Below are 57,671 nucleotides of genomic sequence, written 5' to 3' on the forward strand. Positions count from 1 at the left end.
AGCGGTCAGCAAGTGTCTCCGAACCTGGCGACAACACCCCCCGGATCATCAATAACAGGGCGAGAAAGTCATACCGGGTCCAGCGACCAAATCCCCGGCCTTCGGGGACCCTATAAATGTAACGGGCGTGCTCGGCCTGCCCCCTGGTTCTAGGCCCGTTCTAGGCCGCCGGGCCGCCGTCGGGGGCCTCGTCGATAGCCCCGCCGTAGCGGCGGTCCCGCCGGGCATAGATCTCGACGGCGTCCCACAATGTGCGCCGGTCCACGTCAGGCCAGAGTGTATCCAGGAAGACGAATTCGGCATAGGCCGATTGCCAGAGCATGAAATTGGAGAGCCGCTGTTCGCCGGAGCTGCGCAGGAAAAGGTCTACGTCCGGGAGATCGGGTTCATCCAGATACTTCTGGATGGTCTTCTCGGTGATGGCTCCGGGCCTGAGCCGTCCGGCGGCCACTTCCGCCGCAATGGCGGACACAGCATCGGCAATCTCGGCGCGTCCGCCGTAGTTAACACACATGTTCAACGTGCAGGTGCTGTTGCCCCGGGTGAAGTCTTCGGCTTCCTCCAGCTCGCGGATCACTGAGCCCCAAAGCTTGGGGCGCCGCCCGGACCAGCGGATCCGGACGCCCCACGCGTCCAGCTGGTTCCGTTGACGACGTAGCACATCTTTGTTAAATCCCATCAGGAAGCGGACTTCCTCGGGCGAGCGGCGCCAGTTTTCAGTGGAGAACGCGTAGACGCTGACATACTCGATGCCGAGTTCAATCGCACCGGCCACGACGTCCAGCAGCGCCGGCTCCCCCGCCTTGTGGCCTTCGATCCGAGGCAGGCCCCGCTGGTTGGCCCAGCGGCCGTTGCCGTCCATAACGATGGCGACGTGCCGCGGGATTAACTCCGCAGGGATGGCCGGGGGCACAGCTCCGGAGGGGTGCGGGTAGGGCGGCACCGTCGGACCGCTCCGCTGCCGGACCGGATTTTTCTTCTTACCCAAGGCCACAGTTAGGTACGCTCCACATGTTTGAGGGACTTCAGGACACGTTCCAGATGCCATTGCAGATAGGCGGACACCAGGCCGGCGGATTCGCGGCGGTGCACCGGGGCCGAGGCATCCGCCGTCGTCCAGTCCCCTGTCAGCAGGGCGCCGAGCAGCTGGACAGTTTCTGCGGCGGGGGCCGGGGACCCGGGCGGCCGGCACTCCGCGCACACCATGCCGCCTAGCGGAGCCGAGAACGCGGTGTGCGGCCCGTGGGCACCGCAGCGCGCGCAGTCCGTGAAGCTTGGCGCCCAGCCGCCGGTCGAGAGGGCGCGCAGCAGGTACGAATCGAGGATAAGTTCCGGGGTGTGGTCGCCGCGGCTCAACGAGGCCAGGGCACCCACCAGCAGGTTGTACTGGGCGGTGCCGGATTCGCCGTCGACGTCCGTGAGTTTCTCCGCGGTCTCCGTCATGGCAGCGGCCACCGTGTAGCGGCCGTAGTCTGCGGCGATGTTGCTGCCGTAAGCGCCCTTGGCGACAGCCTGGGTGACGATATCCAGGCTCCGGCCGGAAATCAGCTGGAGATCGGCCACCATAAAGGGCTCGAGCCGGGCACCGAAGCGGCTGCTCGTGCGGCGGACGCCCTTGGCCACGGCGCGGACCTGGCCATGGTGCTTTGTGAGCAGCGTGATGATGCGGTCCGCCTCGCCCAGCTTATGCGTGCGCAGCACGACGGCGTCGTCGCGGTAGGCGCGGGCTGCAAAGGAAGATGGTTGTGCCACGGTCAATCTTCGCACTGTCTTTGAGTGGAACGCTGCCATTGAGGGAAGCAGCATTGCGCCGACGGAGAACTCGGCGGCGCAATGCTGGCTCACCGGTTAGGCGCGTGCGTCCCGGATGGCACGGTTCACGGCCGAGATGACGGCCTTCAGCGAGGCCATGGACGTGTTGGCATCGATCCCCACGCCCCACAGGACACGCTCTCCCACGGCAGCTTCGACGTAGGCGGCGGCGAGGGCGCTGCCGCCTTCGGACAGCGCGTGTTCGCTGTAGTCCAGCACACGGACGTCGACGCCGTCTTCGCGCAGGATCGCCAGCAGGGCCGCGATCGGACCGTTGCCGGTGCCGGTGCGGCGGACCTGGGCGCCGTTAATCTTCAGGGCGGCGTGCAGCGTCATCGTGCCGTCTTCGTCCGACTCCGTGCTCACCGCGCCGAGCGCATAGCGGCCCCACTGCTGGTCCGCGGAGCCGGAGGGCAGGTACTCGTCCTGGAAGACCTGCCAGAGCCGGGCACCACTTACCTCGCCGCCCACCAGGTCCGTCTGCTTCTGGATGACGCCGGAAAACTCGATCTGGGCGCGGCGCGGCAGGTCCAGGTTGCGCTCGTTCTTCAGCAGGTAGGCTACACCGCCCTTGCCGGACTGGGAATTCACCCGGATGACGGCCTCGTAGCTGCGGCCGAGGTCCTTCGGGTCAACCGGCAGGTACGGGACCTGCCAGGTGAAGTCGGCGACGTCCTTGCCGGCGGCGGCGGCGTCCCTCTCCAAAGCTTCCAGGCCTTTCTTGATCGCATCCTGGTGCGAGCCGGAGAAGGCCGTAAAGACGAGGTCACCGCCGTAGGGTGAGCGCTCAGCCACGGGCAGCTGGTTGCAGTACTCCACGGTGCGGCGGATGTCGTCGATATCAGAGAAGTCGATCATCGGGTCGATGCCCTGGACGAACATGTTCAGGCCCAGGGTCACCAGGTCCACGTTGCCGGTCCGCTCGCCGTTGCCAAAGAGGCAGCCTTCGATCCGGTCCGCACCGGCCAGGTACCCCAGTTCGGCCGCGGCGACGCCGGTGCCCCGGTCGTTGTGGGGGTGCAGGGACAGGATGATGCCTTCGCGCGGGTGCAGATGCCGGCTCATCCACTCGATCGAGTCGGCATACACATTGGGGGTTGCCATTTCGACGGTGGCCGGCAGGTTAATGATCACCTGGCTGTCGGCGGAGGCCTCGAACACGTCGGCGACGGCGTTGCAGACCCGGACGGCGTACTCGAGCTCGGTCCCGGTGAAGGATTCCGGCGAGTATTCGTAGGTGATGTGAGTCTCGGCGAGGGTTTCCTCGTACTTCTTGCACAGGCGTGCGCCCTGCAGCGCGATGTCGAGGATGCCGTCTTCGTCCTGGTTGAAGACGACCCGTCGCTGCAGGACCGACGTCGAGTTGTAGAGGTGGACGATTGCCTGCCTGGCGCCGACCAGCGATTCGTAGGTCCGCTCGATCAGGTGCTCGCGGGCCTGGGTCAGCACCTGGATGGTGACGTCGTCCGGGATGTGGTTGCCTTCGATCAGCTGCCGGACAAAGTCGAAGTCGGTCTGCGATGCTGAAGGAAAGCCGACCTCAATTTCCTTGTAGCCCATGCGGACCAGCAGATCGAACATCTTCATCTTGCGGGCCGGACTCATCGGGTCGATCAGGGCCTGGTTGCCGTCACGCAGATCCACAGCGCACCAGCGCGGCGCTTTGGTGATGACCTTGTCCGGCCAGGTCCGGTCCGGGAGTTCCACCGTGATCATGTCCTGGAACGGGACGTAGCGGTGGACGGGCATTCCTGAGGGCTGCTGTGCGTTTCGCATGAGAATCGGGGCCTTTTCTATCGTTCCTGGTGAAAGGGTGGCCGGGCAACACAGACTCCGCAGCGAGGGTGGGCCTTGCGCTAGATCGCGTCTGAGGCCTCGCCGCGGCAGCTAAGAAGAAGCAGTTCTGCGCGCACCTTTTCACAGTAACACGGGCCGTAGGATGAAGGAGTCAGACCTCGTAACGTCCATCGTGCAGCCCCGTAACAGTGTTTTCTGCGCTGACGGGACGCCTCTCAAAGGAGAATCCGTGCCGCATTCGGGAATCGCCCTGTCCAATATTGACTCCAGCGTGCGGCCGCAGGACGACCTGTACCGGCACGTCAACGGCACCTGGCTCAACAACACGGAGATTCCGGATGACCGGCCCCTGGAGGGGACGTTCACCGCGCTGCGGGACGGCTCGGAGCAGCAGGTGAAGGAGATCATCGAGGACGCTGCCGGCCGCGGCACGGATTCCACCGGAATTGAAAAGAAGATCGGGGACCTTTACAACAGCTTCATGGACGAGGCCTCGGTCGAGGGCAAGGGACTGGACCCGATCCGGGGACGGCTCTCCGACGTGTTCGCCACAGAATCCGTTGCCGGGCTCATGGCCCTGGCCGGCAGGCTGTTCCGCGCCGACGTTGCCGGCCTCTTCTCCATCTATCCCGCCCCCGACGCCGGCAACCCGGACCGGATCCTGCTGTACACGGGCCAGGGCGGCCTCGGCCTGCCGGATGAGTCCTACTACCGCGAAGAGAAGTTCGCGCCAATGGTCCGTGCCTACCGCGGACACGTCAAGACGGTCTTCGAGCTCGCCGGCGTCACCGATCCGGAGGGCGCGGCCGGCCGCGTCGTGGCGCTGGAGACCGCACTGGCCGCGCACCACTGGGACAACGTCACCCTGCGCAATCCGCAGAAAACCTACAACCTGAAGACCGCCGACGAGGCATCGCAACTCTTCCCGCTCCTCAGCACCTGGTTCGACGCCGCCGCCGTCGCACCGGAGAAACGCACCGAACTCGTGGTGAGCACCCCCGATTTCTTCGCCGGGGCTGCCTCCCTGCTGGACACGGAGCCCCTGGCCGTCTGGCAGGAATGGCTCGCAATGCGCGTCGTCAGCGCCGCCTCCCCGTACCTTCCCGCCGCGTTCGTGGACGCAAACTTCGCCTTCTACGGCACCACCCTCAGCGGCACGCCGCGCAACAGGGACCGCTGGAAGCGCGGCGTCGCAGTCGTCGAGGCCGCCCTCGGCGAGGCCGTCGGCCAGATTTACGTCGCCCGGCACTTCCCGGAAACGCACAAGGCCCGGATGCGCTCGCTTGTCGGCACCCTGATCGAGGCGTACCGCGAATCCATCACCGGTCTCGCCTGGATGGGCGCGGAAACGAAGCTCGAGGCGCTCAGGAAGCTCGATTCCTTCCGGGCAAAAATCGGCTACCCGGACAAGTGGATCGACTATTCGGCCGTCGACATCGACCCGTCCGATCTGCTGGGGAACGTGGAGCGCGCCCACAGCGCCGACGTAGACCGCCACCTTGACGAGGTGGGCAAGCCCGTGGACCGGGACAAATGGCTGATGACGCCGCAGACCGTCAACGCCTACTACCACCCGCTGCTGAACGAGATCGTGTTCCCGGCAGCCATCCTGCAGCCGCCGTTCTTCACCGCCGACGCCGACGACGCCGTCAACTACGGCGGCATCGGCGCCGTGATCGGCCACGAAATCGGCCACGGCTTCGACGACCAGGGCTCCCAGTACGACGGCAGCGGCCTGCTCCGCAACTGGTGGACAGGGGATGACCGCTCCGCCTTCGAGACGCTGACCTCAAAGCTCGTGGCCCAGTTCGAGGCGCTCTCCCCCAGCGCCGCCCCCGGCCACACCGTCAACGGCAAATTGACCCTCGGAGAAAACATCGGCGACCTCGGCGGCCTGACAATTGCGTACAAGGCCTACCTGATCAGCCTCGATGGCCAGGAGCCGCCGGTCCTGGACGGCCTGACCGGCGTCCAGCGCTTCTTCGCGTCCTGGGCGGCGGGCTGGCGGCAGGTCATGCGCACTGAGGAAGCGATCCGCCGGCTGGCCACGGACCCGCATTCCCCCAACGAATTCCGCACCAACCAGATCGCCAGAAACCTTGACGCGTTCCACGAGGCCTTCAGCACGGCCGGGCAGGACGGCATGTGGATGCCGGCCGCGGAGCGTGTCAGCATCTGGTGATGTCAGGTGCGCTCAGGCGCAGGGGAACCATTGGCTGGCGGCGTCGGCGCGGGCCCGTTGGTCGGTGAACCGCCGGCGCACCTCGGCGATGGCCGCGGCCAGGGGAAAGATCTCAGCGGTTATCAGCTGGTCCGTGTCATCGGCTCCGATCGGGTGCCAGTAGACACCCTCGGCGGTGACCGTGACTTCGGGGATCAGCGATTCAATGGTTAATTCGATGCCCGCGTCGGCGTTGCCCCGGTGGGCCAGTGCCCGGATGACCTGGTCAACGGGGTCGATACCGAGCGCGCCGAGGAACTCGTGGAACGGCTCGAGTTCGTGGCTTTGAGCGGCAGGCAGCGTCGCCGCGACCTTCACCCGGAAGCCCTCGTCCTGGGCAATCCGGATCCCGGCAACGGCTCGCTGCCACGATCCTTTGCCGCGGTGGCTGTCATGACCGTCCGGAGTGGCGGAGTCAAGGCTGATTTGAAGAGTGAGCCTGCTGCGGTCCATCCGGCGCAGCCGTTCGAGCCGGTGCCCGCGGAAAAGCATCCCGTTCGTCAGCAACGTGGTCGGGAGCGCCGTCGTGCAGACGGCGACGAGCTCGTCAAGGTCCGGCAGCAGGAATGGCTCACCACCCGTCAGGATGAGCTCGCTCACGCCCGATTCAACAGCCTCCGCCGCCAGCCGGCGGATGCGGTCGAGTCCGAGGGCGCGCCGGGCGGTCTGTGGTGAGGACCTGGCGCAACAGTAGTCGCAGGCCAGGTTGCAGTCGAAGTTTGTATACATCCACAGCCGGGTCCCGGGCAGCCGCCCGTCCTCCACTGCCGTGCGTGGGTCGGGGGCGCGGCCGCGCCGGACGGTGACGGCACCGTCGCGGACGCCAACGAGTTCGTTGCCGGTCCGGTGGCACCAGGCGGCCACTGTAGGCGTTGCCTCATCCTGGTCAGCGGAACAAAGCGGCACGGTGACGGTGGAGCCTGCGGGCACGGCGGCGATCCGCTCCAGGAGTTCCAGGATGAGGACAGGATTTACCATCGGGGCCCGATGCCTTGCTCGCGGACGGCATCGAACAAAGTCTCGTAGCCTTCCAGCCGGGGGGCTACCCAGCGACGGAGTCCTTCCATTTCCAGGATCCGCCGGTGCGCCGGGGTGTCCCAGTCCATCGCGAACAGGTGCTCGACCCAGACCGTGGCGCGTTCCTCCGACAGCGCGGGCAGCGCTGTGAAGTTGCAGTGGCTGTAGACGGGTGACTGCCACAACGCCTCGAAGGCCCCCGGCATCAGCTCATCGCGTCCGATCGCCTCCCAGGTGTTGATACCGATCGCGGCGGCGTCGGCGCTGTCATCCAGAACGGCCCGCAGGGCATCAAGTTCGCTTCGGCCGGTGTCACCGTGTTTTCCGACGTCGCTGTCGAGCCGCAGCAGATCCACCGCTCCGTCGCCGAGCCCGGCCTTGGCCAGGAAATGGACCGGCAGGATCGCGGCCTGGGCGGAGTCCCGGGACCCCAGTGCCAGGCGGCGGCCGCGAAGGCTCTCCAGACCTGCCAGCCCGGTACCGGCACGGGTCACGAAAACAGACCGAAAGGCGGCGTCGGTGTCCCGCATGGCCAGCGCCCGGCACGCGCCTTCGGTCCGGGCGACGGTACGGACCCACGCCAGGTTGGTATTCCACGCGATGTCGATCACCCCGTCCACCAGCGCGTCCACCTGGCGTCCGTAGTTGGAGAACAGCACAAAATCCATCTCAGCCGGTGTCCCGGCGAAGTAATCCCGGATTCCTTCCCAGATAGTGACGACGGTGGGGGTGTACGCCACCGAACCCACCAGCAGCGGGGCGCTCACGCCGGCGCATTCACTGCGGCGGAGGTGCTGTCGAAGAGCGGCTGCCCGGTGATGGCCTTGCCGTAGAAGTCGTACAGCACATCCGCCGTCGGGGCCATCACGTGGCCGGCTCTGGCATCACGGAAGTACCGGTCAATGTGAAGATGCTCGGAGAACGCCGCACCGCCGCAGACGCGCATCGCGGCATCGGTGATACTCAGGGCGGCGTCGTTGGCTGCGGCCTTGACGCCCAGCACGTGCAGCATCGTGTCATCGCGTGGTTCCGCAAGCCGGCCGGCAGCCTGGTGTAGATAGGCCGTCGTGACGGCCAATTCGATCGACATCTTCGCCAGCCGGGCGCGGACGGTGGGCAGCGCCGCCAGGCTTTCCCCGAGGTGTTCCAGCCGGGCGGCACTGGTGTGATGGATTGCGGCCTCGACGGCGGCGCGGGACAGCCCCACCGACACCGACGCGTTGCCCAGGTTGAACCAGGGCAGCACCGTCTGCAGCATCAGGTCCATCCCGCCGCCGGCCGCCCCGACCCGGTTCTCCTCCGGTACTTCGCCCGCGAAGGTCATCGGACTTGAGGCGTTGCCCCGCAGTCCCATGCCACGCCATTCCCCGGACACTTCGACGCCGGGATGGCCGGCCGGTATCGCGTACAGGTCCACGGTGTCCGCCGCGGCGGTCCGCGTGGAAACGAGGTACACGTCGGCGTGTCCGGCCGAGGTCACCCAGCTCTTCCGGGCGTCGAGCAGCACACCGGCATCATTCTGCCGCGCCCGTGAGACGGGCGCCCAGAAATGTGACCGGGATCCTGGCTCCGAGAACGCCAGCGAAGCCAGAGCCCGGCCGCTTGCCAAATCCGCGACAACGCCGGGCAATCCCGCCGGTGGTGCGGCCGCAACGGGCATAACGGCGCTGATGTGCATGAGATAGATCATCGCCGTGGACCCGCAGGCGCCGGCCAGGGCGCTCAGGACCTCGACCAGTTCGTGCGGTCCTCCGCCCAGGCCCCCGGCGTCCTGCGGCATGGTCAGCCCGAGCAGCCCGGATTCGCGCAGGGCATGGACGGCCTCGGTGGGGAACCGGGCGGCCGCGTCCACGTCGCGGGCATTGGCGCCGGCAACGGCGAGCACCGGATCAAGCCGCGCGGTCAGATTCATCATGGTTAGTCCCTTTCCGGGCTGTAGGTACGGGAACTGCGTCTGCCGAGGGGCGCGGCGTGAGCGTAACGGCCAGCAGTCCGATCCCCAGACCGCCCATCAGAGCCACGGTGGAGCCATCTCCGTCGAGCCAGTTGACGCTCCGGTCGGCCTGCAGCAGCTGAAGCAACGCGGCCGCGACCAATCCCGCCCCGGACACGACCGCAAGGCCGCGCACGCGCAGAATCCCGGCGACAACCGCGGCAACTCCGAGGATGAGGAGCAGCACAAGACCCGCACCCCGGATGTGAATGAACTCGATCTGCGCCGGTCCGCCGCTGGAGAAAGTGAATGCCGAGCCCAGGAGTGCGGCCCCGCCCAGGGCGAGCACGGGGAGATCGACGCGGCGTCGGGTCATGACAGCCTCGCGAGGACTTTTTCGACGCGCCCGGTGGATTCCACCCAGCGGGGCCGGAGGACTCCGTCTACCCCGTAGGCGCGACCGGCCGCGGTGGCAAACAGAGCGATGTGGGCCAGGATCATGAGGTAGTAGGACCAGTGCCATTCGTTCGGGGCGTTGAGAACGGACAGGGTGATCGCCAGCGACTGGAATACGCCGACGACCGCCCAGAGGCGCGTGGCAAGACCGACGAGCAGGAACGCGCCGAGCCCCGCCTCAACCAGCAGCGTCATCCACCCGAAAAACGGAAGATTGGGCAGCACCACATTCTCAACGAGCGCTGCATAGGGCGGAAATACGGGATAGTCAACGGCGTAGCGGGTGAAAAAGTAAAGTCCGGTGTTCTCCCGTTCACCGAAATCCGGTGGCACTTTCCAGGCTGCGTTTTGGATCCACAGCAACGCCACCCCTGCCCGCAGGGCGAAGATCCCTCCGCGGGCCAGCCGGCCGTCCGCCGCCTCAATGGGGCCAGACGTTGCAGCCTTCACGGAACGATCCCTGCTCATGGACCCCATTAAGGACCTATGAACGGAGCGGCGCAAGACCAGGGCCCCTCTGATTCCGGAACGGTCCGCTCACCACCGTCCCGTGGCCCGGCAGGAGGCAGCCGGCCCCTTCGGCGCGCAGTTAGCCGGTGATGAGCGCCGGGTTCGCCGGCTGGCAGACGGTGTCCCCGGCCGTCTGGTTGACGATGTCCGCGGGCAGGGCCGTCTGACTGCCCCCGCCCGGGGTGCCGCCCGTGAGGTCGCTGCCCAGATAGACCTGGACACCGACGACGCCCGCGGCCGGAAGGACCTGCGCGGCAGGGATCCCGAGCAGCGCCGCCACATCGGCGGCTACATCAGCGAAGTCGGCGCCGTAGTAAACCGCCGTGGCCGCCACGGGCCTGGCCGCCAGCTGAACGGTGTTGCTGAATCCCCCGGTGGTGAGCGCCGTGATGATCTCCTGGGACCGGGCGGGAACCCCGGAACCGTTGGCCACCGCGACCGGCTGCAGCGTCTTGTCATAGACCGCAGGAGCCGGCGTGGCACCCGGCTCCGCGCTGGCAGGGGCGGAGCCGGCGGCGGAAGCTGCACCACCCGGCGTCGCCGCCGGGTCCGTCAGGTCCACGTCCTTGCGCATCGCGGCGAAAAGCTGCGAGGCGGCGGGCTCTGCCAACTGCAGACGGTTGATGTCGCTGACCGCCGGCTCGGTGGGGACGGCCACAAACGCCACCTTGCCGACGTCGATGTTCTTCAGGCGGTTGCCCACGGTCAGCAGCGTCGGGACGGAGGCCATGCCGTCGTCGATCGTGAGGTTCCTCGTGACCACGTCGGCGATCTGGAGCATCCTGCCGGGGTTGCCGAGCGTCCCGTCGTCCTTGATCTTGCGGACCAGCGAGGACAGGAACCCCTGCTGGCCCTTGATCCGGCCGAGGTCTCCGCCGTCGGCAAAGGCGTGGCGGGTGCGCAGGAACGCGAGGGCCTGTTCGCCCTCCACCTTGGAGGTGCCCTTCGGGAGGCGCAGCCCGGAGTCGGGATCAAAGACGGCATCGCTGATGCAGACCTCCACACCGCCGACGGTGTTGGACAGTTCCTTGACCGAGTTGAAGTCCGCCATCATAAAGTGGTCGATTTCCAGGCCGGTGAGCTTGTTGACGGTGTCGACGGCGCAGCCGATGCCGGCCTCGGACATCGCCGCGTTGATCATGACGTTCTTCTGCGCCGGGAAATCCCGCTTCGATTCCTGGTCGGTGCACTTCGGGATATCCACGAGCAGGTCGCGGGGGAAGCTGATGACGTTGATCCGCCTGTTGTCGGCGGAAATGTCCATCAGCATCATGACGTCGGATTTCCCGTAGCCGGTGGATTCGCTGGCGCCGCCGTACTGGGAGTTCTTGCCGTCACGGGTGTCCGAACCAAGAACCAATATCTGCATCCGGTCCGTCGAGTCATTGACGGGCCCTTCGGTCTTGTTATTGCCTGCGCTCAGCGACGCCTTCGTAAGGTTTCCCTGCAGCCGGATGGCCCAGTAGGCACCCAGGGCAAGGACGCCGACGAGCAGGACGGAAACGACCGCCGTCCCGATCTTTAGCCAACCGGGCATCCCGCGGTGGGCACCCAGGTGCCGGGCGGGTCCGACGGCGGGATCTTCCGTGTGCCGGGCAGCGGCGGCCGACGGAGCCGTCGGGGCGGTTCCGTTGGCACGGTTGTCTCGGGGTCGAGCCACGGGTAAAGCCTTCCTTCACGAATGGGAGTCTGCCTACTTTAGTGGTTCAAGCTGTGAATTTCCCGATGCGCCGCTGCGCCGGAGCGGCAGGAGCGCCACACCACCTGCCAGAACGCCGCTTAGAAGCCGAGCTTCACCAGCTGCTTCGGGTCCCGCTGCCAGTCCTTGGCTACTTTGACGTGCAGGTCGAGGTAGATGCGGGTGCCCAGCAGCGCCTCGATGCTCTTGCGCGCGTTGGTGCCGACTTCGCGGAGCCGGGCGCCGCCCTTGCCGATGATGATGGCCTTCTGCGAGGACCGTTCCACGTAGAGATTGACCCGCACATCGAGGAACGGGCTGTCTTCGGCCCGGCCTTCGCGGGGGACGATCTCATCGACGACTACAGCCAGGGAGTGCGGCAGCTCATCACGGACGCCTTCCAGGGCGGCTTCCCGGATGAGTTCGGCGACCATCACCGCTTCCGGCTCGTCCGTCAGATGACCCTCCGGATACAGCGGCGGCGACGGCGGCATATGGCTGATCAGCACGTCAGCGAGGGTTTCGACCTGGAAACCGTCCGCGGCGGAGACCGGGACAATGTCCTTCCAGCCATCCTCGCCCAGCACGGAGCGGCCCAGGGCGGCCACGGCGAGCAGTTGCTCGGTGAGGGCCTGGCGGTCCACGAGGTCGGCCTTGGTCACGATCGCGATAACCGGTTTGTTGCCGACCGCGGCAAGCTGGGCGGCGATGAACTTATCTCCCGGGCCGATCTTTTCGTTGGCCGGCAGGCAGAAGCCGATCGCGTCCACCTCGGCGAGGGTGTCCGCGACGAGCTGGTTGAGGCGCTTGCCCAACAGCGTGCGCGGCCGGTGCAGGCCCGGGGTGTCCACCAGGATCAGCTGGGCGTCCTCGCGGTGGACGATTCCGCGGATCGTGTGGCGCGTGGTCTGCGGCTTCGCCGAGGTGATGGCGACCTTCTGGCCCACCAGGGCGTTGGTGAGGGTGGACTTGCCCGCGTTGGGCCGCCCGACCAGCACCGAGAATCCGGCGCGGTAGCCGCCGTAGGCTTCGTCGCCGTCGGACTTATTCTGCTTGCTCACGTGGAACTCCCTGTTGGATTTGTGCGGCCTCGTCGAGAAGCTCGTCAAGGTCAGTTTCTTCTTTTGCAGCGGTGGCCGCAATGACGTGGCTGACGCGGTTCCGCCGGCCCTCGAGCCGGTCGGCCCGGAGCGAGAGCCCGTGCACGGCGACGGTGCTGCCGACGATCGGGACCCGCCCGAGCGCCTTGGCGAGCAGGCCGCCGACGGTGTCCACTTCGTCGTCGTCGAGCTCCAGATCGAAGAGTTCGCCGAGATCGTCAATACTCATCCGCGCGCTGACCCGGTAGCTTCCGTCACCGAGTTCCACCGCTTCCGCGCTTTCGGTGTCGTACTCGTCAACGATCTCACCGACGATCTCCTCGATAAGGTCCTCGAGGGTGACCAGCCCGGCGGTTCCGCCGTATTCGTCGATGACGATCGCGACGTGCGTTGATTCCTTCTGCAGTTCGCGCAGCAGTTCGCTGACCGGCTTGGAGTCCGGCACGTAGCGGACCTCCCTGGCCAGTTCGTCGACGAGCGGCGGTTCCTCGCCGGGGCCGAGGTTGTGTATCACCGCGGCCACATCCTTGAGGTAGACAATCCCGAGGATGTGGTCCGTATTCTCACCGATCACGGGGATCCGGGAGTAGCCGGAGCGCAGGAACAGCGACATGGCCCGGTGCAGGCTGGAGCCGGAGTCGATGCAGAGAATATCCGTCCGCGGCACCATCACGGACCGGACCAGAGTGTCGCCGAAATCAAAGACGGACTGGATCATCTCGGCCTCGTTGTCCTCGATGACGTCGGATTCAGAAGCGCGGTCGACCAGCTCCCGGAATTCCTCTTCGCTGAAGAATGCCTCGTTGTCGGCTGAGGCCCCGGGAGCCACGGCGCTGCCGAGGGTAACGAGCCAGCCGGGGATGGGGCCAAGCACCGCGCAGAGCCCGCGGATCAGCGGCGCGGTAACCCGGACCAGGCCCGCGGAGTGGACGCGGCCAAGCTGCCGCGGGGACACACCGACGATCACGAAACCGACGATGGCCATGATGCCGGTCGCCGCCAGCCCGGAAAGCCAGACGTTGCCCAGCAGGCTGTGGAGCAGCACGGTCACGGCAACCGCGGAGGCCATTTCGAACCAGATCCGCCAGAACCGGAGAGCCCGCATGTGCGCCACGGGGTGCTCCATGATGCGTTTGAGCGCGGTGCCGCGGCTTTGCAGGATCGCCTGCTCGGCGTCGTTCCGGGGAAGGAAACTGAAGGCGGACTCGGCCGCGGTCAGCAGCGCGGCAAAGCTGAGGAACACCAGCGCCATGCCGGCCAGGATCAGTGGGGTCACTGAATCGTCTCGGCCGGGGCGTCTTTGCCGGTGAAGGCGGAGAGCAGCTCGCGTTGGAGCCCGAACATTTCGTCCTTCTCCTCCGGCTCTGCGTGGTCGAAGCCGAGCAGGTGCAGCATGCCATGCGTCGTGAGCAGCAGCATCTCGTCCTGGCTGGAGTGGCCCGCAGCCTTGGCCTGGACCTCTGCCACCTGCGGGCAGATGGCGATGTCGCCGAGCATGCCCTGGGGCGTCGGCTTATCGGGTGTGCCGGGGGTGAGCTCATCCATCGGCACCGAGAGCACATCGGTGGAGCCGGGCTCGTCCATCAGCTCGAGGTGGAGCTTTTCCATGGCAGGCTCGTCCACTAACAGGATGGACAGCTCGGCCTGGGGATGGATAAAGAGCCGTTCGAAGACAAAGCGGCACAGCCGCACCAGCTCGGCCTCGTCCACGGTGACGCCGGATTCGTTGTTGATCTCGATGCTCATGTGTGGTCTCCGCGCTTTTCACGGGCCACGGAAGTCTTGACCCGGTTTCTCTGAATCTCGTCCCAGACGCCGTAGGCGTTCACGATGTCGCCGACGAGGCGGTGACGGACGACGTCGGACGCGTCCAGGACCGTGAAGTTGATGTCCTCGATGCCCTGCAGGATTCCTTCGACGATCCGTAGCCCGGAGCGCGTCCCGAACGGCAGATCCACCTGGGTGACGTCACCCGTGACCACCATTTTGGAGCCGAACCCCAGCCGGGTGAGGAACATCTTCATCTGCTCCGGCGTCGTGTTCTGCGCTTCGTCGAGGATGATGAAGGCATCGTTCAGCGTGCGTCCGCGCATGTAGGCGAGCGGGGCGACCTCGATGGTGCCGGCCGCGATCAGCCGAGGAATGGACTCAGGATCCATCATTTCGTGCAATGCGTCGTAAAGGGGCCGCAGGTAGGGGTCGATCTTGTCGCTCAGCGTGCCGGGCAGGAACCCGAGCCGCTCCCCCGCCTCGACGGCGGGACGGGTCAGGATGATCCGGCTGACTTCCTTCTGCTGCAATGCCTGAACGGCCTTGGCCATCGCCAGGTAGGTCTTGCCGGTTCCTGCCGGGCCGATCCCGAAGATCACCGTGTTGGCGTCGATCGCGTCCACGTAGTTCTTCTGGTTCAGCGTCTTCGGGCGGATCGTTTTGCCCCGGCTTGAGAGAATGTTGTGGGTGAGCACGTCGACCGGGTTCTGCAGGGACTGGCTGCGAAGCAGCGAGACCAGCTGCTTGAGCACGGCGGGGGTCACCACCGTGCCCCTGGCGACGAGCTCGCGCACCTCATTGAGCAGCCGCATGATCCGCGGCACGTCCGCCGCCGGCCCGCTGATCGAGAGCTCGTTCCCGCGGACATGGAAGTCGACGGCGGGGAACTGGATCTCGATGAAACGGAGGGCTTCGTCATGACTGCCGAGGGACTGGACCATCTGGTCGGAGTTGTCGAACAGGACCACCTCCGTCCGCAGCCCTGGAAGGGAGTGGGGAAAGTCTCCTGCGGGGCGCCCTCCGGCGCTGATCCGGGCCTTGCTGTTCGCTGCTTCAGTCATGGTGTTGGCCCGCGGGCCTCTGGTCCCCTCCAGCTCGGAAATAGTCTGTCCCCCTGATCCGGCCCGACGGCGGTGTCCGCCTCCTGGTTCCGGTCCCTCAGGGTCCTCCCATCTTACGCCAGCGTGGCGCGCCGCACGGCGCCGCGGCAGGCGGCACCGGCCGCCGCCGGGCCGGACTGGTCGCCGCCGTCGGGCCCTGTTCCCGGTTTTTGGTATCAACTTCGTATCGGCCTCATATCGTTCCCGTTGCAGTTCCCCGGCCCGGTCCCAAACCACGGTGCCGTACCGCGCCGCTGTGCCATGCTGGAAATCGGCCGCTGCCAGGACGGACGGGCCACGGAACAGCGGTCCCGCCCGACGGCAAGCAGGATCGACAAGCAGGATCGACAAGCAGAAGAGGACAGCGGCAATCAGGCAGCGTGGAGTTGAACAGACGGCAGCCGGCAGGCGGATACGGTCCGGCATGCTGCTGCTGGTGCTGCCAGCGGCGCTCGGCCTGTCCGGTTGCGTAGTCACTCCCCAGCCCGGCAGCAGCAACCCCAGCACCCCCTCGGTCCTGAACGGCGCGGCCTCCCCGGGCGCCCCGAGCACCAGCGCGCCGCTGGAGACCACGCAGGCCTCCAATAAGGCTCCGGTGTACTGGATCGGCCGCAGCGACGAGAATACCTTCCTGTACCGCGAGTTCCGCGATGTTCCGGAGCAGGAAAACCCTGTCACACAGGCTCTCCGGGTGATGATGTCCCAGAAGCCGCTGGATCCGGACTTCTTCACCCCGTGGCAGAACCCCAAGAAACTTGCCAGCTCCATTTCCGGCAAGAACGTGATTACGGTGGACGTCTCGGCTGACGCTTTCAACGCCAACGTCGACGCCGCGATGGCCGAGCGGGCCATCCAGCAACTCGTCTACACCGCGACGGCGGCCGCCGCCAGCGCGGGCCTGATCGACTCCGGCCAGCAGGTCCAGGTCGTGGTGCTCGTGGACGGGCACACCGACTACGTCGCTTTCAACCGTGTCAGGCTCGGCACTCCGATGTCGCGCAGCGCGGGCCTGGTCGCCCCGGTGTGGATCCTTGATCCCCAGGAGGGCACTCCAGTGGAGGACGGCACCGTCAAGGTCTCCGGCCGGAGCACCGCCCCGGGCGGCAAACTCCGCTGGGAGATCTTCCGGATCGACGGAAGCGCCAAGACCACCTACCTGAACGGCACCGCGGCCGCCTCGGCGGAGGCCGGCCAGTCCGGTGCCTTCAGCCTGTCAGTGAACCTGGGTCCGGGAAACTACGAAATCAGTGTTGCCCAGCTTGGGGACGGCAACCCGGCCCGGGGCCTGTTTGCTGATACCCGCGGGTTCAGCGTCCAATAGCGTCTCCTGCTACCAACGGCCCAGGATGTCGCTCGCGAGCACGGTGGCCGCCGGACCGGCGGTGGATGAGCGCAGCACGTGGTGCCCCAGTAGGGCGGTCACGGCACCCGCGTCGCAGAGCCGGGCCACCTCCCGGGGGCTGATGCCGCCTTCGGGCCCAACGATCAGCAAAACCTCGAGCGCGCCGTTGGTGTCTTCGCCTGGCGGCCGGTCGCCGAGGCGCGCCTGCCAGGCCTCCAGCACCGGACGCAGGGGACGCACCGCGTCCTCATGCAGGATGACGGCGAGATCAGCCGCAGCCACGGCCGCCTGCAGACCGGCGGCGTCGGCCAAGGACCGGACGTCAGGAATCCAGGCACGGCGCGCCTGCTTGGCTGCTGCCGTGACGACGGACTGCCACTTGGCGTGGGCCTTGGCCGCCCGCTCGGCTTTCCAGCGCACGATCGAGCGCTCGGCCTGCCACGGAATGACGGCGTCGATCCCCAGCTCGGTCGCGGTCTCGGCCGCGAGCTCGTCCCGGTCGCCCTTGGCGAGGGCCTGTACGAGCACCAGCCGGATGACCGGCCGGGACTCGACGGTGAGTCCGCTGCATTCCACCGTCAGCTCACCGGCGGCGACGGCGGTGACAGTGCCAGTCAGGCGCCGGCCGGCGCCGTCGGCAATGTCGACCCTCTCCCCCACCGCGAGTCGCCTGACAGTGACCGCGTGGCGGGCCTCGGCGCCGTCGAGGACGAAAGTGGAACCGGGGACCTGCCGGTCAAGGGTTCCCGGGGCCGCGAAAAAGACCGGGTTGCTCACCGTTACAGGTTACCGAGCCGGTCCCGGAGCTTGGCGAAGACGCCTCCGCTGGCCGCGAGCTTGCCTTCCGTGAACTGCTCGCCGCGGAGCTTGGCGAGCTGCCGGAGCAGGTCCTCCTGGGCGGCGTCGAGCCTGGCGGGGGTGTCAACCTGCAGATGGACCTTGAGGTCCCCGCGCCCGTAGCCGCGCAGGTGGGTGACGCCGAGGCCGCGCAGGGTGATGACCTCGCCGGACTGGGTCCCGGCCTTGACGTCGATGCCGTGCTGGCCGTCAAAGGTATCAAGGTTGAGCTCGGTGCCGAGAGCGGCAGCTGTCATGGGGATGTTGAGGCTCGCGTGCAGGTCGTCGCCGTCGCGGACGTAGGTGGCGTCGTTGTTGACCCGGATCTCCACGTACAGGTCGCCGGAGGGTCCGCCGGCAGGACCGGCCTCGCCCTGTGCGGACAGCTGGATGCGGGTGCCGGTCGCTACGCCGGCGGGGACCTTGACCGTGAGGGAACGGCGGCTGCGGATCCGGCCCTGCCCGTTGCACTCGTTGCAGGGGTCCTTGATGACGGTGCCGAAGCCTTCACAGCTGCCGCAGGGGGCCGCCGTCATGACCTGGCCGAGGATGGAGCGCACGGCGCGCTGGACCTGGCCGCTGCCGCCGCAGATGTCGCAGCGCTCCGGGTGGCTGCCGGCGCGGCAGCAGGAGCCTTCGCAGGTGGGGCAGGTGACGGCCGTGTCGACTTCAAGCTTCTTGTTGATGCCGAACACCGCGTCGCGGAGGTCGATCCGGACGCTGATCAGGGCGTCCTGGCCGCGGCGGATCCGTGACGCCGGGCCACCCTGGCCGCCGGCACCGAAGAACGTCTCGAAGATGTCCTGGAAGGCGAATCCCTGGCCCGAGTAGCTGCCGCCGCCGAAGCCGTTGTCGGTGCCGTTCTCGTTTCCTGTGGTGTCATAGATCCGGCGTTTCTGCGGATCGGAGAGCACCTCGTAGGCATGGGTGACGGACTTGAAACGGTCCGAGGCGTCCTCCCCCGGGTTCACATCCGGGTGGAGGTTCCGTGCCAGCTTGCGGTAAGCCTTCTTGATTTCTTCTCCCGTTGCCTCGCGGGAGACTCCAAGAACGTCGTAATGGCTGCTCAAAGTTTGTATCTCTTCCTGGTTGTACTTACCTGTTGGGGGCAAGAAGTCTGGTGTCGGTCCGTCAGGGCCCGAGAATCCTTGAAAGGTAGCGGGCCACCGCACGGACGGCGGCCATGGAGGTGGGATAGTCCATCCGGGTGGGACCCAGCACGCCCACCTTGGCGGTGGCATCGGGCCCGTACCCCGTCGCGACCACCGATGCCTCCGCGAGCCCGTCATACGGGTTCTCCCGGCCGATGCTCACCGTCACGCCGCGCGGGTCCGCCGCCATATCGCTGAGCAGGCGGAGCATGACCACCTGCTCCTCGAGGGCTTCCAGCACCGGGCCGATACTCAGCGGGAAGTCCACGGTGGACCGGGCCAGATTGGCGGTCCCGGCCATGACCATCCGCTCCTCGCGGCTGCTGATGGCAAGGGCTTCCAGCCCGCGGGCCAGCGCCTGGGCTGCGCTGCGCCGGACAGGCGGACAGCCGGCGATGACGGCGAGCAGCGACTGCGGGAGCAGGTTCAACGGGGTGCCAGAGAGGCTGCCCAGGAACCGGGTCCGCAGCTCCGCGAGGGCCTCGTCGCCGACGTCCTGCCCGACGTCGATCACGCGCTGCTCCACCTTGCCGGTATCAGCGATCAGGACCGCCAGCACCTTACGGGGCGCGAGCAGGACGAATTCGATGTGCCGGATCCTGGCCCGGCTGAGGTGGGGGTACTGCACGACGGCGACCTGGTTGGTCAGCTGGGCAAGGAGCCGCACCGTCCGGTCCAGGACGTCGTCGAGGTCCTGGGATCCCTCCAGCAGCGCCTGGATGGCTCGCCGTTCGGCCTGGGAGAGCGGCTTGACGGCGGAAATCTGATCCACGAAGAGCCGGTATCCCTTATCTGTGGGGATCCGTCCGGCGCTGGTGTGCGGGGCCGTGATGAGGCCCTCATCCTCAAGTGCCGCCATGTCATTGCGGATCGTGGCGCTGGACACGCCCAGGTGGTGCCTGTCCACGAGCGCTTTGGATCCGACGGGTTCACGCGAGTGGACATAGTCCTCGACGATGGCGCGCAGCACTTCGAGTTTGCGCGGTTCACTCACACTGCACCTCCAATCGACGGTCCTGCATTCGCTGCCGGCCCGGGCAGCGGGCCCGGCCGTTCGTTTCCAGCCGGGCCCGAGCGGCCCGCGGCTAGCACTCGACATGCCTTAGTGCTAACAAGTCTAATATGAGTCGCCGCGTTGTTAGCATTGAATTCGCTCCAGGCGTTGTTCCCGGGGCTCGTGTTTTCGGGCACACCCCGCCCTATCATTCCAAGCGCAAAGCAGTGTGTAACAGATGTCGTACCAGAACTGGGGCCCCCAGGACCTGTCCGCCCCCGCCAAGACCCGTTTGCCCGAGGTACCGGTGGAACGCGGCATGGTGCTCGAGGACGTGCAGTCCGGCTGGGTCGGCGCCGTCACGCGGGTGGAGAAGTCCGGCGGGATGCATGTTGTGGCGCTGGAGGACCGCCGGGGCAGGTCGCGGTCCTTCCGGCTCGGCTTCGGCTTCCTGTTGGAAGGCCGGCCGATCCGGCTGACGCCGCCGGCGCCGCGGCCCGCCCCGGTACCGGCGGGAGGCACGCGCACGGCGTCCGGTTCGGTCCGGGTGGGGGGCCAGCGGGCCCAAGTCGCCAAAGCCAGCCGGATCTGGGTGGAAGGAAAACACGACGCCGAACTCGTCGAGAAGGTCTGGGGCGACGATCTCCGGGTGGAGGGCATCGTCGTCGAGCCACTGCACGGCATTGACGACCTCGCGGGCGCGGTGGCGGCATTCCGGCCCGGTCCCGGCCGCCGTCTCGGCGTGCTCGTGGACCACCTCGTGCCTGAGTCCAAGGAATCACGGATTGCCGACGCCGTAATGGCCTCGCCCGGGGCCAAGGGCAATGTCCTGATCGTCGGCCACCCCTATGTGGACGTCTGGCAGGCCATCCGGCCCGCAGTGCTGGGCATCGAGCAGTGGCCCGTGATCCCCCGCGGCGTGGATTGGAAGACCGGCATCCTGACGGCATTCGGCTGGCCGCACAGCACCAAGGAGGATGTCGGCCTGGGCTGGCAGAGGCTCCTCGGCGCCGTCCGCAGCTACGCCGATCTGGAAGCGTCCCTGCTGGGCCGGGTCGAAGAGGTCATCGACTTCCTCACCGTGCCCTGACATTTCTCACCGCGCGATCGCGGCCGGGCAGCACCGTTCGCGGACCCTGATCTTCGTTTGGCCGTCCGAGCACGTATTCTTGGTACGTCGGCTGCGCTTCTACCGCGGCCTGCGAACTTCCAGGCTCCAAGGCATCACCGCAATCCGAAGGACGAACCCGTGGCAGATAACGCACGCGAACAGCCGGGCACCCAGGCCGGCCATGGCCAACCCCCTTATCAAGGCGTTCCCGCAAATGCGCTGCCGCTGACGGCAAATGAGGACCGGCAGTGGGCCACCCTGGCGCACTTTGGCGGCATTTTGGGCTGCGTTCCGTCGCTGCTGGTCTACCTGATTTTCAAGGACCGCGGCCCGTTCACGGCGCAGGAGTCGAAGGAGGCGCTCAACTTCACGCTGCCCCCGACGATCGCCGCGGTGATCGCCAATCTCCTGGTTTTCGTGCCGGTGGTGGGCAATGTCTTCGCCGTGCTCGCCACGGTCATCTGGATTGCTGTGACGTGCTTCTCGGTAGCGGCCGGCATCCACGTCAACCGGGGCCAGCCGCACCGTTACGAGTTCAACCTTCGCTGGATCAAGTAGTCCCCACCCGCACCCTAACCTCGCAAGCCCGGCCAGGGAACCCTGCGGGCGTGGGCCCACGTTTGACGGCCTCAGTCGGGCAGGAGGCGGCGCACCACGGCGTCGGCGAGCAGCCGTCCCTTCAGCGTCAGCACCAGGCGGCCCTTGAAGGCGGCGGCCGGGTCCACGAGGCCGTCGGCGATGAGTCCGGCGACGGCGTGGCGACCTGTGTCCCCCAGCCCGCCAGGGCCGGAGATCTCCAGCCCTGGGTTCAGCCGGGCCCCGAGCATGACGCGCTCCACGTTCCGGGTCGCGGAATCAAGCGTCTCCCGCCCCGCGGCGGGCGAGAGTCCGGAACCCAGCCGGTTTGCGTAGGCGGTGGGGTGTTTGACGTTCCACCAGCGCACGCCACCCACATGTGAGTGCGCCCCCGGACCAATCCCCCACCAGTCATCCCCCCGCCAGTAGGCGAGGTTGTGGCGGCAGGCCTGCTCCGGGGTGCGGGACCAGTTGCTGACCTCGTACCAGGCAAGCCCGGCGGCGGAAATGAGTTCGTCGGCCAGTTCGTACTTGGCGGCGTGGTCGTCGTCGTCGATTCCCGGAACTTCGCCGCGGCGGATCTGGGCGGCGAGCTTGGTGCCGTCCTCGACGATCAGCGCGTAAGCGCTGATGTGGTCCGGGCCGTAGGACAGTGCCGTTTCCACCGAGTAGCGCCAGTCCTCGGCCGACTCCCCCGGAGTGCCGTAAATCAGGTCCAGGCTCACGGCGAGGCCGGCGTCGCGGGCCCACTGCACCGCCCGGGGCACTCGGCTGGGTGTGTGGGTGCGGTCCAGGATCTTCAGCACGTGCGGGACCGCCGACTGCATGCCGAAGGAGACGCGGGTGAAGCCGGCGGCGGCGAGCAGCTTCAGGGATTCGGGCGTGACGGAGTCCGGGTTCGCTTCGGTGCTGACCTCGGCGCCGGGCGCCAGGCCCCACGCCGCGATCGCGGCGGCGAGGATGTGGGCGAGGTCCGCCGCGGGCAGCAGCGTGGGCGTCCCGCCGCCGAAGAAGACCGTGCTGAGCGGGCGCGGCGGCAGGCCGCTGCTCTTCAGGGCCTCCGCCGCGAAGTCGACTTCCGCGACGGCGGTGCCGGAGTAGGCGTCCTGGGATGCCCCGCCGCCGAGCTCCGTGGCGGTATAGGTATTGAAGTCGCAGTAGCCGCAGCGGACGGCACAGAACGGGATGTGCACGTAGAGCCCGAAAGCCCGGGCCGCGGCGCCCTCCAGCGCCTGCGCCGGCAGGAGCCCGTCCGACGGCGCCGGGTCACCCAGCGGAAGTGCGCTAGGCATTGCCCGGGCCGGCCTGCGTTGCGGCAGCAGTCATAGCAGGCACCGCTACTTCTTGGCCTTGTCCTTGGACTCGTCCGTGGTGAGTGCGGCGATGAATGCTTCCTGCGGTACCTCGACGCGGCCCACCATCTTCATGCGCTTCTTGCCTTCCTTCTGCTTTTCCAGCAGTTTGCGCTTCCGGGTGATGTCACCGCCGTAGCACTTGGCGAGCACGTCCTTGCGGATGGCGCGGATGCTTTCGCGGGCAATGATCCGGGAGCCGATGGCAGCCTGGATGGGTACCTCGAACTGCTGCCGCGGAATTAGTTCGCGCAGTTTGCCCGTCATCATCACGCCGTAGGCATAGGCCTTGTCCCGGTGGGTGATCGCGGAAAAAGCGTCCACCTGCTCGCCCTGGAGCATAATATCCACCTTGACCAGATCGGCCGCCTGCTCGCCGTCGGCTTTCCAGTCCAGGGACCCGTAGCCGCGGGTCTTGGATTTGAGGATGTCAAAGAAATCAAAGACGATTTCGGCCAGCGGCAGACGGTACCTGATTTCCACCCGGTCCTCGGAAAGATAGTCCATGCCGCCCATTACACCGCGCCGGCTCTGGCACAGTTCCATGATGGCGCCGACGAATTCGTTCGGCGCGAGGATGGTGGCGGAAACCATCGGCTCGCGGACTTCGGCGATCTTACCGCTGGGGTACTCGCTGGGGTTCGTGACGTGGACGACTTTCTTATCCTCCAGCGTCACCTCGTATTCCACGTTGGGGGCCGTGGAGATCAGGTCCAGGTTGTATTCCCGTTCGAGCCGCTCCCGGGTGATTTCCAGGTGCAGCAGGCCCAGGAAACCCACCCGGAAGCCGAATCCCAGCGCGGCGGACGTCTCGGGCTCGTACACCAGCGCGGCATCGTTGAGCATCAGCTTCTCCAGCGCATCGCGGAGCACCGGATAGTCCGTGCCGTCCAGGGGATACAGGCCGGAGAAGACCATCGGCTTGGCGTCCGCGTAGCCGGGGAGTGATTCGGTGGCAGGCTTGGCCAGATTGGTGACGGTGTCACCCACCTTGGACAGGCGCACGTCCTTCACCCCGGTGATGAGGTAGCCCACTTCGCCGACGCCGAGGCCCTTGGACGGGGTGGGCTCCGGGGAGCTGACCCCGATTTCGAGGAGTTCGTGGGTGGCACGGGTGGACATCATCTGGATGCGTTCGCGGGGATGCAGCATGCCGTCAACCACCCGGACGTAGGTGACCACACCGCGGTACGTGTCGTAGACCGAGTCGAAGATCATGGCGCGTGCGGGGGCGTTGGGGTCACCCACCGGGGCGGGCAGGTCACGGACGATCTTGTCCAGCAGCACCTCGACACCCATGCCGGTCTTGCCGGAGACGCGGAGCACGTCGTCGGGGTCGCCGCCGATCAGGTTGGCCAGTTCCGCCGCGTACTTCTCGGGCTGGGCGGCCGGGAGGTCGATCTTGTTCAGGACCGGGATGATGGTGAGGTTGTTTTCCATCGCCAGGTAGAGGTTGGCGAGGGTCTGGGCTTCGATGCCCTGGGCCGCGTCCACCAGGAGCACCGCGCCTTCGCAGGCCGCGAGTGATCGCGAGACCTCGTAGGTGAAGTCCACGTGGCCGGGGGTGTCGATCATGTTCAGCGCATAGCCGATGCCGTCAAGTTCCCACGGCATCCGGACAGCCTGGGACTTGATGGTGATGCCGCGTTCGCGCTCAATGTCCATGCGGTCCAGGTACTGGGCCTTCATGTCACGGGACTGGACCACGCCGGTGAACTGGAGCATCCGGTCGGCCAGTGTGGACTTCCCGTGATCAATGTGCGCAATGATGCAGAAGTTCCGGATGATGGCCGGATCCGTTGCCGCGGGCACCGGGGCGGTGCGGGCCATGGGAGACACGCAGGGTCCTTACTGTTGGCATTTCCGCGGCTTCGCGCGGATTGATGTTTCGCCATCCAGCAACGTGCCGCATTTCTCGTTCCTATAGTCTCCCACGTCCGGGCCGCCCGGAGCGCACGACCGCCGGCACGACGGGACAGCCGCAGTCGCGGCAGCTGCCTCCCGCCGGCCACGGCGTCCCGCGGGTGCTGCCGGTAGTGTTTCCCCATGGCCTTCAACGTCCGCTCGATCGGCAACGCGTTCCGTACAACACTGCGCCTCCTGGGCCGGCTCTCCGGTGGCCCGGCACCCGGCAGCGCCGGTGGTGCGGCGGCTAAGCCCCGGCCCACATCAACGAGGTCCGGCACGAAGCCCCGCTCCGGCCGGCCGGCTGTGGCGGTGCGCGGACGGCCCGGCGCCGGCGCCGGCGTCGGCGTCGGCGTCGGGATGACCGGAAGCTACCCCGGAGACTTCCGCGGAACGGCGGCAGACCTCTACGCCCCCTCCCCCAACGGACGGCCCGAACCGGGTGAGGTCGTCTGGACCTGGGTGCCCTATGAAGAGGACTACTCCCGGGGCAAAGACCGCCCGGTGCTGCTGGTGGGCCATAGCGGCAAATACTTGCTGGGCCTCATGCTCACGAGCAGGGACCACGACGGCGACGACCGCCGGGCAGATGAGTACGTCGACATCGGAACCGGCCCCTGGGACCGGCAACGGCGTCCCAGCGAAGCGAAGCTGGATCGTATCCTGCAGATCAACCCCCAGGATGTCCGGCGTGAAGGGGCCATCCTTGACGCCGGCCGCTTCCGCCTCATCGCGGCGGCGCTGCGGTCCCGTCACGGGTGGTCGTAGCCTCAGGCGGCAGCCCTGGCAGAGCCACTGGCAGGGCCACTGCGGATGCCCGGAAACTCGTCACGGCACCGGCGTCTCTGCTATCATCAATAGCTGTGTGTCCGTGCAGGTCGACGGCCACATATGGTTGGTCGCCATAGGTATCCCCACGCCGCTCAGTCAATGGCCAATCTGAAAGCCCTCTAGACCATTTTCCGCATTGAAAAAGAGAGTTCACACGTGGCTAATATTAAGTCCCAGAAGAAGCGTATCCTCACCAACGAGAAGGCTCGCCTGCGCAACAACGCAGCCAAGTCGGAGCTGAAGACGGCCATCCGCGCCGTCAACACCGCCGTTGAGTCTGCCGACAAGGATGCTGCGGCTGTTGCACTGGTTTCTGCCGGCCGCAAGCTGGACAAGGCTGTCAGCAAGGGTGTTCTTCACAAGAACAACGCAGCAAACCGCAAGTCCGCGATCTCCAAGAAGGTCAACGCGCTGTAAGGTTTCCAGTTCAACTGAACTGATGATTGTGGCCGGCACCCCAGGGTGCCGGCCACTTCCAGTTAAACGGGCAGGAAACTGCGGCCCGGCGCGAGGCGAAGGCCCCGCTCAGCGGCGGGCAGACGCCGCAATCACTGTCACTGCGTGCTCCACGGCGTAGACCGGATCCCGGGAGAGTCCCTTGACCTGTGCGTCGGCCTCGGCGGTCACCTGGATGGAGCGGACCAGCCCCTCCGGGGTCCAGCGCCGGACCTCACGCTGCGCCTGTTCCACGAGCCACGGCTGCATGCCCAGCTGCTTGGCGATCTGGGCGGAGGAGCCCTGTGCCCCGGCGACCTTCGCCAGGGAGCGCAGCTTCGATGCCAGCGCCGCCACCAGCGGGACGGGGTCAGCGCCGGTGGCAAGGGCGTGCCGGAGCGTAGAGAGCGCGAGCGGGGCGTTGCCGGCCATCGCGGCGTCCGCAACCTTGAAGGCGGTGGCTTCCACGCGCCCTCCGTAGTAACGGTCAACCATCGCGGCGTCGACCCCGGTGGCGGCATCGGAGATCAGCTGGCTGCAGGCGGCGGCCAGCTCCGCCAGGTGGGCGCCGACGGCGTTGACCAGGGCGTGTACGGCATCGGGATCGATGCGTCGGGCGGCGGCCCTGAACTCGGAGGTGACGAAGGCGACCTTGTCGGCGTCCTTCTTCAGGGGCTGGCAGTCCACCACCGGCCAGCCACCGGCCTTGATCGCGTCCAGCAGTTTCTTGCCGCGCACACCGCCGCTGTGGCGGAGCACCAGGACAGCGTCCGGCTCGGGCTGTTCGAGATACCTCAGTCCGTCGGCAAGAAAGGCGTCGTTCATCGATTCGAGGCCCTCGACCTCGATGAGCTTCTGCTCACCGAAGAGCGACGGACTGACATTCATGGCCAGCGAACCCGGCTCGTAGCTGCCGGCGTTGAGCCGGATCACCTCGACATCGGGCGCTGCCGCGCGGGCCTGCGCACGGATGCGGTCCATGGCGCGGGAACCGAGGTAGTCCTCCGGACCGCCCACCAGCACCACCGGCGCCGGTGTCACATCACGCCAGGTGGCGGTCTTCGACGCCGAAGTCCTGGTGCGTTGGGTCTGGGCAGCAGCCACTCTCGTTTCCTCCCGGAAGATCTTTTGCAGACTCTAAGCGTGCCACGGCCTGAGCGGTCCACCAAGCCGCGCCGGCGCCGTTCCGGCCCGCTGTGCCGGCGTGCGCCAGGGGGCCAGGTGTGCTCAAGCCAGTCGACGGTCTTCGTGTGCGCACGCACCGCCAGACGTACCGCCGCGGCCGGGTGGAACGCCAGCCAGGCAGCAGCCAGCACAACGCCGGAGAGCAGTGCCATCGTGGCGGCGCCATATCCCCCTTCCGGCCAGGGCAGGACGGCGCCGGGGAGTGCCGCGAAGAATCTGGCCACCGCGCCCACACCACCGGCGAAAACCGCCGCTATTCCCAACGGGACTGCCGCGGCCGCTGGTAACAGAGCCACGAGCGGCACGGCGGCGGTGCCCAGCAGGGTAACCGGTGCGACGAGGGCGGCCGCCACCACGTTCGCGGGCAGCGCGTAGCTGGAGAACTGGGGCTGCAGCAGCACAATCACCGGCCCGCAGAAAGTTTGCGCCGCTAGCGGAACCGCCAGTCCCGCCGCCGCCCAGCGCGGCACGGCCGCCGGGAACCACGTCATGATGGGCCTGCCGGCCACCACGATGCCCAGGGTGGCCAGCACGGAGAGCAGAAATCCGAAACTCGTGGACAGCGCCGGCTCGGCAAGCAGCAGCCCGATGACCGCAAGGCACAGAAAACTGAGTCCACGTCCGGTTCGTCCGCCGGCCAGGGCCATGAGGCCGACCGCGCCCATCACGGCCGCACGCAGGACGCTGGCGTCCGGACCGACCATCAGCACGAACATTCCCAGCCCCGCAAGGCAGACGGCGGCAGCAGCGGTGCGCTTGAGCCGGAGGCTGCGGGCGGCGAACAGCATGCTACCAAGAATGATGCTGCAGTTCGCCCCGCTGACGGCGGTCAGGTGGGTCATTCCGACCGTCTTCATGGCGGCATCCAGCTGCGGATCCAGCGCGCTGGTATCCCCGGTCACCATTCCCGGCAGGAGGCCGCGGGCATCGCCGTCGAGCCGGCCGGCCGCAGCGGTGAAACCGGTCCGCAGTCCGCCGGGACCCCGCTGCAAGGGGCCGGGCGCCCGCGCTGTTCGCGGCACTGAGCTCGCTGAGAGAATGGCCGCTTCGGCCTCTCCAGACTCAGGCGGCTTGAGCTTGCCCGTCGTCCGGATGCGCTGGCCCGGCGTCGTGTGTTCCCAGTCGGCGCCGCCCATCACCAGCAGCTTTGCCCCGGCCAGGATCCGGCGGCCACCGAAATCCAGCGTCAGCAGCGTGGCAGGAACCGCCCACCGGTCGGCGAGCCCGGAGCTTCCCGGCGCCCTCAGCCGCCGCGGTATGCCTACTACCTCCAGTTCGGCCACGACGGCGGCCCGCGCGGCGACGGCCCCGGCGACAGCACCGTCGTGGCGCTGGGACGAGGCGACAGCCCCGTGAGCGCCTGCAGCGGCAGATAGCAGTAGCGCCACGGCAAGCGTCGCGAGCGCACTGCGCCGCTTCGGATGCTCACGGGGCTTTGCCCGTGCCCCAGCTGCGGCCCGTGCGGACACCCTGAGCAGGAGCAGGGCCGAGCATGCCAGCAGGACGAGGCAAAGGCCCGCCAAAGCGGCGGGTTCCAGCCAGCTTCCGGCAACGGCAGCCCCCCAGACCAGCAAGGCGGAGGGCACCAGCCGGACGTCGGTCCGGCGACGGGTTGCCTCCCGTCCCGGGGTGGGGGCAATTGGGAAGATGGTTTCCTGGAGGTGTTCCCGGAGCCCCTCAAATCGGCCGGGTGCGGTGTAACGGTGCCCGTCTGCGGTGCGGACGGGCAGGGATACGCCGCCTGCCGTATCGGCGGGACCGACGGACGGCGGCTGGCGCGTGACTGCGGCGTCAACGTAGCGCTGCCAGGGACTGCGCGGTTTCGTCATGGCTGTGTCATCTCCGCTGCTTCCGCTCAGACCCGGACCAGTGGTAGCAGCGCCGCCATCAGTTTCGGGCCCACCCCGTCCACGGCATCAAGCTCCTCGACCGTCTGGAACGTGCCGTGTTCCCTGCGCCAGTCCACGATGCGCTGGGCAAGCACGGGTCCGACCCGCGGGAGGGTGCCTAGCTCCTCGACGCCGGCCGTATTTAGATTGACCTTGCCGCCGCCCGAACCAGTGCCCCCGGCTCCGGACTTGCCGGTTCGGGTGCTCCCAGTTCCGGGTTCTCCCGCCCCCGCGGCATCCGGGGGAGGCTCGTCGTCGCCGGGTTCGCCTTGCTCCGGAACGAGAATCCGTTGTCCGTCCTCAAGTACAGCGGCGAGGTTGAGCCGGCCCGGATCCGCCGACGCCGTACTCGCCCGCGGCTGCGATGGCCTCGTGGAGCCGGCTTCCCTCCGGCATCTCCAACACGCCCGGTTTCGCCACGGCTCCCGCCACGTGGACGAAGATGCTTTTCGCCGTCGCCTCTGTGGCGGCTCCCGTAGGCGAAGACAGGGCGTCGGCGTCAGGTCCGGTCGGTTGGACGCCTGCTGCGGAAACCTCGCTGAGCGGCACCACCTCGGGCGCTCCTGCGGCCACCTGCCACCAGAACCAGCCGCCCAGCACCAGCGCAACGGCCCCCAGCAGGACCGCAGCCCTCAATCCGGTCCGGTGCCGCAGCCTCGCCGCTGCGGGCCACCGCCCGCTCTCCGCCGTTTCAGGGCCGCCGGTAACTGTCAGCTCCAGCAGCCCGGCCGTGCGCCCGGCGTCGACCCCCGCTCCGAGTGTCGCGGACAGCCGATGCCGGGCGGTCCCACACGTTGCGGCGGATTCGGGCCCCGGCGTCCGGTGTGACACGTTCCGGCATGACATGGGAACCACAGTAGAAGCTCTCCGGCCGGGCGCCCATCCCGAGCCGGGGCTATGTGGAAAAGGGCTAGGCCAGAACGCTGGGCCTTCGGCGCGGGTTCGCCGGCCAGGAGCTGGCCGGAAACCGCGGACGGTCACGGACCCTGGGCTGACCGGTGCCCTGCTGGCCCTGGTCGAGCCGGAATAACGCGCGGACCTGATGTCGTCGTTGCGGTGCACGCCGAAGTGCACACGCGCGCTGGCCCGGGAACTGAGCGAGTCTGGGCACCCCCAAGAACGGCAGACAGCGGCTCGACGACCGACCGTAACAGACTGATTTGTTGGCAGCTGGGCTCTTCAACTAACACGGCTGATGTGACTGCCCACGGCGCCCACCTGCGGCGATGCTGGCGACAATGCGCCTTTGTCCGAGTGTTCACGCACCCGACGTTGAGGCGCAACGTCGGGCCAGCCAAGGTGGAGCCATGACACGGCAGAACATGCACACCGCCCACGCGCTGGCCTGCGACTCCTGCGGACAACTGCCCCATCCTGCAAAGTTTCGGCTTACGCTTGCCAACGTCGCAGCCATGCTGCCCATAGAACTCGTGGTGCACGCCGCTGTGATCAACACGGACATGCCCTACTTACTGAAGGTGCTGGTCCTGACTTTGACTGCCACCATCCTGGTGATCTGGGTGGCCGAGCCCTCGGCCCGGCTCGCATTGCGGGGCTGGCTGCACGCACCCGCCCTTCGAAACCGGAGGCGGCTGCACGAGTCGGCGGCGCTTTGGCGCGTCCGGACCCTGATCGACGACAATCCCGAAGGGCGGGAAAAACTGATCGAGGGCGTCTCCCTCGTCGAAGCCGACATCCTCGGGTGCCGGCTCCACCAAGTCGCCGACGGGGTGCTGGCCGAACTGGTCGTGGCCGCGCCGGACCATGTCACCCATGCGGACCTGCTCGCCGCGGCCCGGGACGGCGGTGGACGAGATGTTCGGGTGTGGTCAGCAACAGCCCTGACAGTCGCGGACGGCCAGACGAGGGCCCTGGCCCTGGCCCTGAGGGTCGCGGAAGACCCGGCCGAACTTCAACTCGCGGTCGCCGAGCTGCTAGAAGCCGAACCAGTCATAAATCCCGCGCACCCCTCCGGCGACTGCACCGGGCCCACGGACGGTGCCCCGGCCCGTGATGGGACGCTGCTGAAGATACCATCACCTTGGCAGGGACTCCTTGAATTCTCCCGCCCACGGACGCCGTTCACCCCAGCCGAATCCGCCCGAGCGCATCGACTAGCCGAACTTGCCGAACTCACGGAACTGACGCACAGACGATTTCATGCCTCTGCCGCCGAAAAAAGGACTTGCCGTCGTCCCAAGAGCGGTCGATCTTCGCGCGGCCATCCCACGCGTCGTCAGCAACACCATCATCGATCGGGATGAACGACGGCGGAGGCTCACCGCGTGCCGAGCCGGTCTGCATTGTTGCTCATACGTTCGAGGACGCTTCCAGCCATGGCATACTCATCGCTCCGATGCCGGCCGTGAGCTCAAGGCGGGTAGCTTCCACCAGCCAGGACGCCTCGGAATGCAGTGCGGAGCCGGCATCAGTCAGGGTGAGGCGACCGTCCAGCAGGAACACGAGCTTCCGTCGAACCAGCCCGGCCATGTCCCGCTCCAGCGCGTCACCGCCGTCGGCTGCGCTGAAAGGGCGCAGGATATCCGCCACTGCCGCGGGCGTGACGGGGCCCGAACTCAAAGCACTCATGACCTGCCACTGCCGCCTGCTCAACCGGAGGCGGGCGAGCGTGGCATCGAGCTGCGTCTCCAGCGACTCATCCAGCCGCTTAACCCAGTATCCAATAGGCCTGTTCACCGTGCCATGGTCGCAGGAGCCTGCCGCCTGGGCAAGGTCAGCTGGGGCTTAAGGCACAGCCCCTGAAAGCCATCCCGGCACACCATGAAGCATGCCCGGGATTGAGAAGTTGGAAGTGGATTGCTGCCTGGCGGGAATGGGAGATCGAACTGCTCGACGGGCATCGGAGGCTACTGGATGCCGCCGGTGCGGTGTTCGCCTTAATGGGCCACCAGCCTGCCGGGCTCCCCTCCAAACTGGCACGCGCCCTTGGCTCCCGTTATCCGGCTGATGGCCCCGCAAGACCCCGACCGCGACGTAAGGGCCGGGCCTCAGCAGTGCTTCTTTCATACATGCACGAGCAGATCGAGGCCGTCAGGACGCATGACTCGGGGTTCCAGAAGGAGCCCCGGACGCGGTACACCAGCTCCGGGTGGCCGCACGCCGGATGCGGTCCGTGCTGGCCAGCTTTGGCAGGCTAACTGACTAGTGGACCGAAGAGCTTCTGCGGGAAGAACTTCAATGGCTCGCCGCGACCGTGGGCACGGCGCGGGATATTGAGGTCATACGGACCCACTTGAATGAGTTGATCAGCACCGAACCCCAGGATCTGATCATGGGCCAGTGAAACAATACATCCAGGACCAGCTCGGGGTCATCTATGAGGCGGCCCTCGCGGACGGCCTGGCTGCTATGGAAAGCGAGAGGTACTTCCGCCTTCTTGATGCTCCTGATGGCTTCCTCGCTGCCCCTCCCCCGGCCGGACCGGCGCACAAGAAGGCCCCGGAGACGGTAGGCCGACTCGTCGAGGCAGAACGGCAGCGCGTGGAAAGCGCGGTGAAGAGCCTCGACCACGGGCCGGAAGAGTCTGCCAACGCGGCGCTGCACGAGATCCGGAAGAGCGCAAAACGTCTCCGCTACGCTGCGGAAGCAGCCGTCCCGATATTCGGAAAGAAGGCCGCCAGGCTTGCCCGCACTGCCGAAGACATCCAAACATTCTTGGGCGACCATCAGGACAGCGTCATCATCAGAGAAAGGCTACGGTCACTCGCCACCCAGTCCCCGGAGGGCACCGCAGAGACCGCATTCACCTACGGCCGCCTCCACGCGCTGGAACAACAACGCGGCGCCGAGGCCCGCACCCGGTTCTTCCGGGCATGGCGCGAATCGCCGCCCGAGCCTCTTCACTGGAAATAGTCACTGACTGCTCGCCCCACGTTAACGACCCGGACCTCACGGACAGGTAGCCTTGCCCGGGAAACACTCCGCGCCCATCGTGCCACGAGGGCCTGCTCCCTACCCACTTTCCGTGGCGCCGCCGGCGCCCGGGCCGGAAAGGACACACGTGACCGACGCTGAGATCGAGGAACTGCGCGCGTTGCTGGAGCAAATCAACCGGCTGGGGCGACACCTCAGGCACGCCGAAACACGACACATTGACAGCATCACGGCTGTCCTTCCCCGCCACCGCGACAGCGCCCGGAACCTCATCCACTACACGGAGCTGCGCCGCCACGACATCCGTGATCTCCAGACCGGATTGGCAAAGCACGGACTCTCCTCGCTGGGACGCACCGAATCAAGGGTACTGCAAAGTGTCGACACCGTGGCCCGGACTTTGGCGCGGCTGGTGTCCGCGGATGCCGAGCCCGTGCCGGAGACTGATCTCATCGACGGCGAACAGCGGCTCGCCCGGAACGCAGTGAATCTGCTGGGCCCGGAGCCGGAGGAACGCGGCACGAGGATCATGGTCACGCTGCCCGGCGAAGCGGCTACGGACCCCAGGATTGTCCGCGGCATGATCGAGAGAGGTATGGACCTTGCCCGCATCAATTGTGCGCACGACACCCCTGAGACCTGGCGGCAGATGATCGGCAATATCCGTGGTGCAGAAGATGCCACGGGCAAGCGCTGCCTGGTTTCGATGGATCTGGCCGGACCCAAGTTGCGCACAGGGCCTATCCGCCCGGGCCCGCGCGCCCTCCGGGTAAAACCCGACCGGAACGAACGCGGTACAGTGACCGCGCCGGCCCGCGTGTGGCTTGGAAACCGGCCGGTGACGAGCCCCGCCCTCCCCATGATTCCCCTCGAGGACGACACCTGGACAGCAGCTCTGCGGGAAGGCCAAACGATCAGCTTCGAAGATGCACGCGGCGCCTCCCGCACCCTGGTCGTCGAGCAGGCAGGACCCGACGGCTGTCTGGCAGCCCTTCACGACACGAGCTATTTCGTGCCCGGGACCAGGCTCGCCGCCGCACCTGGACCTTCTTCTGGAAAGAAGGCCCGCCGCCAAGAATGGCCCGCCGCCATTGTCGGAGAACTACCGGCACGGGAACAAAGCTTCACGATCCGTCGCGGCGACACCATTATCCTCAGCAGCGACCTTACCCCCGCCGACAGCCACACCGTGGGCACCCACCGGATTGGGTGCACCCTCGCCAGCGTCTTCACGGATGTGAAGCCCGGAGAAAGGATCTGGTTCGACGACGGCAAAATCGGCGGAGTGATCACTGACGTTCGGGCCGGAGAACTGACGGCAGAGATCGTCTCCGCCGCCCCACGGGGCTCCCGGCTGCGGGCCGAAAAAGGCATCAATCTTCCTGACACCCGGCTCACGGTCACGGCGCTGACAGAGCAGGACCTCGCCGACCTTGAGCATGTCAAAGAACTTGCCGACATCGTCAGTATGTCCTTTGTCCGCAGCGCGGCCGACGTCCGTAGTCTCCTGGCCCACCTCGACGCCGAGCAGGACCGCGACCTGGACATCATGCTCAAGATCGAGACCGTAGCGGCGTTCGAAGCGCTGCCGGAAATACTGCTTGAACTAATGAAGTGGGCAGACGTGGGCATCATGATCGCCCGCGGTGACCTCGCTGTGGAGGCAGGCTTTGAACGGCTGGCAGAAGTCCAGGAGGAAATTCTCTGGCTCTGCGAAGCCGCGCACGTCCCCGTAATCTGGGCCACCCAGGTGCTGGACATCCTGGCCAGGACCGGTCTGCCATCGCGCGCTGAGGTGACCGACGCCGCCATGGCCCAGCGCGCCGAATGCGTCATGCTGAACAAGGGCCCGTTCATCAACGAAGCCATCAGCATGCTCGCGGACATATTGGGTCGGATGCAGGACCACACCCGGAAGAAACGCAGCCTGCTCCGCCGTCTCCGGGCCTGGGACCGCTGACCCCTGACGCTCTGGCCTGCCCCAAATCCTTGGCTGACGCCCCCATCGCGGCAGGGACAAGCTCCTGCTGCGCTGCCTTGCACCCGCGCCGCTGGCGTTCGGTTCTTGCTGCAGAGTGCGCCCCTGAAGTTCACCTTCGTCAGGTACCGTGGCACCGTGCAAGCGCTCCCGGATGGCCACCGCCGTACCGCGGCCCTCGGCGCGACGTTGACGGCAGAAGGCGCGGAGTTCGCGCTCGCCTCCACCACGGCCGCCGCAGTGGACCTGTGCCTGGTGGACGACTCCGGGGTCGAGACCCGACACCCCATGTCAGTGGAAGACGGGCTGTGGACGGCGCATCTGTCAGGGGTCGTCGCAGGCCAACGTTACGGCTACCGCGTCGACGGGCCCTGGGACCCAGCCCGGGGCCTCCGCCACAATCCGCAAAAGTTCCTGCTGGACCCTTATGCCAAGGCCGTCGATGGCCGGCTCGTGTGGGGACCCGAGCTGTATGCCTTCGACTTCAACGACCCGTCCAAGCCGGACCTCACGGACAGCCGACGCAACACGTTCGTGTCCGTCGTCGTCGACACCGCCTACGACTGGGGGACGGAAACCCGCCCCCGAACTCCTTTGAACCGGACCGTCATCTACGAGGCCCATGTCAGGGGCATGAGCAAGCTGCACCCGGACGTTCCCGCCGCCCAGCGCGGAACATTTGCCGGGTTCGCACATCCGTCCGTCGTAGCTCACCTCAATCGGATCGGCGTGACCGCGGTGGAACTCCTCCCGGTCCAACAGTTCGCCAACGACGAGCCCCACGACGGCAGGTCGAACTACTGGGGCTACAACCCCATCGGCTACTTCGCACCACACAACGCATACACGGTGGTAAGCGGGGCGGGTGGCACCGCGATGCCCGGCCACCCCATCTCCGGGGTACCACTGCCCGGCGGTCAGGTCACCGAGTTCAAGGACATGGTCAAGGCCTTCCACCAGGCCGGCATCGAGGTGATCCTTGACGTGGTCTACAACCATACCGGCGAAGGCGGAGCCGACGGACCTAACCTGTGCTTCCGCGGAATCGACAACGGGGCGTACTACCATCTGGTCCCCGGCGACGAGGCCCGCTACGAGGACTATACGGGCACCCGCAACACCCTGAACGTGGGGTCACCGACAGTCCTGCGCCTGGTGATGGACTCGCTCCACTACTGGGTGGAGGAGATGCACGTCGACGGTTTCCGGTTCGATCTCGCCCCTGCGTTGGCCCGCGCCTCGGACCGTGTCGACATGCTGTCCGCGCTTATCGAACTGATCGACTCCGACCCGGTGCTTGACGGGGTCAAGCTGATCGCCGAACCATGGGACCTCGGCCCCTACGGCTACCAGCTCGGCAACTTCCCGCCGCGGTGGATGGAGTGGAACGGCAAGTTCCGCGACGTCGTCCGCGACTTCTGGCGCGGCAGGCCGGGGGTCATGGCCGAGCTCGCGAACCGCCTGACAGGCTCCGCCGACCTCTACCAGGACGACGGCCGCCAGCCGAGCGCGTCCGTGAACTTCGTGACTGCACACGACGGCTTCACACTGCGGGACCTCGTCTCCTACGACCGCAAGCACAACACAGCGAACGGCGAGGACGACCGTGACGGCGGGTCCGACAACCGTTCCTGGAACTGTGGCGCGGAGGGACCCACCGCGGACTCCGGGGTCACCACCCTCCGCTCCCGCCAAATGCGTAACTTGATGATCACCTGCGTCCTCGCACAGGGAGTCCCCATGCTGCGCCACGGCGACGAACTGGGCCACACCCAGGGAGGCAACAACAACGCCTACTGCCAGGACAACGAGATCTCGTGGATCGACTGGGCCTCCGCCGACGAGGACATGATCGAGTTCACCTCCAAGGTCGTCAGGCTCCGCCGGGACTACCCTGTATTCCGGCGCCGCACCTTCTTCGATGGGAGGCCGGTGGCCCCGGCGGAGGGCATCAGGCTGCCCGACATCCTCTGGCTCAACGCCGATGGAACGCCCCGGACGGGGACCCAATGGGACCAGTCATGGGGAAAGTCCTTGGCCTGTTACCTGAACGGCAAGGCCGTACGGACCCGCCGGAACGAACCCGAAAACGACTTCCTCATAGTCTTCAACGCGTCATCCCATGACGTCCTGCACCAAACACCGACGGAGTACTTTCCCGCAGAGTGGGAGGTCGTCCTGACAAGTTGGGACGGCCCGGTGCCGGCAAGAATTCTGGCAGGCACCGAATACAACGTTCCTCGGCGCACCACCTGGATCCTCCGCTCCGTAGCGGAATAGCGCCGCCCCAAAGCGCAGGTCAGCCGCCCCCGTCACCTGATTTTCGTGGCAGGCGGAAGAGGGCTAGGCGGAATGAGCCCGGGACCCTGCCGGGGCTGCAGGGGTGCTGCTCTCCCCCACGATCACTGCCAGCACGCCGAGTCCGGCGTGGGCGGCCAGGACGGCCGGCAGGGCGCTGATTTGAGCCGCCGGGCACTCAGGCAGCAGAAGCGCCAGGCGTGCGGCAAGCTGCTCGGCCTCGGCCCGGTTGCCGAAATGATGTACCGCCAGCCGGGCCTGTCCGTTGGGGCGCGCGGCGGCATCGGCGGCCACGATTTGTTCCAGCCGGGTGATGGCCCTGACCGCGGACCGGACCTTTTCCAGCGGAATGATCTTGCCGTCCGTGACCGCCAGGATGGGTTTGATCGCGAACATGGTGCCCCAGAGCGACGCGGCCGCGCCGATCCGGCCGCCGCGGCGCAGCTGTTCGAGGCTCGGTACGTAGAAGTAGACCCGGGTGCGGGCCAGCCGTTCCTCGGCGAACGCCCGCACGTCCGCGGCGTTCCTGCCGTCGGCGGCAGCAACAACGGCGCTCTGCACACCCATGCCCTGTGCCATCCCGACGGTCCGTGAATCCAGGACCTCCACCGGGATGCCGACACGGGTGGCCGCGAGCCGGGCCGAGTCTGCGGTTCCGGAGAGTTCGCCGGAAATATGGACGGATACCACGGACTCGAAGCCACGCTGGAGTGCGGCAGTGTACGCCTGCTCGAACTGTCCGGGTGAGGGGCGTGAGGTTTTGACGGGAGTGCCGCTGGCGAGGGCCACGGCAATCGTGTCGGCAATGTCGTCTTCGCCCTCGCCGTAGATTTCCGCGCCCACCATCACGGGCATAGGCACCACCGTCAGCAGGCCGTTTTCGGTGAAGGCCCGCACCCAGTCGGCCGGCAGCGCGGCCGCGGAGTCCGTGACCACAGCGGTCCGGACGACGGCGGCGGTCGCCGCCTCGGGGACGGCGCCGGGCCGGGCGGCCTGCCGGAGCCGGACAAGGCGCTCCCTCAGCCACGGCCATCCTGCTGGTTCGCGGTCCGGCACGGGGCACCTCCTGCTGTGCTGATCTGGCGGCTGGTCAAAATGGAGTAGCCGGTTTGACCTGCCCGGCTACGCCGGGACGATGTTGACCAGTTTAGGCGCCCGTACGATCACCGTGCGGATTGCCCTGCCGTCGAGGGCTCGCCGGACGTTTTCCGAGGCCAGCGCCAGTCCGCGCAGTTCGTCCTCGCTGATGTCCGGCGAGACGTCCAGGCGGTCCCGCACCTTGCCCTGCACCTGGACGACGGCGGTGACCGTGTCCTGCACGAGGAGTGCCTCGTCGTGAGTGGGCCAGCCGGCGTTGGCCACGGAGGCCGGGTGCCCCAGCACGCTCCACAGGTCCTCGGCCGTGTACGGCGCGAAGAGGCTCAGAATCACCGCGACGGCCTCCGCTGCCTCGCGGACGGCCGGGTCTGCGCCGCCGGCTCCGCTGGCTGCATCTATGGTTTTGCGGGTTGCGTTGACCAGTTCCATCAGCTTCGCAACAACCACGTTGAACTTGTTGTTCTCCAGCAGGGCTTCGGCATCGGCGATGGTCCGGTGCGTGACGGTGCGCAGCGCACGGTCGCCGGTGGAGACGTCGACGCCGGGTTTGCTCGCCACGTCCTGCCCCAGGCGCCAGGCCCGGGCCAGGAACTTCGCGGAGCCCGACGGCGAAACGTCCGCCCAGTCGACGTCGTCCTCCGGCGGGGAGGCGAAGATCATGGTGAGCCGAACGGCGTCGACGCCGAATTTGTCCAGCTGCTCGCTGAGGTCCACGCCATTGCCCAGCGACTTGCTCATGGCCTTGCCGCCGTTGAGGACCTGGCCTTGGTTGAGCAGGGCGCTGAACGGCTCGTCGGCGTCGATCATGCCGAGGTCGTGGATGACCTTGGTGAAGAACCGCGCGTACAGCAGGTGCAGGATGGCGTGCTCCACGCCGCCCACATACTGGCCCACCGGCATCCAGTCGTTGATTTTGGCCGGATCGAACGGACCGTCGGTGTACTCCGGGGAGACAAACCGCAGGAAGTACCAGGACGAATCCACAAAGGTGTCCATGGTGTCCGTGTCGCGCTTGGCCGGGCCGTGGCAGCCGGGGCACTCGACGTTGACCCAGCTTTCGACGGCGGCCAGCGGCGATGTGCCCTTCGGGGACAGGTCTTCGCCACGCAGGTCCGCAGGCAGCGTGACCGGCAGTTGATCGTCCGGCACCGGGACTTCCCCGCACGAGGGGCAGTGGATGATCGGGATCGGGGTGCCCCAGAAACGCTGCCGGCTGAGCAGCCAATCACGCAGGCGGAAGTTGACGAACTTCTCCCCCGTGCCCTGCTGCTGCAGGATCTCGATCGCGGCCGGGATGGCTTCCGCCTTGGGCAGTCCGTCCAGGGCGCCGGAGTTGATCAGCGTTCCCTCGCCGGTGGTCGCGGTGCCGGTCACGGCGGGATCCTCCACCCCGGTGTCCAGCACAGTCCGGACCGGCAGCCCGAAGGTGCGGGCGAAGTCGAGGTCACGCTGGTCGTGGGCCGGGACAGCCATGATCGCGCCGGTGCCGTAGTCGGCCAGCACGTAGTCGGCCGCCCAGACGGCCAGCCTTTCGCCGTTCAGCGGGTTGATGGCGTAGCGGCCGGTGAAGACACCGGTCTTCTCCCGCTCCGTGGACTGGCGTTCGATTTCGGAGAGCGCCTTGACCTGTTCGCGGTAGGCGTCCAGGGCAGCGGCGTGTTCGTCCGTGACCAGTTCGAGGGCCATCGGCGCATCCGCGGCGACGACGAAGAACGTGGCGCCGTACAGTGTGTCGGGGCGGGTGGTAAACACCGTGACGTCCCGGGCGGGCTTGCCGCCGTCGGCCTCGATCACGAAGCTGACGTGGGCGCCTTCGGAACGGCCGATCCAGTTCTTCTGCATGGCCAGGACACGCTCGGGCCAGTGGCCGCGCAGCTCGTCCATGTCATCGAGCAGCCGGTCGGCGTACTCGGTGATTTTGAAGTACCACTGGTTCAGGGACTTCTTGGTGACGGGGGTGCCGCAGCGCTCACAGGCACCGTTGACCACCTGTTCGTTGGCCAGCACGGTCTGGTCCTTGGGGCACCAGTTGACCGGGGAATCCTTGCGGTACGCCAGGCCGCGCTCGTAGAAGCGTTTGAACAGCCACTGGGTCCAGCGGTAGTACTCCGGGTCCGAGGTGTGGATGCGGCGGGACCAGTCGGCGGAGATGGCGTAGCGCTTGAAGGACGCCGCCTGGGTGTTGATGTTGGCGTACGTCCATTCGCTGGGGTGGGCGTTGCGCTTGATCGCCGCGTTCTCCGCCGGCAGCCCGAAGGAGTCCCAGCCGATAGGGTGCAGTACGTCGTAGCCTTGCTGGCGCAGGTACCGCGCGACGACGTCGCCCATCGCGAACGCTTCGGCGTGGCCCATGTGGAGGTCGCCGGACGGGTACGGGAACATGTCCAACACGTAGCGGCGTTCCCTTGAGCCGTCGTCCAGCGGCGTGAAGACTTTCAGGTCATCCCAGACCTGCGGCCATTTGGCCTCCATCGCCGCAAAGCTGTAGGCACCCTCGTCGGGGCCCTCCGCCGCGACTGCGGGTGTTCCGGTCTCTGTCTCCGGCTGAACGCTCACTGCTGGCCTCTTCTGTTCTTTCAAGCTTCACGGTGTTCAAAACCTCACGGTCAGGCTTTGTCCTCCGGCGACGGTTTTGCCCCGCCCCGGCACTTGTGCCCAGGACCCTGCTGCCGGCCCGGAAACAGCCCGGACACACAAAAGCCCCTCGACATGGAGGGGCTGCCGCACGGCACTGCGAGTTCTCGCCGGGACGCCGGGCGGCTAGCCAAACAAGAGGATCGCACGCACACGACTACTTTAGCGCTTCCGGCCGGATCCCGGGGAAACGGTAGCGGTATCGCAGCAAAGCGGCTGTGGCCGTGATTGGCACCGGATGTAACAGCACGGGAATATCCGGGTGTCCGCGAACTCAAATTGTTACAAATTCATCACCTGCAGGCGAGCTGTACTTACAGCACTATCTGCTAAAGCGGAGTTGCGTAGCCACAATTCAGAACCAAGTACTCGACTGACCCGATCACGTAGCTTCTGGGCACGGTCCAAGTATCGTTAGTATCCGGTGCAGGTAAATTCATTTCGCGTACTGAATTTACTCGGATCCGACGGAAAGAATGAACCGGAAACGGCAGTGAACCCCTATTTTCTGCGCCTTGCCAAACGGGTCGAATAGGAACACTATTCTCTCAAGATCTCGTGGGGGGATCCTGTGGGGGGATTCGCATAGGTCTCGGGTTGAGGAGCCTGATATGTATCTCTTGCGTAGTTCTGCCCTGCAGCAATTCAACAATCTGCCCGTGCACCGCCGCGCATCCGGCGGCCGCCAGGAAGAGGGCTAGCCATGTTTGGCTGGGTTACCCGCTTCAGTCTGCAATTCCGCATCCTGGTTCTCGCCCTCGCGGCGGGCCTCATTACCTTCGGCGTCGTGAACGTCCCGCAAATGGCGGTGGATACGATGCCCGAGTTCGCGCCGGCGCACGTTGAGATCCAGACGGAGGCCCTGGGCCTTTCCGCTGTTGAAGTGGAACAGCTCATCACCTCCCCGATGGAAGCGGACCTCCTCAACGGCGTGGCCTGGCTGGACGAGATCCGTTCCAAGTCGGTGCCGGGGCTGTCATCAATCGAGCTGATCTTCGAGCCTGGCACCGATCTGCTTCGCGCCCGCCAGCTGGTCGCGGAGCGCATGACGCAGGCGCACGCCTTGCCGAACGTTTCGGCACCACCCCTGATCATGCAGCCGCTTTCCTCCACCAGCCGCGTGCTGATGGTCAAGATGAATTCCAAGCAGCTCTCCGGGATCGAAATGTCGGTCCTGGCCCGGTGGAAGATCAAGCCGCGGCTTATCGGCATTCCGGGTGTGGCCAACGTTTCCATCTGGGGCCAGCGCGAACAACAACTCCAGGTCGAGGTCACTCCGACCCAGCTGCGGGACAAGGGCATCACCCTTGAACAGATCATCAAGACTGCCGGCAACGCCGTATGGGTTTCCCCGTTGAGCTTCCTCGAGGCTTCGACACCGGGCACCGGCGGTTTCGTGGAGTCACCCAGCCAGCGCCTCGGCATCCAGCATGTCCTGCCGATCCGCACCCCGGCGGACCTCTCCAAGGTCAGCGTTGAGGAATCGATCCCGGCGATGCTCCTGGGCGATATCGCCCAGGTCAAGGAAGACCATCAGCCCCTGATCGGCGACGCCGTCGTCGGGCAGGACGCCGGCCTCATGCTGGTCGTTGAGAAGTTCCCCGGAACCAGCGCCCTGCAGGTCACCGAGAATATCGAGGCCGCTCTGAAGGACATGGAGCCCGGCTTGACCGGCATTACGATTGACACCACCGTTTTCCGCCCTGCGACTACCGTCCAGGAATCAGTCAACGGCCTGAGCCTGGCGCTGTTGCTCAGCCTCCTGATCGCCGTGGGGCTCTTCTGGCTGCTGTTCCGCTCCTGGCGGGTCGCCGTGATTGCCCTCGTGGCTATCTCGACCACCGTCCTGGCCGCCGCTGTGGTTCTCTACTCGCAAAGCGCCACGCTTAATATCACTGTCCTGGTCGGCATCATCCTCGGCATGTCGGTCATTGTGGGAGACATCGTAGAAGACATCCAGGCACAACGACGCCGGCCGCTGGTCACCACGGCCACTGAAACCGACGCCACGCTGCGCTCACGCATCGTCCACATCGTCGGCGGAGTTCGCACGCCCCTGTTCCACGCCTCCCTCATCATGGTGATAGTCCTCATTCCGACGCTGTTCGTCACCGGGATCGGCGGCTCCTTCTTCCAGCCACTGTTCTGGTCCCTGGTGCTGGCCCTTGCGGCCGGATTACTCGTCGGGATCTCCCTCACTCCGGTCCTGGCCCAGATGCTCCTCCCGCGCGAGACAGCTCCCCGGCAGGAAGTCGCTGCCGCCGGACGCGCAAGGGCCTACTACGACCGCGCACTCAACGGTGTCCGTTCCCGCCGAGCCCTCGGCCTGGTCTCCATTGCTGTCATCGGGGTCCTCGGCCTTGCCGCCGGATCCCAGCTGCTCGGCAACCGGCCAGTCGTTCCCACCCTGCCGGACAGGACTCTGCTGGTCCAGTGGGACACCATGGCCGGCACCTCCAATGACGAGGTCCGCCGGATCGCGTCCAAAGCCTCCGACGAACTCCGGGCCCTCCCCGGGGTATCGGGAGTCGGCGGGCACATCGGTCGCGCCATTTCCTCGGATCAGGTGGTCGGAAACAGTTCAGCCGAACTCTGGGTGTCAATCGCGCAGAACGCGAACTTCGGCGAGACGGAGCAGGCGGTTCGGGACGTGGTCCAGGGCTACCCGGGCATCGCGAACAACGTCCTGAACTACTCCCAGCAGAAAATCGGCGCTATGCGCAACAGCATGGAACCGGGCTTCGCAGTCCGGGTCTACGGCACGGACATGCCGGTCCTGCGCGAAAAAGCCGAAGAAGTCCGCAAGGCAATGGAGGGTATCAGCGGGGTAAAGAACCCGAAAATCAATGCCACCACCAAGACTCCCATCGTGGAGATCGAAGTTAACCTTGAAGCGGCCCAGAAGGTTGGCATCAAGCCCGGTGACGCCAGGCGCGCCGCGGCTGCACTGATGCAGGGAATCGTCGTCGGCAACCTCTTTGAGCAGCAGAAAGTTTTCGAAGTTGTTGTTCGCGGTGCGGTCAATGTCAGGGATGACATGACGAGCATCCGTGAACTGCTCCTCGACACCCCCGGCGGCGGCCACGTCACGCTTGGCGAGATCGCCGCGGTCCGGATGGTCCCCAACGAAGTTGTCATCATGCACGATGACACCTCACGGCGGATCGATGTCGTAGCGGATGTAAGCAGCCGGCCGCTGGCGGATGTACAACGCGACATTGAAGCGGCAGTCAAGCAGATCCAGTTCCCGCTTGAGTACCACGCCGAGATCCCGAAGAAATACAGCGAGGTGCAGGCTGCCGACGCTGTGGTGCTCTGGCTTGGAGTGGCCGCCCTTCTGGGCGTACTGCTGCTGCTCCAGACCGCAGTGCGGAGCTGGAAACTGGCCCTCGCCGTTTTCCTGGCAATGCCCGCGGCGCTGGCCGGCGCGGCGGTGGCTGCCTGGCTTGGCGCAGCGACGCTCTCCTGGCTCTCACTGACCGCCTTCGCCGTAGTGCTGGCCATGGCGGCCCGCAATGCGGCCCTCCTGTCCGCTCGAGTCGACGAGCTGTGGCGGGCCATGCCGCAGACGTCGCACGGGCGGATCGTTGTGATGGCGGCCCGGGAACGGCTGTCGCCGGTCCTGAAGTCCGCACTGATCACGGCGGTGGTCCTGATACCACCCGCTGTATTGGGCGGTACCGTCGGCCAGGCTGTCGTCGCCCCGATGTTGCTGATCATCGCCGGGGGCACCGTGACCGCTACGCTCGTGGCGCTCTTGGTGTTCCCTCTGCTGACACTTTGGTTCGGTCCCCGCACCGCACCGGAAGAATGGTCAGAAGTCTACGAATCAGAGATCCCGGTTCAACCCGCAATGCAGGAAAAGGTGGAAGTAAAATGACCAGCCAAAAGCCCCAACGGCGCCTGCCTCTTGCGGCCGCTGTCTGTGCAGCCCTTGTGTTCTCCCTCGCGGCGTGCGCTCAGCCCTCGGTAACGCCTGCATCGGTTGCTGAGGCCCCCGCCAAGGTGGAGAAGAACGCTACCACCGGCATCGCGAAACTGACCCTGACCCAGCGAGGCGTGGAGCGGCTCGATCTGAAGACCGAGCCGGTTACGGCGGGCACCGGAACGGACGTGCTTCTGCCCTACGGCGCCCTGATGTACGACGCCAATGGTAAGACCTGGGTGTACACCAACCCCACCCCGCGGGTTTATGAGCGCCAGGCGGTCGCCGTCACCAAAGTCGAAGCAGGCGTGGTCACGGCCACCGCGGGCCCCGCCGTGGGGACTGCAGTGGTAACGGTAGGCGCGCCTGAACTGTTCGGCGCCGAGTTCAATACGGGCAAATGACATGCGCCGGATAGTCGCAGCCAGCCTGCGGTTCAGATCCATTATCATTGCGATGGCTGCAGCACTGATGATCGTGGGCGGCGCTCAACTCAGCAGCGCCTCGGTGGATGTGTTCCCCGAGTTCGCCCCGCCGAAAGTCGAAGTCCAGACAGCCTGCCTGGGACTTACCGCCGCCGAGGTCGAAGAACTGGTATCTGTTCCGATGGAAGAGGCCTTCAACGGAATCGATGGCCTCGACCACATGCGTTCCAAATCTGTACCCCAGCTCTCGTCGATCGTGCTGGAATTCAAGAACGACATGGATCTGCTCACAGCACGGCAACTGGTGTCCGAGCGGATGGCCACGGTGATACCGACCCTGCCCACCTGGGCAGCACCCCCGCTGATGCTGCAGCCGCTGTCTTCGACGAGCCGCGTTATGAAGATCGGCCTGTCCTCGGACACGCGGTCCTTGATCGAGATGTCCATGATTTCCTATTGGAACATCAGGGCCCATCTCCTGCGGGTCCCGGGAGTGGCCAACGTGGCAATCTGGGGCGAGCGCCTCCAAATGCTTCAGGTGCAGGTTGACCCGGCAAAGCTCGCATCAAACAACGTCACCCTGGAAACAGTCATGAGTTCCACCGCCGACGCCCTGGACGCGGGCCTGCTCCAATACTCCCCCGGCGCCCTGATCGGTACCGGCGGGGCGCTCGAAACACCAAGCCAGAGCATGGGTATCCGCCACGTCCAGCCCATCACCTCCCCGGAGGAGCTGGCGAAGGTAGCGCTGGAGGATCGTGAGGGCCAGACCCCCTTGCGCCTCTCAGACGTTGCCAACGTCGTGGAGGACCACCAGCAGCTGATTGGAGATGCCGTCATCAACGGCGGTCCGGGACTCATGCTGATCGTTGAGAAGCTCCCGTGGGGCAATACGCTCGAGGTGACGCGTGGGGTGGAAGAGGCACTGAAACAGCTCGAGCCCGGCCTGACCGGCATCGCCGTGGACACCGCCATCTTCCGGCCTGCAACATTCATCGAGGAATCGCTGGGCAATCTGGGCGTCTCGCTTCTGCTTGGCTGCCTTCTGGTCATCCTTGTCCTGAGTGTCTTTCTCTTCCAATGGCGCACAGCGCTGGTCAGTGTGACGGCCATTCCGTTGTCGCTGATGGCCGCCGCCCTGGTGCTGTATTGGACCGGAGGCACGGTCAACACTATGGTGCTTGCGGGGTTGGTGATCGCCGTCGGTGTGGTGGTGGACGATGCCATCATCGACGTCGAGAACATCGTCCGGCGATTGCGCCAGCACCGCGCCAGCGGCGGGGTGGGCAGCACCGCCCGCGTCGTGGTGAATGCCTCGCTCGAGGTCCGCGGTCCGATTGTCTACGCCACGTTGATCATCGTCGCCGCCACAGTGCCGATCTTCTTCCTGGACGGTCTGACGGGGGCCTTTTTCCGCCCGCTGGCCACTTCCTACACCCTCGCGGTGATGGCGTCCATGCTCGTGGCGCTCACCGTCACCCCTGCGCTGGCGTACATCTTCCTCCGGAACGCCAAACTGGAAGACCGCGACCCACCTCTGGTCCGGATCCTCAAGCGCTGGTACAACGCAGCGCTGCTCCCGATTGTCCGCCGGCCGTTGCCGGGCTACGTGGCTTTGGGTGCTCTGGGCTTAGTCGGCGTTGTGGCGGCCCCGCTCCTGGGCCAGTCATTGCTCCCGTCCTTCAAGGAGCGTGACTTCCTGATGCACTGGCTCACGCAGCCTGGCACGTCCAACTCCGAAGAAGTCCGCGTCAGCCAGCTGGCCTGCAAGGAACTGATGACGATCCCCGGCGTGAACAATTGCGGGGCCCACACCGGGCAGGCGTTCAATGCCGATGAGGTGGTGGGTGTCTACTTCGGTGAGAACTGGATCAGCGTCGACCCGGCGGTCGACTACGACGAGACCCTCGCGGCCGTCCAGGAGGTCGTAGACGGCTACCCCGGAATCGTGCGGGACGTCCAGACCTACCTCAAGGAGCGTATCCGTGAGGTCCTGACCGGCACCGGCTACGCGGTCGTCGTCCGAATCTACGGTGATGATCTCGCGACGCTGCACCAGCAGGCCGACAAGCTCAAAACCATCCTGGGCGGTATTGAGGGAACCGTCGGTGCGAAGGTCGCTCTCCAGGCCAACATTCCGCAGATCAACGTGGAAGTGAATCTGGAGGCTGCCAACCGCCACGGCCTGAAGCCTGGCGACGTGCGCCGTGCGGCGGCCACCCTGGTGGCTGGCGAAGAAGTGGGCGACGTCTACCGGGACGGCAAGGCCTATGACGTCCAGGTGTGGAGCCTGCCGGCGATCCGGACAAGCGTCACGAGCATCGAGAACCTCCCGCTGGATACGCCCAGCGGGACGAAGATCCGGATGGCTGACGTCGCCACGATCTCGGTCAAACCCACGCCGAACGTGATTGAGCGTTCGGAGGGATCGCGGCGCATTGATGTCAGTGCCAACGTCAAGGAAGGGGATCTGGCGCGGGTTGTGGAGAAGCTGCAGTCCGAGATGAAGTCGGTCGAGTTCCCGGTCGGCTACAGCGCGGTTGTTCTCGGCGAATACGCAGAGCGCCAGGCCGCCTCACAGCGGCTGCTGCTCTTCTCGGCGGGCGCGTTGATTGTGGTCTACCTCCTGCTCCAGGCCGCTTTCAGAAGCTGGCGGCTGGCGACACTCGCCATCCTGACGCTTCCGGTGGCCCTGGTGGGCGGCATAATCGCAGCCCACCTCAGCGGCGGGATCCTGTCCCTGGGGTCCCTGGTCGGTTTCCTGACCCTCATGGGCATCGCAGCCCGGAACGGCATCCTGCTCATCAACCACTGCCAGCACCTTGAACAGTTCGAGGGTATGCCCTTCGGCCGGGACCTGGTGCTGCGGGGTGCCGCGGAGCGCTTGTCACCGATCCTGATGACGACGCTCGCGACCGCCCTGGCCCTCGTCCCCTTGGTGGTCATGGGCAACATCCCGGGTCATGAGATCGAACATCCCATGGCGGTGGTGATCCTGGGCGGCCTTGTCACTTCGACGCTGGTCAACCTGTTCATCGTCCCCTCGCTGTACCTGCGGTTCGCCAAGAAAGGACCAAAGCGTGAGCGCCGGCCCAACCAGCCCCAGCCGGTTCCGGCCGTCTAGCCGCAGCCAATCAACCACATCAGGAGAGGCCAAACCAATGTCTCAACGAGGAAAGCGCTTCACAGCCTACGGTTCAGCGATCCTGCTGGTACTGGGAACGCTGACGGTGAGCACGGCCGCCGCGGCCACCGCCGCGCCGAATCCGCAGGAGCTCTGCGGACCCGGCTCGGCGATCAAGTTCAACCGTGCCGATTTCCCGGCAAATCCGGTGATCGACAACAAGTGGCTCACGCTCAAGCCCGGCATGCAGTTCACCACCACCGGGGAGGTCAGGTCCGCCGACGGCAGCGTGAGCGCCCATTCGGTCGTCCACACGGTGACGGGGCTGACGAAGGTGATCAACGGCGTCAAGACCCAGGTGCTGTGGGACCGGGACTACTCCGACGGCGTCCTGGCGGAATCAGAACTCGCCTTCTTCGCCCAGTCGAAGAGGTCGGGCAGCGTCTGGCTCTTCGGGGAGTATCCGGAGGAGTACGAGAACGGGAAGCTGGCGGGCGCTCCCAGCACCTTCGTCAGCGGTATCAAGGGGACACAGGCGGGAATCGCCCTACAAGGCAGCCCCCACCGGAACTCCCCGGCGTATGTCCAGGCCTACGCGCCCAGCGTGGACTTCCTGGACTGCGGCCGCGTGCTGTACAAGAACCAGCGCGTATGTGTGAAAACGGGCTGCTACAACGATGTGATGGTGATCGATGAATTCAATCCGCTGGATCCGCCGAGCGCGGGCCACCAGCGCAAGTTCTATTCAGCCGGAACGGGGCTCATCAAGGTGACGGCCGTCAGCGGCGCGGACCAGGAGTTCATGGACCTCGTCAAGATCAAAAAGCTGAGCCGTGCCGAGCTGGCGAGCGTCAATGCGCAGGCATTGAAGCAGGACAAACGGGGATACACGGTCAGCAAGGATGTCTATGCCAAGACGCCGCGCGCCGTGGTGGCCTATCCGGGCCCGGTCTCCTGAGACGTGCCGCTGCCCTTAGCCTTATCCGGGCAGCGGCACACCAGCAAAAAAGCTCCGGCCGGGTTTCCCCGGCCGGAGCTCTTGCGTGGAAGGGTGTTACTTGACGTCCTCGTCAACCCAGTCCATGGACTTGGTGACGGCCTTCTTCCAGAGCCGCATCTGCCGCTCCCGTTCGCCCTGCTCCATCGTCGGCTCCCAGCGCTTATCCTCGGACCAGTTGGCCGAGCACTCGCCCAGGTCCTTCCAGAAGCCGACGGCGAGCCCTGCCGCGTAGGCGGCACCCAGAGCGGTGGTCTCGACAACCTTCGGCCGGATCACCGCGACGCCGAGGATGTCGGCCTGGAACTGCATCAGGGCGTCGTTGGCAACCATGCCGCCGTCGACCTTCAGCTCCGTCAGCGGAACGCCGGAGTCGGCGTTGACGGCGTCGAGCACCTCGCGGGTCTGGAAGGCGGTGGCCTCCAGCGCCGCACGGGCGATGTGGTTCTTGTTCACAAAACGGGTCAGGCCGACGATCGCACCGCGGGCGTCGGAACGCCAGTACGGCGCGAACAGTCCGGAGAAGGCCGGGACAATGTAGACACCGCCGTTGTCCTCCACCGAGGCCGCGAGCGTCTCGATTTCCGGGGCGCTGCTGATCATGCCGAGGTTGTCACGCAGCCACTGCACGAGCGATCCAGTGACGGCGATCGAGCCTTCCAGCGCGTAGTGCGGTGCCGCGTCGCCGAGTTTGTAGCCCACTGTGGTGAGCAGACCGTTCTTGGAATGGACAATCTCCTCACCGGTGTTGAAGATCAGGAAGCAGCCGGTGCCGTAGGTGTTCTTGGCTTCGCCGGCCTCAAACGCGGCCTGGCCAAACGTTGCCGCCTGCTGATCGCCCAGGATGCCGGCGACCGGAACTTCGCGCAGCAGCTGGGAGGTGTGCACCGTCCCGTAGACCTCCGAGGACGACTTGATGGCCGGCATCATGGACGCCGGAACGCCGAACGTGTCCAGGATCTCCTGGTCCCAGGCGAGAGTCTCCAGATCCATGAACAGGGTCCGGGAGGCGTTGGTCACGTCGGTGACGTGCACGCCGCCGTCGGTGCCGCCGGTGAGGTTCCACAGCACCCAGCAGTCCGTGTTGCCGAAGACCAGGTCGCCGGCTTCGGCCTTGGCGCGGGCGCCCTCGACGTTGTCCAGGATCCACTTGATCTTGGTGCCGGAGAAGTAGGTCGCCAGCGGCAGGCCCACCTTCTGCTTGAACCTGTCCGGCCCCCCGTCCCTGGCGAGCTCATCCACGATCGGCTGCGTGCGGGTGTCCTGCCAGACAATGGCGTTGTAGACCGCTTTGCCGGTTGTCTTGTCCCAGACGACGGCTGTTTCGCGCTGGTTGGTGATGCCGACGGCGGCGATGTCGTGGCGGGTCAGGTTCGCCTTGGAAAGAGCCGAGGCGATGACCTCGCGGGTGTTGTTCCAGATCTCGGCGGGGTCGTGTTCCACCCAGCCTGCCTGCGGGAAGATCTGCTCGTGCTCCATCTGGCCGGAGGAGACGATGTTGCCGCTGTGATCGAACACGATGGCGCGCGTGCTGGTGGTGCCCTGGTCAATGGCGATTACGTACTGGTTCATGGTGACGTCCTTGTCTTGAGGGTGTGAAGGCTGGCTTCATGCGGCCGCGTCCCCGACGCGGCCGCTATCGTGCTGTTGAGTTGACTAGGCGGCTGCGGCGACGATGATCGGCACGTACCGGGCAACGATGCCCGCCAGGAGTCCGCCCACCACAGGTCCCACCACAGGGATCCAGGAGTAGCTCCAGTCGCTGGAGCCCTTGCCCTTGATCGGCAGCAGGGCGTGGGCGATGCGGGGGCCGAGGTCACGGGCCGGGTTGATGGCGTAGCCGGTGGGACCACCAAGCGACACACCGATGCCGACAACCAGCAGTGCAACGGCCAGCGGGCCGAGGCCCGAGGGTGTCCCGCCGAACGTCAGGATGACGAAGACGAGGACAAAGGTGCCGATGATTTCCGTGACGAGGTTCCACGGGGTGGAGCGGATGGCAGGACCGGTCGAGAACACCGCGAGCTTGCTGGCGGGCTCCGGCTCCGCGTCGAAGTGCTGCTTGTGGGCCAGCCACATCACCACCGCGCCGAGGAACGCGCCCAGGAATTCGCCGCCGAAGTACGTCAGGGTCGACATAACGTCGATCTTGACGCCCGGGGCGTACTCCGCCTTGCCGTTGATCAGCAGGCCCAGGGTCACGGCGGGATTCAGATGCGCGCCCGACTTGGCGGCAACGTACACGCCGGCGAAAACGGCGATGCCCCATCCCCAGGTGACCATCAGGAACCCGCCGTTGTTCCCCTTAGTGCCTTTGAGCGCAACGTTTGCCACGACGCCGCAACCCAGCAGGGTCAGCATCGCGGTGCCCATTACTTCGGACAGGAAAACTATTCCAAGAGACATCTTTGACTCCTCTATTTTCTGTTGTCAGCCCTTCGCGGGTTTGAAGGGTCTGTGGGCCGGCGGCGCGTTGACGCCGCCGGCCGGCCACTGCGCCGGTCCCTCGAGGGGACCCCGCAGTCCTTGCGTCCGGACGTCCCCCGTCCGGACGCCGAGGTTTATCAGGAGACCAGGCTGTGGACCTGGACGCCATGGTACCGCTTGAGCACCTCCTGAGCGTGGCTGATCTCGGAAGACTTGGTTGCCGGGTCCCAGCCCAGCGGGCCGGAAAGGATCTCGGCAACCTCGTTCAGCAGTTCGCCGGTCACCAGGCCCCGGAAGGCCAGGGAGGTGCGGCGGATCAGTACGTCGACCAGGTGCCCGATCTGCTCGTTCCGCGCCATGAACTCCAGTTCACGGCTGCTGAGTTCGCGGGTGGAATGCAGGAGCCGGTCCGGTCCGGCGTCTGTGGCGTCGTCGAGGAAGGAGATGACTTCCGCGGCACGCGTCCCATATCGGGTCAGCAGGCCTGCGACCCGGTCGGCGTCGCGGCCGGCGGACATGTGCGCCTTGATCCAGCGCTGGACGCCGTCCTCGCTGTCCGGGAAGCCGGCGCCGCCGCCGATGGCCAGCTTCGCCGTCGAGACTTTCCGTTCCAGGCCGAGCTCGGCGAGGACGTCGTTGCTCAGGTGCTCGGCGAGGGCCCGGAAAGTGGTCCATTTGCCGCCCACCAGGCTGAGGACGACGCCGCCGCTGCTCCCGCTGCCGCCCGCTTGGCCGGCTGATCCGGCGTGCCGCTCGATCCGGTAGTCCCGGCTGACGAAGCCCGGCTGGGTGGCGTCGTGTTTGGGCAGGGGCCGCACACCGGCGAAGGTGTAAACGATCTGCCCGCGGTCCACGGCAACGTCCGGAAAGACATGGCCGATCAGGTCAAAGAAGTAGTCGATCTCGGCCTCGGTGCACACGGCGTCCTCGGCCATGTCGGCATCGACGTCGGTGGTGCCGACGAGGACCCGGTCGCCCATCGGGTAGATGAGGACGATCCGGCCGTCGGTGTGTTCGAAGAAGATCTCCCGGCCGTTGCAGGCCGCCAGCAGCTCCGGATGGTCCAGCACGATGTGCGAGCCCTTGGTGCCGCCCATAAACGCCGACGCCGCGCCCATCGCCTGGTTGGTCAGGTCCACCCAGGCGCCCGTGGTGTTCACAATGACGTCGGCGGTGAAGTCGAACAGCTCTCCGGTGAGTTCGTCCCGGAGCCGGACGGTACCGCCGGAACCGGTGTCCTTCGCGGACACGAGGGACAGGTAGTTACTGGTGCGGGCGCTGTCGCCGCCGGCCGCGCCGGCCTTTTCCCCGTCCTGCAGCACATCCAGGGTCAGCCGCTCCGGATTATGCACGGAAGCGTCGAAGTAGGTGGCCGCGTACTTGATGCCCGGGTGCAGCCGGGGCAGTTCGGCCAGGGCACGCTTGCGGCCGCGGAACTGATGCCGGGGCACGGTGCCGCCGTCGCGGGAGAAAAAGTCGTACAGGCTCAGGCCGAGCTTGATCAGGAAGGCCCCGCGCTCCTTGGACGCCCCCTGCTGCTTGTGTGTAAGGAAGCGCAGCGGAGCTGCGAGGATGCCGGAGAACGTACTGAAGATGGGGATGGTGGTCTGCAGCGGCTTCACATAGTGCGGCGCGATCCGCAGGAGCCGGTTCCGCTCGACCACGGACTCCTGCACGAGGCGGAACTCGCCGTTCTCCAGGTAGCGGATACCGCCGTGGATCATGTGAGAGGAGGCGCCGCTGGCGCCCTGGCAGTAGTCGCCGCGCTCCACGAGCGCCACATCCACACCCTGCAGTGCCAGGTCCCGGAACGTGCCGACGCCGTTGATGCCGCCGCCGATAATCAGCACCTGCGCCCGGGGCCGCTTTCGCAGCTGCTGCACGGATGCGCGCTCGCCCGCCTGGGCCTGATTGCGGGTTGAATCCTTGTGTCCCAAAAACTGCTCCCTTGGGTTTGTTCCTGTGCGGCGCGCCGTGCGGCGCGGCGCCGTCCAACACTATTCTTTGGAGTATTGGAAAATGGAGTCAAGCACTATGCACAAACGTGCAGAACGGAATTGGGATGACGCCTTCACGCCACTCTGACGCCCTCAGGGCGGCCCAGTTGTATTACCTGCAGGACCTGACCATGGACGCGATTGCCCGTGAACTCCGGACCTCCCGATCGACGGTCTCGCGGCTGCTGTCCTCAGCCCGGGAATCCGGCCTGGTGCAGATCCAGATCCGCAACCCGCTGGACACCGGCCCCGAACTGGAAAGCATGATCCGGCTGCAGTACAAGGTGGATGTCCACGTCGTTCCGGTGGTCGACACCCTGAATGAGGCGGAAACACTGGACCGCGTGGCAATGCAGGCTGCCCGCACCATCGGCCCGCTGGTGGACTCGAACGCCATCATTGGAGTGGCCTGGGGCTCCACGCTCAGCGCCGTCAGCCGGCACCTGACCCGGAAGATCACCCATGACAGCGTGATCGTCCAGCTTAACGGCGCCGGAAACATGCAGACCACGGGCATCACCTATGCCTCGGACATCATGCGGCGCTTCGGAAGTGCCTACGGTGCCCGGGTGGAACAGTTCCCGGTACCGGCGTTCTTTGACCACGCCGCGACCAAGACCGCCATGTGGAATGAGCGCAGTGTGCAACGCATCCTCGAACTGCAGGCCAGCATGAGCATTGCCATATTCGGCGTCGGATCGGTCGACGCCGACTACCCCAGCCACGTCTATGCCGGCGGCTACCTCGATGAAGAAGACCTGGACGTGCTGGCCGACTCCGGGGTCGCCGGCGATGTCGCCACCGTTTTCTTCCGGGCCGACGGCTCCTCGGACGGCATCACCCTGAATGAACGTTCCACCGGTCCGGACCTGGCCCGGCTCCGCCAGGTCCGGCGAAGGATCTGTGTGGTGTCCGGCGCCTCCAAAATCAACGGGCTGCGGGGCGCCCTCGCCGCAGGCCTGGCCACCGACCTGATCCTCGATGAGGCCAGCGCCCGGCGCCTGGTCAGCCTGGACGGGCTGACCTGATGGTCGGTCCTAATTCCCCGTCCCGGGGGGATGGGGCCGGCGAAGTCGGTAGAGTCAGTGCTATGAGACTCTCCCCCCGGCTGGCCCTGAACAACGGTGTGATGATGGACCGCCTGGGCTTCGGGCTGTACAAAGTACCGCCGGCCGACGCCGCCGGTCTGGTAACCATGGCGCTGGAGGCCGGCTACCGCCATGTCGACACGGCGGCCATGTACGGGAACGAAACCGGCGTGGGCAAAGGCGTCGGCGCCCTTTCAGCCTTCGCCGGCGGATCCGGCGAGCCGGCAGGCTCACTGACCCGCCAGGACGTGTTCGTCACCACCAAAGTGTGGAATGAGGACCACGGCTACGACGCCACCCTGCGGGCCTTCGATGCCTCGATGTCAAGCCTCGGGCTGGAGTACCTCGACCTCTACCTGATCCACTGGCCGTGCGAGAAGCGCGGGCTGTTCACGCATACATACCGGGCCATGGAGACGCTTTACCGGGAGGGCAGGGTCCGCGCCATCGGGGTCGCCAACTTCCAGCCCCGCCACCTGGACCGGTTGCTGGAAGCGGCCGAGGTGGTGCCGGCCGTCAACCAGATCGAGCTTCACCCCTGGCTGCAGCAGGCGGAACTGCGGGAAATGCACGCCGCCCTGGACATCCGGACTGAGGCGTGGAGCCCCTTGGGACGCGGGCGGGTCCTCACGGACCCGGTGATTCTGGCCCTCGGGGCCGAACACGAACGCACGCCGGCGCAGATCGTCCTGCGCTGGCACCTCCAGCTCGGCAACCTCGCCATCCCCAAAGCCAGTTCCTCCGGGCGGCTCCGGGAAAACCGGGGCGTCTTTGACTTCGAGCTCTCCGCAACGGACCTGGCCGATATCGCCGCCCTGGAGTGCGGTCTCCGGACCGGCTCCCACCCGGACAACGTCAACTGAGATCCCAGGAAATGGAACACGTGGCCACCGAGTCCTCCCCCACGCCTCTCTTCAGCGCCGGGCTGGAAACCCGCACCCGCACCTCCCTTGTGGACCTCGGCGGCACCAGGGTCGCCTACTGGAGCTACGAGCCCGTCAAGGTTTCGCCGGCGACCCGCACCATCCTGGTGATCCATGGCTTCCGCGGCGATCACCACGGACTCCTGCGGGTTGCGGACCAGCTTCCCGGGATGCGGCTCATCATGCCGGATCTCCCCGGCTTCGGCAGCTCCGCCGCGTTTGCGGGCACCGAACACAGCGTCGAGGGCTACGTCCGCTTTGTCCGCGACTTCCTGGCCGCCCTGGACCTGGGACCGGACACGGTTCTGCTGGGCCACTCCTTCGGGTCGATTGTCGCGAGCCACTTCGTCGCCGACCACCCCGGCGCTGTCGCGGAGCTGATCCTGATCAACCCGATCGCGTCCCCGGCCCTCGACGGACCCAAGGGGGTTATGACCAAGCTCGCGGTGCTGTATTACGAGGCCGCCGCCCGCCTCCCCCGCCGGCCGGGCCAGGCCCTGCTGCGCAGCCAGCTGATCGTCCGGCTCATGAGCGAGACCATGGCCAAGACCCGGGACAAAGACCTCCGCCGCTTCATCCATGCCCAGCACAGCTCGTATTTCTCCGCCTTCGCTGACCGGGACAGCCTGCTTGAGGCGTTCAAGGCCTCGGTCGGCGGCACTGTCTCCGGCGTCGCCCGCCGGCTTGCCCTGCCGGTACTGCTGATTGCCGGCGAAAAAGACGAGATCGCCAGCCTCCCGGACCAGCACAAACTCCTGGCCCTGCTGCCGGACGGACGCCTGGACGTCATTCCCGGCGTCGGGCACCTCATCCACTATGAAACCCCGGAAGCCGCCGCGGGCTTCATCCTCCGCTTCCTGAAGGACCACGCCGCGTGAAAATCCTCATTGATGCCCGCTTCACCCGGCTCGACCACCACGACGGGATCAGCCGCTACGGCGCCAGCCTGATCGCGGCCACGGCCAGGATCGCGGACGTCTCCATGCTGATCAGCGACGTGCGGCAACTGGCCCTGCTGCCGGACGTGCCGTACACGCTGGTCAACAGCCCCCTCTCAGCGGCCGAGTTGTTCGTGGCCGCCAAGGTCAACAGGCTCGACGCCGACGTTGTTGTGTGCCCCATGCAGACGATGGGCAGCTGGGGCCGGAAGTATCCCCTGGTGCTGACCCTGCACGACCTGATCTACTACGAGCACCCGGCCCCGCCCGGCTTCCTCCCCACCCCGGTCCGGGTCCTCTGGCGGCTGTACCACAAGGCGTTCTGGCCCCAGCGTGTGCTGCTGAACCGGGCGGATATTGTCGCGACCATCAGTGCCACGACGGCGGCCCTGATCTCAAAATACCGGCTCACCAAGCGGCCGGTCCGGATCGTCGGGAACGCCCCGCAGCCCGGCCTCACGCCCCGGGATCCCGGCGCCGGGGCGGACAAGACGCTGCTCTATATGGGCTCGTTCATGCCTTACAAGAACGTGGAAACCATTATCCGGGGCATGGCCGGGCTGCCGGGCATGACCCTGCACCTGCTCAGCCGGATCACTCCGGTGCGCAGGGCTGAACTGGAGGCCCTGGCCCCGGCCGGCGCGGGCATCGTGTTCCACAACGGTGTGACCGACGCCGAATATGAGGCCCTGCTGGCCCGCAGCACGGCCCTGGTCAGCCTCTCCCGGGCGGAAGGCTACGGCCTTCCGCTCGTGGAGGCGATGTCCCACGGCACTCCGGTGATCGCCAGCGACATCCCGATTTTCCGTGAGGTGGGCGGCGATGCCGTCAGCTACGTCCGGCCGGACTCACCGGCCGAATTCGCCGAGGCCGTGCGCCAGCTCGAGGAGCCGGAGCTGTGGAAGGCCCGCTCGCTCCGCTCC

The 57,671-nt window shown here is 66.4% G+C and carries 45 protein-coding genes and 2 pseudogenes (1 of these 47 running past the window's edge); 19 read left to right on the plus strand and 28 right to left on the minus strand.

Annotated features, from left to right (window positions below; translation table 11 throughout):
* Positions 1-160 precede the first annotated feature (160 nt).
* The 3 genes from AC50X6_RS09640 to leuA are packed head-to-tail and all read right to left on the minus strand — an operon-like array spanning position 161 to position 3,588.
* Positions 161-994: an isoprenyl transferase gene (locus AC50X6_RS09640; protein WP_494966008.1), complete on the minus strand. Its 834-nt coding sequence runs from the start codon at positions 992-994 to the stop codon at positions 161-163.
* A gap of 2 nt (positions 995-996) precedes the next feature.
* Positions 997-1,791 (minus strand): DNA repair protein RecO, encoded by a 795-nt coding sequence (recO, locus tag AC50X6_RS09645; RefSeq protein ID WP_494966009.1) that lies wholly within the window; start codon positions 1,789-1,791, stop codon positions 997-999.
* Between the two features lie 57 nt (positions 1,792-1,848).
* The gene (gene leuA, locus AC50X6_RS09650) at positions 1,849-3,588 is read right to left on the minus strand and encodes a 2-isopropylmalate synthase (protein ID WP_494966010.1); all 1,740 of its coding nucleotides are present in this window, start codon (positions 3,586-3,588) and stop codon (positions 1,849-1,851) included.
* A gap of 250 nt (positions 3,589-3,838) precedes the next feature.
* Between leuA and AC50X6_RS09655 the strand changes: the two genes are divergently transcribed.
* Positions 3,839-5,791, plus strand: a complete 1,953-nt coding sequence (locus tag AC50X6_RS09655; protein ID WP_494966011.1) for a M13 family metallopeptidase — start codon at positions 3,839-3,841, stop codon at positions 5,789-5,791.
* A gap of 12 nt (positions 5,792-5,803) precedes the next feature.
* Here AC50X6_RS09655 and AC50X6_RS09660 read toward each other — a convergent pair whose 3' ends face one another.
* From AC50X6_RS09660 to AC50X6_RS09705, 10 genes are all read right to left on the minus strand, one after another.
* Complete coding sequence (locus tag AC50X6_RS09660; RefSeq protein ID WP_494966012.1) at positions 5,804-6,808, minus strand: Rv1681 family radical SAM protein; 1,005 nt, start codon at positions 6,806-6,808, stop codon at positions 5,804-5,806.
* Positions 6,802-7,614 (minus strand): Rv1680 family SBP-like protein, encoded by an 813-nt coding sequence (locus AC50X6_RS09665; protein WP_494966013.1) that lies wholly within the window; start codon positions 7,612-7,614, stop codon positions 6,802-6,804. Before AC50X6_RS09665 ends, AC50X6_RS09660 begins: the two co-directional genes overlap by 7 nt.
* On the minus strand, positions 7,611-8,762 hold the full coding sequence (gene fadE16 / locus AC50X6_RS09670) for an Rv1679 family acyl-CoA dehydrogenase (RefSeq protein WP_494966014.1): 1,152 nt from the start codon (positions 8,760-8,762) through the stop codon (positions 7,611-7,613). The genes AC50X6_RS09665 and fadE16 overlap by 4 nt, the downstream gene beginning before the upstream one ends.
* Entirely contained in the window at positions 8,737-9,156 is a 420-nt protein-coding gene (locus AC50X6_RS09675; RefSeq protein ID WP_494966015.1) for an Rv1678 family membrane protein, read from the minus strand. The genes fadE16 and AC50X6_RS09675 overlap by 26 nt, the downstream gene beginning before the upstream one ends.
* Positions 9,153-9,686, minus strand: a complete 534-nt coding sequence (locus tag AC50X6_RS09680) for a DoxX family protein (protein ID WP_494966016.1) — start codon at positions 9,684-9,686, stop codon at positions 9,153-9,155. The genes AC50X6_RS09675 and AC50X6_RS09680 overlap by 4 nt, the downstream gene beginning before the upstream one ends.
* Before the next feature lie 139 nt (positions 9,687-9,825).
* A complete protein-coding gene (locus tag AC50X6_RS09685; protein WP_494966017.1) occupies positions 9,826-11,406 on the minus strand; it encodes an LCP family protein in 1,581 nt (526 codons plus the stop codon).
* 119 nt (positions 11,407-11,525) lie between these two features.
* The gene (era, locus tag AC50X6_RS09690) at positions 11,526-12,485 is read right to left on the minus strand and encodes a GTPase Era (protein ID WP_494966018.1); all 960 of its coding nucleotides are present in this window, start codon (positions 12,483-12,485) and stop codon (positions 11,526-11,528) included.
* A complete protein-coding gene (locus AC50X6_RS09695; RefSeq protein ID WP_494966019.1) occupies positions 12,469-13,800 on the minus strand; it encodes a hemolysin family protein in 1,332 nt (443 codons plus the stop codon). Before AC50X6_RS09695 ends, era begins: the two co-directional genes overlap by 17 nt.
* Complete coding sequence (gene ybeY, locus AC50X6_RS09700) at positions 13,797-14,270, minus strand: rRNA maturation RNase YbeY (protein WP_326966070.1); 474 nt, start codon at positions 14,268-14,270, stop codon at positions 13,797-13,799. The genes AC50X6_RS09695 and ybeY overlap by 4 nt, the downstream gene beginning before the upstream one ends.
* Complete coding sequence (locus AC50X6_RS09705; protein ID WP_494966020.1) at positions 14,267-15,355, minus strand: PhoH family protein; 1,089 nt, start codon at positions 15,353-15,355, stop codon at positions 14,267-14,269. The genes ybeY and AC50X6_RS09705 overlap by 4 nt, the downstream gene beginning before the upstream one ends.
* Positions 15,356-15,818: 463 nt before the next feature.
* Between AC50X6_RS09705 and AC50X6_RS09710 the strand changes: the two genes are divergently transcribed.
* Entirely contained in the window at positions 15,819-16,715 is an 897-nt protein-coding gene (locus AC50X6_RS09710) for a GerMN domain-containing protein (protein ID WP_494966021.1), read from the plus strand.
* Between the two features lie 9 nt (positions 16,716-16,724).
* Here AC50X6_RS09710 and AC50X6_RS09715 read toward each other — a convergent pair whose 3' ends face one another.
* The 3 genes from AC50X6_RS09715 to hrcA form a co-directional block, all read right to left on the minus strand.
* The gene (locus tag AC50X6_RS09715; RefSeq protein ID WP_494966022.1) at positions 16,725-17,513 is read right to left on the minus strand and encodes a 16S rRNA (uracil(1498)-N(3))-methyltransferase; all 789 of its coding nucleotides are present in this window, start codon (positions 17,511-17,513) and stop codon (positions 16,725-16,727) included.
* 2 nt (positions 17,514-17,515) lie between these two features.
* Positions 17,516-18,643: a molecular chaperone DnaJ gene (gene dnaJ, locus AC50X6_RS09720; RefSeq protein WP_494966023.1), complete on the minus strand. Its 1,128-nt coding sequence runs from the start codon at positions 18,641-18,643 to the stop codon at positions 17,516-17,518.
* A 61-nt stretch (positions 18,644-18,704) separates the two neighbouring features.
* Complete coding sequence (gene hrcA, locus AC50X6_RS09725) at positions 18,705-19,718, minus strand: heat-inducible transcriptional repressor HrcA (protein WP_494966024.1); 1,014 nt, start codon at positions 19,716-19,718, stop codon at positions 18,705-18,707.
* Positions 19,719-19,956: 238 nt separating this feature from the next.
* Between hrcA and AC50X6_RS09730 the strand changes: the two genes are divergently transcribed.
* Together AC50X6_RS09730 and AC50X6_RS09735 are read left to right on the plus strand one after the other, a co-directional pair.
* Positions 19,957-20,808 carry a DUF3097 domain-containing protein gene (locus AC50X6_RS09730; protein ID WP_494966025.1) on the plus strand — a complete coding sequence of 284 codons (852 nt, stop codon included), beginning with the start codon at positions 19,957-19,959 and terminating at the stop codon, positions 20,806-20,808.
* A 159-nt stretch (positions 20,809-20,967) separates the two neighbouring features.
* A complete protein-coding gene (locus AC50X6_RS09735) occupies positions 20,968-21,387 on the plus strand; it encodes a DUF4870 domain-containing protein (protein ID WP_326966077.1) in 420 nt (139 codons plus the stop codon).
* 71 nt (positions 21,388-21,458) lie between these two features.
* Here AC50X6_RS09735 and hemW read toward each other — a convergent pair whose 3' ends face one another.
* Both hemW and lepA read right to left on the minus strand, forming a co-directional pair.
* A complete protein-coding gene (gene hemW / locus AC50X6_RS09740; RefSeq protein WP_494966026.1) occupies positions 21,459-22,697 on the minus strand; it encodes a radical SAM family heme chaperone HemW in 1,239 nt (412 codons plus the stop codon).
* A gap of 45 nt (positions 22,698-22,742) precedes the next feature.
* A complete protein-coding gene (gene lepA, locus AC50X6_RS09745; protein ID WP_494966027.1) occupies positions 22,743-24,596 on the minus strand; it encodes a translation elongation factor 4 in 1,854 nt (617 codons plus the stop codon).
* Positions 24,597-24,803: 207 nt separating this feature from the next.
* On the opposite strand from lepA, the gene AC50X6_RS09750 reads away from it, so the two are divergent.
* Together AC50X6_RS09750 and rpsT are read left to right on the plus strand one after the other, a co-directional pair.
* Positions 24,804-25,430, plus strand: a complete 627-nt coding sequence (locus AC50X6_RS09750) for a type II toxin-antitoxin system PemK/MazF family toxin (protein ID WP_494966028.1) — start codon at positions 24,804-24,806, stop codon at positions 25,428-25,430.
* A gap of 219 nt (positions 25,431-25,649) precedes the next feature.
* Positions 25,650-25,910 (plus strand): 30S ribosomal protein S20, encoded by a 261-nt coding sequence (rpsT, locus tag AC50X6_RS09755; RefSeq protein ID WP_494966029.1) that lies wholly within the window; start codon positions 25,650-25,652, stop codon positions 25,908-25,910.
* A 108-nt stretch (positions 25,911-26,018) separates the two neighbouring features.
* Here the strand turns inward: rpsT and holA are convergent, their stop codons facing one another.
* From holA to AC50X6_RS09775, 4 genes are read right to left on the minus strand one after another with little or no spacing between them, the layout of a single operon-like run.
* The gene (holA, locus tag AC50X6_RS09760) at positions 26,019-27,032 is read right to left on the minus strand and encodes a DNA polymerase III subunit delta (protein WP_494966030.1); all 1,014 of its coding nucleotides are present in this window, start codon (positions 27,030-27,032) and stop codon (positions 26,019-26,021) included.
* Complete coding sequence (locus tag AC50X6_RS09765; RefSeq protein ID WP_494966031.1) at positions 26,966-28,942, minus strand: ComEC/Rec2 family competence protein; 1,977 nt, start codon at positions 28,940-28,942, stop codon at positions 26,966-26,968. The genes holA and AC50X6_RS09765 overlap by 67 nt, the downstream gene beginning before the upstream one ends.
* 26 nt (positions 28,943-28,968) lie before the next feature.
* A complete protein-coding gene (locus AC50X6_RS09770) occupies positions 28,969-29,289 on the minus strand; it encodes a ComEA family DNA-binding protein (RefSeq protein WP_494966139.1) in 321 nt (106 codons plus the stop codon).
* Positions 29,290-29,302: 13 nt separating this feature from the next.
* A complete protein-coding gene (locus AC50X6_RS09775; protein ID WP_494966032.1) occupies positions 29,303-29,848 on the minus strand; it encodes an SLBB domain-containing protein in 546 nt (181 codons plus the stop codon).
* Between the two features lie 461 nt (positions 29,849-30,309).
* Between AC50X6_RS09775 and AC50X6_RS09780 the strand changes: the two genes are divergently transcribed.
* Entirely contained in the window at positions 30,310-31,266 is a 957-nt protein-coding gene (locus AC50X6_RS09780) for an amino acid-binding protein (protein ID WP_494966033.1), read from the plus strand.
* A gap of 46 nt (positions 31,267-31,312) precedes the next feature.
* On the opposite strand, the gene AC50X6_RS09785 is transcribed toward AC50X6_RS09780, so the two are convergent.
* On the minus strand, positions 31,313-31,699 hold the full coding sequence (locus AC50X6_RS09785; RefSeq protein WP_494966034.1) for a winged helix DNA-binding protein: 387 nt from the start codon (positions 31,697-31,699) through the stop codon (positions 31,313-31,315).
* A gap of 391 nt (positions 31,700-32,090) precedes the next feature.
* Between AC50X6_RS09785 and AC50X6_RS09790 the strand changes: the two are divergent.
* From AC50X6_RS09790 to glgX, 4 genes and pseudogenes are all read left to right on the plus strand, one after another.
* Positions 32,091-32,306 (plus strand): annotated as a pseudogene (locus AC50X6_RS09790) (CHAD domain-containing protein); the annotation flags it as partial.
* Positions 32,291-32,875 (plus strand): annotated as a pseudogene (locus tag AC50X6_RS09795) (CHAD domain-containing protein); the annotation flags it as partial. The pseudogenes AC50X6_RS09790 and AC50X6_RS09795, both read left to right, overlap by 16 nt.
* 148 nt (positions 32,876-33,023) lie before the next feature.
* The gene (locus AC50X6_RS09800; protein WP_494966035.1) at positions 33,024-34,856 is read left to right on the plus strand and encodes a pyruvate kinase; all 1,833 of its coding nucleotides are present in this window, start codon (positions 33,024-33,026) and stop codon (positions 34,854-34,856) included.
* A 156-nt stretch (positions 34,857-35,012) separates the two neighbouring features.
* Entirely contained in the window at positions 35,013-37,154 is a 2,142-nt protein-coding gene (gene glgX, locus AC50X6_RS09805; protein ID WP_494966036.1) for a glycogen debranching protein GlgX, read from the plus strand.
* A gap of 63 nt (positions 37,155-37,217) precedes the next feature.
* Here the strand turns inward: glgX and AC50X6_RS09810 are convergent, their stop codons facing one another.
* Entirely contained in the window at positions 37,218-38,228 is a 1,011-nt protein-coding gene (locus tag AC50X6_RS09810; RefSeq protein WP_494966037.1) for a DegV family protein, read from the minus strand.
* Between the two features lie 66 nt (positions 38,229-38,294).
* Positions 38,295-40,826, minus strand: coding sequence for a leucine--tRNA ligase (gene leuS, locus AC50X6_RS09815; RefSeq protein ID WP_494966038.1), 2,532 nt, complete (start codon positions 40,824-40,826; stop codon positions 38,295-38,297).
* A gap of 781 nt (positions 40,827-41,607) precedes the next feature.
* Here leuS and AC50X6_RS09820 point away from each other — a divergent pair.
* The 4 genes from AC50X6_RS09820 to AC50X6_RS09835 are packed head-to-tail and all read left to right on the plus strand — an operon-like array spanning position 41,608 to position 49,336.
* Positions 41,608-44,784: an efflux RND transporter permease subunit gene (locus AC50X6_RS09820; protein WP_494966039.1), complete on the plus strand. Its 3,177-nt coding sequence runs from the start codon at positions 41,608-41,610 to the stop codon at positions 44,782-44,784.
* Entirely contained in the window at positions 44,781-45,233 is a 453-nt protein-coding gene (locus tag AC50X6_RS09825; protein ID WP_494966040.1) for a hypothetical protein, read from the plus strand. The genes AC50X6_RS09820 and AC50X6_RS09825 overlap by 4 nt, the downstream gene beginning before the upstream one ends.
* A 1-nt stretch (position 45,234) precedes the next feature.
* Complete coding sequence (locus AC50X6_RS09830; RefSeq protein WP_494966041.1) at positions 45,235-48,378, plus strand: efflux RND transporter permease subunit; 3,144 nt, start codon at positions 45,235-45,237, stop codon at positions 48,376-48,378.
* Positions 48,379-48,415: 37 nt separating this feature from the next.
* A complete protein-coding gene (locus AC50X6_RS09835; protein ID WP_494966042.1) occupies positions 48,416-49,336 on the plus strand; it encodes a hypothetical protein in 921 nt (306 codons plus the stop codon).
* A 96-nt stretch (positions 49,337-49,432) separates the two neighbouring features.
* Here the strand turns inward: AC50X6_RS09835 and glpK are convergent, their stop codons facing one another.
* The 3 genes from glpK to AC50X6_RS09850 form a co-directional block, all read right to left on the minus strand.
* The gene (gene glpK / locus AC50X6_RS09840) at positions 49,433-50,947 is read right to left on the minus strand and encodes a glycerol kinase GlpK (RefSeq protein ID WP_326966091.1); all 1,515 of its coding nucleotides are present in this window, start codon (positions 50,945-50,947) and stop codon (positions 49,433-49,435) included.
* Positions 50,948-51,031: 84 nt separating this feature from the next.
* The gene (locus AC50X6_RS09845) at positions 51,032-51,781 is read right to left on the minus strand and encodes an MIP/aquaporin family protein (RefSeq protein ID WP_326966092.1); all 750 of its coding nucleotides are present in this window, start codon (positions 51,779-51,781) and stop codon (positions 51,032-51,034) included.
* 158 nt (positions 51,782-51,939) lie between these two features.
* A complete protein-coding gene (locus AC50X6_RS09850) occupies positions 51,940-53,739 on the minus strand; it encodes a glycerol-3-phosphate dehydrogenase/oxidase (RefSeq protein WP_494966043.1) in 1,800 nt (599 codons plus the stop codon).
* Positions 53,740-53,864: 125 nt separating this feature from the next.
* Here AC50X6_RS09850 and AC50X6_RS09855 point away from each other — a divergent pair, with 125 nt between their 5' ends.
* The 4 genes from AC50X6_RS09855 to AC50X6_RS09870 all read left to right on the plus strand — a co-directional run.
* The gene (locus AC50X6_RS09855; protein WP_494966044.1) at positions 53,865-54,827 is read left to right on the plus strand and encodes a sugar-binding transcriptional regulator; all 963 of its coding nucleotides are present in this window, start codon (positions 53,865-53,867) and stop codon (positions 54,825-54,827) included.
* Positions 54,828-54,889: 62 nt separating this feature from the next.
* The gene (locus AC50X6_RS09860) at positions 54,890-55,750 is read left to right on the plus strand and encodes an aldo/keto reductase (RefSeq protein ID WP_494966045.1); all 861 of its coding nucleotides are present in this window, start codon (positions 54,890-54,892) and stop codon (positions 55,748-55,750) included.
* Between the two features lie 11 nt (positions 55,751-55,761).
* A complete protein-coding gene (locus AC50X6_RS09865; RefSeq protein ID WP_494966046.1) occupies positions 55,762-56,688 on the plus strand; it encodes an alpha/beta fold hydrolase in 927 nt (308 codons plus the stop codon).
* Positions 56,685-57,671, plus strand: partial view of a glycosyltransferase family 4 protein gene (locus AC50X6_RS09870; RefSeq protein ID WP_494966047.1) — the 5' portion only. 123 nt of this gene lie beyond the right edge of the window; the window shows 987 of its 1,110 coding nt (coding positions 1-987); its start codon is at positions 56,685-56,687; its stop codon lies beyond the right edge, outside the window. Before AC50X6_RS09865 ends, AC50X6_RS09870 begins: the two co-directional genes overlap by 4 nt.

The sequence above is a fragment of the Pseudarthrobacter sp. HLT1-7 genome (assembly GCF_059383435.1).

Bases quoted from the DNA above. Each gene is read 5' to 3' on its own strand.
- AC50X6_RS09865 (WP_494966046.1), top strand. From the start codon at position 55,762: ATGGAACACGTGGCCACCGAGTCCTCCCCCACGCCTCTCTTCAGCGCC.
- AC50X6_RS09775 (WP_494966032.1), bottom strand. From the start codon at position 29,848: ATGTCATGCCGGAACGTGTCACACCGGACGCCGGGGCCCGAATCCGCC.
- AC50X6_RS09830 (WP_494966041.1), top strand. From the start codon at position 45,235: ATGCGCCGGATAGTCGCAGCCAGCCTGCGGTTCAGATCCATTATCATT.
- AC50X6_RS09860 (WP_494966045.1), top strand. From the start codon at position 54,890: ATGAGACTCTCCCCCCGGCTGGCCCTGAACAACGGTGTGATGATGGAC.
- AC50X6_RS09675 (WP_494966015.1), bottom strand. From the start codon at position 9,156: ATGACCCGACGCCGCGTCGATCTCCCCGTGCTCGCCCTGGGCGGGGCC.
- AC50X6_RS09845 (WP_326966092.1), bottom strand. From the start codon at position 51,781: ATGTCTCTTGGAATAGTTTTCCTGTCCGAAGTAATGGGCACCGCGATG.
- AC50X6_RS09835 (WP_494966042.1), top strand. From the start codon at position 48,416: ATGTCTCAACGAGGAAAGCGCTTCACAGCCTACGGTTCAGCGATCCTG.
- AC50X6_RS09765 (WP_494966031.1), bottom strand. From the start codon at position 28,942: ATGACGAAACCGCGCAGTCCCTGGCAGCGCTACGTTGACGCCGCAGTC.
- ybeY (WP_326966070.1), bottom strand. From the start codon at position 14,270: ATGAGCATCGAGATCAACAACGAATCCGGCGTCACCGTGGACGAGGCC.
- AC50X6_RS09660 (WP_494966012.1), bottom strand. From the start codon at position 6,808: ATGGTAAATCCTGTCCTCATCCTGGAACTCCTGGAGCGGATCGCCGCC.
- AC50X6_RS09750 (WP_494966028.1), top strand. From the start codon at position 24,804: ATGGCCTTCAACGTCCGCTCGATCGGCAACGCGTTCCGTACAACACTG.
- hemW (WP_494966026.1), bottom strand. From the start codon at position 22,697: ATGCCTAGCGCACTTCCGCTGGGTGACCCGGCGCCGTCGGACGGGCTC.
- AC50X6_RS09730 (WP_494966025.1), top strand. From the start codon at position 19,957: ATGTCGTACCAGAACTGGGGCCCCCAGGACCTGTCCGCCCCCGCCAAG.
- AC50X6_RS09820 (WP_494966039.1), top strand. From the start codon at position 41,608: ATGTTTGGCTGGGTTACCCGCTTCAGTCTGCAATTCCGCATCCTGGTT.
- glpK (WP_326966091.1), bottom strand. From the start codon at position 50,947: ATGAACCAGTACGTAATCGCCATTGACCAGGGCACCACCAGCACGCGC.
- AC50X6_RS09825 (WP_494966040.1), top strand. From the start codon at position 44,781: ATGACCAGCCAAAAGCCCCAACGGCGCCTGCCTCTTGCGGCCGCTGTC.
- fadE16 (WP_494966014.1), bottom strand. From the start codon at position 8,762: ATGATGAATCTGACCGCGCGGCTTGATCCGGTGCTCGCCGTTGCCGGC.
- AC50X6_RS09710 (WP_494966021.1), top strand. From the start codon at position 15,819: ATGCTGCTGCTGGTGCTGCCAGCGGCGCTCGGCCTGTCCGGTTGCGTA.
- AC50X6_RS09855 (WP_494966044.1), top strand. From the start codon at position 53,865: ATGACGCCTTCACGCCACTCTGACGCCCTCAGGGCGGCCCAGTTGTAT.
- recO (WP_494966009.1), bottom strand. From the start codon at position 1,791: ATGGCAGCGTTCCACTCAAAGACAGTGCGAAGATTGACCGTGGCACAA.
- leuA (WP_494966010.1), bottom strand. From the start codon at position 3,588: ATGCGAAACGCACAGCAGCCCTCAGGAATGCCCGTCCACCGCTACGTC.
- AC50X6_RS09705 (WP_494966020.1), bottom strand. From the start codon at position 15,355: ATGACTGAAGCAGCGAACAGCAAGGCCCGGATCAGCGCCGGAGGGCGC.
- AC50X6_RS09780 (WP_494966033.1), top strand. From the start codon at position 30,310: ATGACACGGCAGAACATGCACACCGCCCACGCGCTGGCCTGCGACTCC.